The sequence below is a fragment of the Yoonia sp. genome, assembly GCF_017854565.1.
In the GTDB taxonomy this organism is placed as follows: Bacteria; Pseudomonadota; Alphaproteobacteria; order Rhodobacterales; family Rhodobacteraceae; genus Yoonia.
In genome coordinates this window covers 1-41,108 of record NZ_JAFMHJ010000031.1, presented here as the reverse complement: position 1 = coordinate 41,108, position 41,108 = coordinate 1, and the positions used below count along the sequence as shown (strand labels likewise).

Below are 41,108 nucleotides of genomic sequence, written 5' to 3'. Positions count from 1 at the left end.
GGTCACATGGCTCAGTTCTCAGTGGAAATTATCTGCTTACCTGGCTCACTTCTGCATGGAAATTAACACTGTCTCAGCTTCAATCGTCGTCTGAGCGATCTTCCCAGTCTTCCGGTCGGTCATCATGACCACGGTCCGACCAATAAGTGTCGTTGTTTGGGTTCATCTGGTCTGAACGGTTGTCATTTTCGTGTTGGCTGTGATCGTTATTGTTGTAGCGGCCCATCGGATTGTCCTTTCATGTTGGCCGAGAACTGTCTGTTCTCTCAATCAAGATAGGGATCGATGCGCCAGCAGTCGGGTGTGAAACTCGGGACATTTTTGGTACGTCCGTCAAACTGAGATGGACGACTGTATAGAGGGTTACATCGGCGGACCTACCCGCTTCTGTTCGCCTACTTCCTGCAGTTATCAGCCAGACCTTTTTTGAAATCCCCGATTGAGGAAGTTCTGGTCACCCTGAAGCACATGTGTTTGCAATAGTCTCAACGCGGCGTTCTAGAGCCGGATTGAAATTGGGTAATAATTGGGGAATGCGGGGCTGCCGCTGCGCTTAAGCATCTGTTCGAAATATATTTTTTACAGATATATGGTGCCCAGGAGAGGACTCGAACCTCCACATCGTTGCCAATACTAGCACCTGAAGCTAGCGCGTCTACCATTCCGCCACCTGGGCAGGTGTGGTGAGGGGCGATGTAAGGCTGCTGTGCGGGACTGTCAACGCGATTCGACATCGAAAAGTGACAATGAATGGGCCCGGAGTCCAAAACCATAGGATTGCGCCTTGTCTGACGTTGGGGGGCCGGGTAAACGGGGCCAAACGTGTAAAGAGGCCCAGTCATGTCAAAGCTTGTCACCATTTTCGGCGGATCCGGTTTTGTCGGGCGTTATGTCGCCCGCCGCATGGCCAAAGAGGGTTGGCGCGTCCGTGTTGCGGTGCGCAACACCAATGAAGCGATGTTCGTCCGCCCTTATGGTGCCGTGGGGCAGGTTGAACCCGTCTTCTGCAATATTCGCGATGACGCAAGTGTCGCGGCGGTGACGCAGGGCGCAGATGCCGTGGTGAACTGTGTTGGTGTGTTGGACGAGGTTGGCAAGAATACATTTGCCGCTGTGCAAGCCGAAGGTGCTGCGCGGATCGCGCGGGTGGCCGCAGCGATGGGTATTACCCGCATGGTTCACATCTCGGCGATTGGTGCCGATGCTGGGTCCAAAAGCACGTATGCCCGCACGAAAGCCGCTGGCGAGGCGGGCGTGCTGGCCCATATGCCGGATGCCATGATCCTGCGGCCGTCGATCATATTCGGCCCCGAAGACCAGTTCTTTAACCGCTTTGCGGGCATGACCCGCTTTGGCCCGGTTTTGCCTGTGGTGGGCGCGGACACGCTGTTTCAGCCGGTTTATGTGGATGATGTTGCGGCTGCCGCTGTGAAGGGCGTGTTGGGTCAGGCTAAGGGTGGTGTTTACGAACTGGGCGGTCCCGATGTGGATAGCTTCCGCGCGTTGATGCAGAAAATGCTGGGGATTGTTCGGCGCCGTCGTTTGATCATCAACATTCCATTCTGGATGGCGCGGGTGATGGCATCGGGGTTTGGCGTTTTGCGGACGGTGACGCTGGGCTTGGTCAAGGGACCTGTGACGCAGGATCAGGTGCTAAATCTGGCCGTGGACAATGTGGTCGCTGATGGCGCCCAAGGATTTGCTGCGTTGGGTATTCGCCCGACGGCGATGGATGCGGTATTGGCGGACTATCTGTGGCGGTTTCGGCCTTCGGGTCAGTATGACGCGATCAAGGAATCTGCGAAAAACCTTAAGGTTTAGGTGTAGGCGATCCAAAGCAGCACAGTGCCAAGGCCGAGGCGATACACCACGTATGGGGTATAGCTGACGGCGCGCAACAGGCGCATCATCAGTGTCAGCGCCAGTAAAGCCGCTGCGAATGACATGGCCATCACAATGCCGATATCACGCAGCGCGGATGCATCTGCCGTGCCGATGACGTCCAGACCCAACAGGGTTGCCGAGGCAATGATTGTCGGGATCGACATGAGCATCGACAGGCGTGCGGCGTCGGTCCGGTTGTAACCCAACGTCCGGGCTGCGGTGATGGTGATGCCAGAGCGGGATGTGCCGGGGATCAGGGCGACGGCCTGCCAGAGGCCCATTTTTGCAGCGTCTTTCAGGCTCCATTTTTCGGCAGTTTTCTGGTGGGCACCGGTCTGGTCGGCCCAATAAAGGACAATGCCGAAAATGATCATTGTCCAGCCGATCACAGCGATGCCGCGCATGGCGTCGCTGAGGCCGGTTATTTTCAGGATTAGCCCGAGGACGATCACCGGAATCGTTGCGATCAGCAGGCAGAAAGCGAGCCATGCGCCCTGTGTGTCGATCTTGCCGCGTAGCAAGCGCAGGGTGCCCCACAGCGCAAGCCGGACGTCCGGCCAAAAATACACGATCACCGCTGATAGTGTGCCGAGATGGGCGGCGACGTCGATGATCTGGCCCTGATCGGCAAGCCCCGTCAGCGCGGGCAACAGGATGAGGTGTCCGGACGAAGAAATTGGCAGAAATTCGGTGATACCCTGGATCAAGGCGACCAGAAGGAGGTTGAAGACGGTCATGGTGTCCGGTTCTGTGATTCGGTTGCCGTACCCTAACCCGTTAGGATGTAGGGGGAAGAGATGATATAGGTCGCAAATCGGACCTATTATGCGGCGAATTCCCACCAACAGCCCGCGTGAACCCGTATAATTCTACAATATATGTCAGCATAGCTGCCTTTTCTTTTTGCGCGAAGCGTTTTACAAGGCGTCTCGCTCTGGAATTCGGGAGAATGTGGCATGGCTGGTCAAAAGATGTTGAAGTTCACGACGGTGGACCGGGATATGCCGGAGAAGCGTCCGCCTAATCTACGCAAGCACGACTTTGATGAGATTTATGCAGAGTACGCCCGCGAGAAGGCGGCCGAGCAATCAAGCCGGTGTTCGCAGTGTGGCGTCCCCTACTGCCAGACACATTGCCCGTTGCATAACAACATTCCGGACTGGCTGCGCCTGACCGCAGAGGGGCGGCTGGAAGAAGCCTATGAGCTTTCGCAGGCGACCAATACGTTCCCCGAAATTTGTGGCCGCATCTGCCCGCAGGACCGCCTGTGTGAAGGGAACTGCGTCATTGAACAGTCCGGGCATGGCACTGTTACGATCGGCGCGGTCGAGAAATACATCACGGATACCGCGTTCGCGGAGGGTTGGGTCAAGCCGATCCGCCCCTATGCAGAGCGCCCCGAAAGCGTTGGAATTATCGGTGCCGGTCCCGGCGGGCTGGCTGCGGCTGATATGCTGCGCCGTCAGGGCGTGCAGGTCACGGTCTACGACCGCTATGATCGTGGCGGTGGATTGCTGACCTATGGCATCCCCGGTTTCAAGCTGGAAAAAGACATTGTCATGCAGCGGATGGCGCAGCTTGAGGATGGTGGCGTTGAATTTGTGATGAACTGCAATGTCGGCGAGGACCTGTCGTTTGATGCCATCCGTGGCAAGCATGACGCGGTTTTGATCGCCACGGGCGTCTATAAAACAAGGGACTTGCCTGATTCCGGGGCCGAGGGGATCGTGAATGCGATTGATTACCTGACGGCGAGCAATCGCAAGAGTTTTGGCGACGATGTGCCCGAGTTCGACAGTGGCGAACTGAACGCGGCGGCCAAACGTGTTGTGGTCATTGGTGGCGGTGATACAGCGATGGATTGCGTCCGTACCGCGATCCGGCAGGGCGCCGAAAGCGTGAAATGTCTGTACCGCCGCGACCGTGCCAACATGCCCGGATCGCAGCGCGAGGTGCAGAACGCCGAGGAAGAGGGCGTTGAATTTCTCTGGCTATCAGCGCCGGTTGGCTTTGATGGCGATGCGGTGACGGGCGTGAAGGTGCAGAAAATGCGTCTTGGCGCACCGGACGCCACAGGCCGCCAGACGCCCGAGGTGATTGCCGGGTCCGACTATGTTGAAGGCGCTGATCTGGTGATCAAGGCGCTTGGCTTTGAACCCGAGGACCTGCCGACGCTTTGGGGTGTCGAAGGTCTTGAGGTGACGCGCTGGGGTACGGTGAAGGCTGATTTTGGCAGTGGCGCGACCAGCCTTGAGGGGGTCTACGCCGCCGGTGATATTGTGCGCGGTGCGTCGCTTGTCGTTTGGGCCATCCGGGATGGGCGTGATGCGGCGACGGCAATTCTAGAGTATATTGGGCAGGCGGCGACTGTCGCTGCCGAGTAGCAAGATCGCGTACAGCACCTGTACATACGCCGCACGTACGGGTGCAAAGCATTACGTCAATGACGCTGACCTGAAGGGTTAAGATATGATGAAGCCTTTGATGATCCTTGCCGCGCTTGCCGTGGCCGCCCCGGTTGCCGCACAGCAGGGTTTTGCCGCGCCCGAGGGCTGCACCGGCACGCTGACAGTGCAGCAAAAGGGCTGTGTGATGGTCAATGTCTGGACCTGCGAGGCCGATAATCCCGGTGACCAGTGGATTGCCCTGATTGGCCAGTCGGGCCTGTTCAGCGTGCAGCGGGTCGACGACGAATTTCAGTGGATGGAATCCTATAAGGTGTCCGGCAACGAAGTATTGCAGACCCCCGCGCCTGATCCGTCTTCGCTGACCGAACTATTGGCCAATCAGATTGATACCTGGGATTTCACGCTGGAAGCCGAAGACGGGCTGCGCCGCAATGTCGGGTTTGACATGCTGACGGGTGAGACGACGGTTATTGACGGCGAGCCGCTGCTGAATACTGAATATCAGGGCCGCACGCTGGACGGTGAAGGCAACGAGATTGACGCGGGCAACGGTCGTCAATTTGTGAGCCCTGCGCACCGTCTGTTCTTTTTCGGCGAAAGCTGGGATGCGGCGACGCCTGACAACATCACCGATATGTCCCCGGTCGAGTTTATCTATCCCGGTGAGCCCGGCTTTTTCGTGGATCAGCCGAAGTTCGAATGTAATGTGATCGAATCGGGGTATTTTCAGTGAAATACGCCATTGCATTGATATGCCTTGCAGCACCTGCTGCGGCCCAGGACAGCCCCGCGACATTCAGTTTGCCGGCGGGGTGTGACGCATATTTGACGGTGCAAACCGCCAGTTGCATGGTGGAGCATCATTTCATCTGCGCCGCAGACCCCGCAGGCCATCAGCGCCGTGTCAGTCTTGATGAGCAGGGCATGACCTATGCCGGTGAGATTGACGCAGAAGCCCAGTGGATCGCGAGTTTCCATGCGCTGAGCGGTCATTCCGAGCGTTTATCCCCCAACCCCGCAGAGCCTGCGTCGCTGAGCGACCTGATCAGGGACGGTGTCGACCCATATGATTTCGAAACGCTTTCGGACGAGATAGGTACGACCCATTATGTCGGGCAGGACACGCTGACCGGGCGTCAAATTACGATTGATGACGTGACCCTGCACGAGACCGCCTATGAGATCACCGCCTTTGATCCGGCGGGAACGGTGCTGTGGCAGTCGCAGGGCAACGAATTCATCAGCCGCGATTGGCGGATGTTTCTGTCGGGTACGGGCACGGTGACCACGCCGAACGGCATTTTCGACAAAAACGACAGCCCTGTCGAGTTTATCTTTCCCGGTGAGCCGGGGTTCCTGAGCACGCGGCCAAAGCATGGCTGCGGTGTTGCGATTTCATCTGCCGATATCTTTGAGGAGAATTCCAATGACAACCTATGACGAAACTTGGGTCGCGGCAGAGCAGGCGAAACGCAAATGGATGGCCGAAAACGGCATGTACCGCGAAGATGATGAACATGCGTCGTGTGGTGTCGGCCTTGTGGTGGCGATTGATGGCACGCCGTCGCGCGATGTGGTGGCCAAGGCGATTAACGCCCTCAAGGCTGTCTGGCACCGCGGTGCCGTGGATGCGGACGGTAAGACCGGCGATGGCGCGGGCATACATGTGCAGATCCCGGTCCCGTTCTTTTATGACCAGATCCGCCGCACGGGCCACGAGCCGCATGAGGACAAGTTGATTGCCGTCGGGCAGGTGTTTTTGCCGCGCACCGATTTTGGCGCACAGGAACGCTGCCGGACGATTGTGGAATCCGAAGTGCTGCGGATGGGTCACTATATCTATGGGTGGCGGCATGTGCCGGTGAACACCGAAGTACTGGGTGACAAGGCCAACGCGACGCGGCCCGAGATCGAGCAGATCCTGATCCGCTGCGAAAAGGACATGGATGAGGAGCAGTTCGAGCGCGAGCTGTACATCATTCGCCGCCGGATCGAAAAAGCGGCCGCAGCGGCCCATATTGCCGGCGTTTACATCTGTTCGCTGTCCTGTCGGTCGGTCATTTACAAAGGCATGATGCTGGCCGAGCAGGTCGCGGTTTTCTATCCCGATCTGATGGATGCCCGGTTCGAGAGCGCCTTTGCGATCTATCACCAGCGGTATTCGACCAACACATTCCCGCAGTGGTCGCTGGCACAGCCGTTCCGCATGCTGGCCCATAACGGCGAGATCAACACGCTGAAGGGCAACATGAACTGGATGCGGTCCCATGAAATCCGCATGGCATCGTCGGCGTTTGGCGACAGGGCCGAGGATATCAAGCCGATCATCCCGTCGGGTGCATCGGATTCCAGCGCGCTGGATTCCGTGTTCGAAGTGCTTGTGCGTGCGGGCCGTAACGCCCCGATGGCCAAGACAATGCTGGTCCCCGAGGCGTGGTCACAGCAAGCCGTGGAGATGCCGCAAGCCTGGCAGGACATGTACGGTTACTGCAATGCGGTGATGGAACCTTGGGATGGGCCTGCCGCGCTTGCCATGACGGATGGCCGTTGGGTCTGCGGTGGTTTGGACCGGAATGGTTTGCGCCCGCTGCGGTATGTTGTGACGGGTGATGGCCTGCTGGTGGCCGGGTCCGAGGTGGGCATGGTGCCGGTGGATGAGGCGACCGTGGTTGAAAAGGGCGCGCTTGGCCCCGGCCAGATGATTGCCGTGGACATGCAAGAAGGGCGTTTGTACCGCGACACCGAGTTGAAAGATAAGCTGGCCGCGGCGCAGCCGTTTGGCGATTGGGTCGAAAAGGTTGTCGATCTGAACGATCTTATGCGCGACGTGCCTGAAAAGGCGATTTTCGAAGCCACCGAGCTGCGCAAGCGGCAGGTGGCCGCCGGATATACGATCGAAGAGCTGGAGCAGGTACTGGCGCCGATGGCCGAGGACGGCAAGGAAATGATCGCGTCTATGGGGGACGATACGCCGTCGGCGGTACTGTCCACCAAGTATCGCCCGCTGTCGCATTTCTTTCGGCAAAACTTTAGCCAGGTCACGAACCCGCCGATCGACAGCTTGCGCGAAAGCCGGGTGATGTCGCTGAAGACGCGGTTTGGCAACCTGAAGAACGTGCTGGACGAGGATTCGTCGCAGACCGAAATTCTGGTGCTGCAAAGCCCGTTTGTCGGCAATGCCGAGTTTGACGAGATGGTGCGCCAGTTCGGCGACAGCGTTGCGTTTATCGACTGCACCTTTGCGCCGGGGCGCGGGGCGCTGAACACCGGATTGCAGCGCATCCGCGATGAGGCCGAAGATGCCGTGCGCTCCGGTGCGGGCCATCTGGTGCTGACGGATCAACACCAGTCCGAAGACCGGGTGCCGATGCCGATGATCCTTGCCACGTCTGCGGTGCATTCGGGGCTGACCGCCAAGGGGCTGCGGACGTTCTGTTCGGTCAATGTCCGGTCGGCAGAGTGTATTGATCCGCATTACTTTGCGGTGCTGATCGGCTGCGGTGCGACCACGGTCAACGCCTATCTGGCGCAGGATTCGATTGCGGACCGTCTCCGGCGTGGCCTGATTGACGGCACGCTGACCGAAGCGATGCATCGGTATCGCGCGGCGATTGATGCCGGTCTTCTCAAGATCATGTCAAAGATGGGGATTTCGGTCTTGTCGTCGTATCGCGGCGGCCTGAATTTTGAAGCGGTCGGGCTAAGCCGTGCCATGGTGGCCGAGTATTTCCCCGGTATGCACAGCCGTATTTCCGGGATCGGCACCAACGGGATTCAAACCAAGCTGGAAGAGGTCCACGCACGCGGCTGGAAAGGCGCCACTGATGTGCTGCCGATTGGTGGTTTCTACAAGGCGCGCCAGTCGGGTGAAAAGCACGCATGGGAAGCGCAGACGATGCATATGTTGCAGGCGGCCTGCAACAAGGCGTCCTATCCCATGTGGCAGCAATACTCCAAATCAATGCAGGCGAACCCGCCGATCCATCTGCGCGATTTGCTGGCGATCAAGTCGCTGGGCAAGGCTGTTCCGATTGAAGAGGTGGAAAGCATCACCGCGATCCGCAAGCGTTTCGTGACGCCCGGCATGTCGCTGGGTGCGCTATCGCCCGAGGCGCATAAGACGCTGAACGTGGCGATGAACCGGATCGGCGCCAAATCCGACAGTGGCGAGGGCGGTGAAGACCCCGCGCATTTCCTGCCAGAGCCGAACGGTGATAATCCGTCCGCGAAGATCAAGCAGGTCGCGTCGGGCCGGTTCGGTGTGACGGCGGAATACCTGAACGCCTGTGAAGAGCTTGAGATCAAGGTCGCCCAAGGCGCCAAGCCCGGTGAGGGCGGACAGTTGCCCGGCATGAAGGTCACCGATCTGATTGCCCGTCTGCGCCATTCCACCAAAGGTGTGACGCTGATTTCACCGCCGCCGCACCACGACATCTATTCGATCGAGGATTTGGCGCAGCTGATCTATGATCTCAAGCAGATCAACCCGCGCTGTAAGGTGACGGTCAAGTTGGTTGCGTCAAGCGGTGTGGGCACGATTGCCGCCGGTGTGGCCAAGGCCAAGGCCGACGTGATCCTGATTTCGGGCCATAACGGCGGGACGGGTGCCAGCCCGGCAACCAGCATCAAATATGCGGGCCTGCCATGGGAGATGGGCCTGACCGAAGCGCATCAGGTGTTGGCGATGAACAACCTGCGCGAACGGATTACCCTGCGCACCGATGGCGGTTTGCGCACGGGGCGCGACATTGTCATGGCCGCGATGATGGGTGCCGAGGAGTATGGCATTGGCACGGCCGCGCTGATCGCGATGGGCTGTATCATGGTGCGTCAGTGCCAGTCGAACACATGCCCGGTCGGCGTGTGTACCCAAGACGAAGCGCTGCGCGAGAAGTTCACCGGCAACGCCGAAAAGGTCGTTAACCTGATCACGTTCTATGCCACTGAAGTGCGCGAAATCCTTGCGTCGATCGGCGCGCGGTCTTTGGATGATGTGATTGGCCGCGCGGATTTGCTGACGCAGGTGTCGCGTGGCTCTGCGCATTTGGATGATCTGGACCTGAACCCGCTGCTGATCACGGTCGATGGCGCGCATAAGATCCGGTATGATCGCAACCGTCCGCGCAATGTCGTGGACGATACGCTGGATGCGCAGATCGTGCAGGACGCGGCCCGTTTTCTTAATGATGGCGAGAAGATGCAGCTGGACTACGCGGTGCAGAACACGTTGCGCACTATCGGGACGCGGACATCAAGCCATATCGTGCAGAAATTCGGGATGCGCAACAATCTGCAGCCCGATCATTTGACGGTCAAGCTGCGCGGGTCCGCCGGGCAATCGCTGGGGGCTTTTGCAGCACCGGGGCTAAAGCTGGAAGTGTCGGGCGATGCCAATGACTATGTCGGGAAAGGTCTGTCGGGGGGCACGATCGTGGTGCGGCCACCGATGGTCAGCCCGCTGGTGGCGTCTGAAAATACGATCATCGGCAATACCGTGCTGTATGGCGCGACGGCGGGCTATCTGTTCGCGGCGGGCCGTGCGGGTGAACGGTTTGCTGTGCGCAATTCGGGTGCGCATGTCGTGATCGAGGGCTGCGGGACCAACGGGTGTGAATACATGACCGGCGGCGTCGCTGTCATTCTGGGGACCATTGGTGCCAACTTTGGTGCCGGTATGACCGGCGGCATGGCGTATTTGTACGATCCCAAAGGCAAGGCCGGCGAGCTGATCAACATGGAAAGTCTGGTGACGTGTCCTGTGACTGTCGCCCATTGGGAAGATCAGCTGAAAGCGCTGATCGAACGTCATGCGGCAGAAACCGGCAGCCGCAAGGCCGCTGATATCTTGCAGCATTGGGATGCGGAAAAGGGGTATTTCCTGCAGGTTTGTCCAAAAGAGATGCTGATCCACATCAAGCACCCGCTGACCGTTGAAGAAGCCGCAATTCCTGCGGAGTAATCGCAACGCCCCCGCGCAAATTGCGCGCGGGGGTTATTGTGGCGCTTGACCCGTCCGGCGTGTGCGTGGCTTATGTGGGCGATGGCAGAGCAGAGCACACCAAGAACGCAGTCGGCGAAAAAACAGTCCGCAAAGACGGCAGAACCGAAAAAGACCCACACGAAAAAGCCGCCGAACCTGATCGACAGGACGGCGCATTTCGTGCGTCGGGTCTTTTTTTGGGGGTTTGCGGCTGTATGTGGGTTTTTCCTGCTGGCTACGCTGCTATATGCGGTGATCAATCCACCAACGACGCCGTATATGTTTGCCGAAGGGCGCCGCCTGGGCGGGGTCAAGCAGGACTGGGTGCCGATGGCGCAGATCGCCCCTGTCATGGCCCGGTCGGCGGTCGCTGCCGAGGACGCGAATTTCTGCCTGCACTGGGGTCTGGACGTAAAGGCGATACGCGCCGCAGTTGATCGTGGGCGCGGTGGCGCGTCCACCATTAGCCAGCAAGTCGTGAAAAACGTCTATCTTTGGCATGGCCGCAGTTGGCTGCGCAAAGCGGTCGAGGCGCTATGGACCCCGCTGGCCGAGGCCATGTGGAGCAAGCGCCGGATCTTGGAGCTTTACCTGAATGTGGCTGAATTTGACGAGGGTGTGTTTGGCGTGCAGGCCGCCGCACGTCATTATTTCGGTGTGGATGCCGCTGACTTGACGGCAACGCAGGCGGCCCGGCTGGCCGCGATCCTGCCCGCGCCAAAAGACAGATCAGCCGCGAACCCCAGTCCGTTTGTGCGCGAACGCACCCGCGCCATCATCAGTGGGGCCGCGACGATTGCAGCGGATGGGCGCGCGGATTGTTTTGAAAACGGTTGACCCCATTGATCCGCCCCGTCCCTTGCTGCATTGAAGGGTAAACCCCAGTTGCGAGTCTGTGATGAATACGCTGTATCATTATCCGTTGTCCCCATTTTCGCGCAAAGTGCGCCTGTGCCTGGCTGAAAAGAAGATTGAGGTGGTGCTGGTCGAAGAGCGGTACTGGGAGCAGGATGCGGATTTTCTGCGGCGCAATCCGGCGGGCAAAATCCCGGTTCTGCGGATGGCAGGGCGCACGATGTCCGAAAGTACGGCAATCTGCGAATATCTTGATGAAAGTTTTCCAACGCCGCCGCTGTTCCCGCGTGATGCCGAAGGCCGTTACGAGGTGCGCAGATTGGTGGGGTGGTTTGACGACAAATTCTATCATGATGTCACCAAGAAATTGATAGGCGAACGGGTATATCGCAAGGTGATGGGCACCGGATATCCGGACAGTGCCAACGTCAAGTCGGGTGCCAAGGCGGTGAAATACCATCTGGATTATTTGGCATTTCTGCTGGAGCAGCGTCGATGGCTGGCCGGCAATGAGATGACGATCGCCGATTTTGCGGCTGCGGCGCATCTGTCCTGTCTGGATTATACCAGTGATGTGGATTGGAACCGACATGAGGTCGTCAAGGATTGGTATGCCAAGATCAAGTCGCGCCCGGCGTTCCGGTCGTTGCTGGCGGATGAGGTGCCGGGGTTTCAGCCTGCTGCGCACTATGCTGACTTGGACTTTTAGGGGGCGCTGCCCCCGTCCCTGCGGGACCCCCCCGGGATATTTATGCTTGGAAGAAGCATGAAGGGGCGTTTGGTGGCCTTTGCGCAAGAGGCGGGCTTTGCGAAGGTGGGGGTTTGTCGGCCGGATGCGGTGCCGCAGATGGCCGAACGATTGTCGGCGTTTGTGGATGCGGGGATGCATGGCCAGATGGCGTGGATGGCTGACAGGATGGCGTGGCGTGGTGATCCGGCGGCATTGTGGCCCGAGGCCCGGTCGGTGATCATGTTGGCCGAGCCATACACGCCAGAGCATGATCCACTGGCTGTTTTGGCGCGTCCGGACCGCGCGGCGATTAGCGTTTATGCGCAGGGCCGCGATTATCATGATGTCGTCAAGAAACGCCTCAAGGTCGTAGGGCGGTGGCTGATTGATCAGGTGCCGGGGGCGGAGATCAAGGTTTTCGTCGATACCGCGCCGGTGATGGAAAAGCCGTTGGCGCAGGCGGCGGGTCTGGGGTGGCAGGGCAAGCATACGAATTTGCTGGGCCGGGATTTGGGATCCTGGTTTTTTCTGGGGGCGATTTTCACGACTGTTGAGCTTGCCCCGGATACGGCTGAGGTCAGCCATTGCGGATCTTGTACCGCATGTTTGGATGTTTGTCCGACGGATGCGTTTCCAGCGCCGTACCGATTGGATGCGCGTCGCTGTATTTCCTACCTGACGATTGAACACAAAGGGCCCGTAGACGAGGATTTGCGGGCGCTGATGGGCAATCGCATCTATGGTTGTGATGATTGCCTGGCGGTTTGTCCGTGGAATAAATTTGCCGTCGCAGGCCGCGATGCCCGTTATGCCGCGCGCGCGGATTTGTTGGCGCCGCCTTTGGCTGCGCTGGCTGCATTGGATGACGCAGGGTTTCGGGCGCAGTTTTCAGGGTCGCCGATCAAGCGGATCGGGCGTGACCGCTTTGTGCGTAATGTGGCTTATGCGATTGGTAATTCTGGCGATCCGGCATTGTTGCCTGCCGTTGCGCGACTGGTGGACGATCCGGATCCTGCGGTGGCAGACGCTGGCCGCTGGGCGGTGCAGCGTCTGCGATCTGTGGTTTAGGCTGCGCGGCGGGCGGCGGCGAACGACACCAGGCGGCGGCTTTTTTCATCCCAGAGGTCCAGGCTCGCGCATTTGAGGCTTTGGAGGACCGTCATGCGGCTGCATTCCACCAGTTCCTGATGGTCGCGCAGCACCTCTGTCAGCCGATAGAACGGGATGCGGCTGTACAGGTGGTGGATGTGGTGGATACCGATATTGGCGGTGAACCAGCGCAGGATCGGCGGCAGGTCGTAGTGCGAGCTGCCATGCAATGCCGCCTCGTGGAGTTGCCAATCGGCGGCCTGGTCCCAGTGGGTCGTTTCAAATTGGTGCTGCACGTAGAACAGCCAGACGCCGACGGATGCGGCAATCAGAGTGGTCGGAAGGAAGACAAGAAACAGCGCCTGAAGGCCGCCGAAATACACGATGGTGCCAAGGATTGCAGCGATTGCGGCGTTCGTGCCCATCGCGCTGATCCAATATTTGCGGCCCTGTGTCATCAGGCCAAGCGGCAAGCGGTTTTGCAGGAAGAAAAGATAGGTCGGGCCGAGTCCGAACATCACCAGCGGATGTCGATAGGCGCGGTACAGGAAGCGGCCAAAGGCGGTGCGCTGGTGGTATTCTTCGACGGTGAGGGTCATCACATCGCCGATGCCGCGCTGATCAAGGTCGCCCGCATGGCTGTGGTGCAGCGAATGTGTGCGCCGCCATACGTCATATGGTGTGAGCGTCACAACGCCGAGCGCGCGACCGACCCAGTCGCTGACCGTGCGGTTGCCAAAGAACGAACCGTGCCCGCAATCATGCTGTATACAGAATAATCGCAGAAGGAATAAGCCGTTCAGGGCCGAGATGAGCAGGGCGCCCACGTAGCTGTGTGGCGCGACCCAGCAGGCCACGACCCACAACACAATAAATGGAATCAGGCTGACGCCCAATTCAAAGCTGCTGCGGAGACTGCTTGGCTCGCGGTATTTTGCCAGAACTTGCACCCAATCGCGAGGTGACATGTTTGACGGCGTCTGTGTATCTGTCTGCATGCACTGCTTCTTATTTTTACGTAGTATCGGATATCTTAACGCTGTCAGTTAGCAAGCGAAAAAGGCTTCATTGTGTTACTAGTGTGACCTACGTTGCGTTAAAAGGGGACTAATATGCAGCCGCTGCGTGGAATCTTGTTCAAAGTCCTGTCTGTTTGCATGTTCATGGCCATGGCGAGCCTGATCAAAGCGGCGTCGGCAGACGTGCCGCCGGGGCAGGCAGTTTTCTTTCGGGCGTTCTTTGCCCTGCCGATCATTCTGGGCTGGCTGGCGATCCGGGGCGAGCTGCGCCATGGCTGGAAAACCAAAAACCCGATTGGCCATTTCTGGCGCGGGCTGGTGGGAACATCGGCGATGGGGCTGGGGTTTACCGGGCTGGGCCTGTTGCCATTGCCCGAAGTCACCGCGATTGGCTACGCCGCGCCGCTGCTGGTCGTGATCTTTGCCGCGATGTTCTTGAACGAGGACGTGCGCGCGTTTCGTTTGTCGGCGGTGGGGCTGGGCATGGTTGGCGTGCTGATCGTGCTGTCGCCCCGGCTGTCGGTGGGCGCATCGTTAAACAGCGCCGAAACATTGGGCGCGATCGTGGTCCTGATGGGGGCCGTTCTGGCGGCGCTGGCGCAGGTGTTCGTGCGCAAACTGGTGGCGACGGAAGGCACTGCGGCGATTGTGTTCTGGTTCACGGTGACATCATCGGTGCTGTCGCTGTTCACGGTGCCGTGGGGCTGGGTTGCCCCGTCGTGGCCGATTGCCGGGCTGTTGGTGGTGGCGGGCCTGTTGGGCGGGATCGGGCAGATTTTCCTGACGTCGAGCTATCGGTTTGCCGACGCGTCGCTGGTGGCGCCGTTTGATTACACGTCAATGATCCTTGCGCTGACGATTGGGTATTTCGTATTTGATGAGGTGCCGACGCGCACCATGTTGATCGGCGCGGGCATTGTGATTTCTGCTGGCGTGCTGATCATCTGGCGGGAACGGCAACTGGGGCTGCAGCGCGCACAGCAGCGTAAGGCGACCGGCAATATTGGCGGCTAGGACCGTTGGCTGCCGAATCCGATTTTGTCGAACACACCTTTTGCGCGGGCCATTCGGCGGGACAATCCCGGTGGGACCGCAGGGACCCGCAGGCCCAGTGCGGCGTAAAGCGGCCAAAGATGTGCCGCGTTGTCAGGGGAAAGATGCGGTGGCAGGTCAACCGGCGTGCCGCCCTGCGGTTTGAGGAATTTGGCGGGGATTGTGAACGGGAGTGACCCGCGAGGCCGCGCCATCACTTTTTGATTCATGCACGCGATGCTGCGCGGTTCGGCATCCTGACTTTCGACAGACAGGGTGTGAGTGCGAAAATACCCCTTGTCCCAGTTCAAAAGGACGAGCGAAAAGATATCCGAGGCAGTCGGATGCATCGGCAGCGGGACAGGGTTATCAAGGTGGTGCGCCGGGTTCGTCTGGTAAAACGCATGGACGGCGACGGCGAAATCACATTCGGTCCGGTTCAGCATCCAGAAAATCAATTCATCATGGCGGCCCGGCGTGGTCCGGCGAATAGTGTCAAGCCACAGGTCTTGCGGCGCGGTCTTGAGGGCGCGCTGCAGGGCTGTTTGGGCATCTGCAAGACGATCGCCTGCCTGTGCTATGCTGAGTGGCGTGGTCTTGGGCATCTGTTTATTTACTGTTTATTTACTGGTTATCGGGTACGGCACAGCCACAGACGCGCGACCCCTTTGCCAATGACAAGGCTGGGATCATCGCGATCTGCGGCAGAACAAAGCGTTCCGGGGTAATTAGACCGCGTGTTTGTGGCATTGTGTGGGCGGGATCGCGGGGATGCTGCGGATCTCTTTGATTTATGCTATTATATCTATTCAGATCGGAGGAAATGATGAGAAGACATGTTTTGGACAGACCGACAGCGGTGTCGAATGAAATGTTGCGCCGCGTCATCGCTATCAGGCGTGCTGCGTTGCCACGTGCCGCGAGCGTGATGCTGCAACGGCGGCGTCGCCAGTTGTCGGACGCGCGGCGCACGGTGCAATTTCTGCGGATCGCGCGCGGGTCGATGGTATGAGACGGTAAAGTGTTACCGTGAGACTACGTAAAATCATGTGCCGCCCTGACTTAAAGAATGAGGGGGAGATTACCCCCCTCATTCGCATGCTACGGAAAATAGTATTTTGATCCTTTTCAGTAACCAGCGATAGAGATGGGCAGAAATCCCTTCCTCGTTGGTTTTTGTTGGGTCTGCGAGCCTTTGTGGTCTGGGTTTGTTGATCCATTGATCGCCGTAGACGATTGTGATGTGCGGGCTTTTGTCGGGGCCATCAGGCAGCGATGTTTTTGGCATGTTCTCCCTTTTCATGTGCCTGATACATACAAAGCACAGTTCGGGGTGTGGTGTAAAGTATTACGTTGTAATTACGTAAAATAGTAATATCGGAAGATATTAGTACACTTTGATTTGCGTCTGAGCCTGTCCTGTGCCACTGATGTGTAAGGCATCTGGGAATGCAGGAGGGCGCCGTGGACGTATTTGGTGAAGTGCTAAGGACTGTTCTTGATAAAAAGGGCATCCATCATCAAGATATCGCGACGGCGCTTGGCAAGACAGAAAGCGCTGTGTCGCACCTGATTTCGGGGCGGACCAAATCCGTAGATGACCTGACATCCGCGAGAATTTCCCAAGTGCTGGGAACGCCGGAGACGTTTTGGTCAGAGCTGAAGTCCGCGGAAAAGCAACGTGCGGCACGACCTGCGCCCTATTATTTGCGCGCGCTGGGCTATGCCGTAGAGCCGGTTGTTAAGGCGGGAATTCTTGTTGATTACCAAGTCGTTGGTATCATTGAGCGCTGGAAGGATGTCGAGGAAGACGCCTATACCGATGATACGCTGGTGATCGAGCCGTTCAACAGTAGCGATATGAAGGCGACAGGGTACGACACCCACATCGGCGGCGTTTGGAGCGGCCCACCCAAGACCAGCGTGCCACGCAGGCTGCAAGATGATGAGTTGCTGACAATTCAGCCCGGTGAAACGGCATATGTCCATTCGCGCGAACATTTCCGCATGCCGGTGGATATCGTGGGCCGTATTGGCCCAACGGTGGATTTGATCACCTGTGGGGTCAATGTATCGCACGGACCGCTCGTGGCGCCGCTGTATTGTGGCAAGCTGACGGTGGCATTACACAACTTCACATCCGAGCCTGTCAGTATTTCACAAAAGACACGGTTCATTAAAGTCGTGTTCGAAAAATTACAGGCGATCCCAGAGACGCGGGAAAAGCTGATGGGGCTTGATACGCAGCGCAAACTTGAGCAGGACAAAGCGTTCTTGCAGCAAGAGGAGCAGCGGACGCTGGCGGAGCTTGATGCAATCCGCCAGGCCATTGCGCAGGCGGACCGTTAGGCGCGGACCAGCCGTTCGTATGCGGCGGAAATGTCCTGTGTCATCGCACCGACGTCGAAATTATAGTCGCCAATCTGCCCGACGGGGGTCACTTCGGCGGCGGTCCCGGTGAGCCAGCATTGCTGGAAACCTTCAAGTTCCTCGGGCATGATTACCCGTTCATGCACCTTGATACCCTTGTCTTGCAGCATGCCAATGACCGTTTGCCGGGTCAGACCGTTCAGGAACGCATCGGCCTTGGGTGTGTGCACCTCTCCGTCTTTGACGAAGAAGATGTTGGCCCCCGTCGCCTCGGCGACGTAGCCGCGATAGTCGAACATCATCGCGTCAGAACACCCTTTCGCTTCGGCGGCGTGTTTGGACATGGTGGCGATCATGTAAAGCCCGGCAGCCTTGGCCTGGGAGGGTGCGGTTTCGGGCGACGGACGTTTCCATTTCGCGATATCAAGCTTGGCGCCCTTGGTTTTCGCGTCGCCGTAATAGTTTCCCCATTCCCAGACCGCGACGGCAAGGTGCACAGGATTGCGCGCGGCGGCGACACCCATGTCCTGCCCGGCCCCGCGCCATGCGAGGGCGCGCACATAGGCATCCTTGAGTCCGTTGGCCGCGAGCGCGGCGGTCTTGGCGGCTTCGATTTCATCCACGGTGTAGGGGATGTCAAAGTCGATCAGTTGGCCAGAGCGGATGAGGCGTTCGGAGTGGTCGCGCGATTTGAAAATCTTGCCGTTGTAGCAGCGTTCGCCTTCGAACACCGACGAGGCATAATGCATGGCGTGGGTCAGAATGTGCACATTCGCGCTGCGCCAATCGACCAATTGGCCGTCCACCCAGATTTTGCCGTCCCTGTCGTCATAAGCACCAACCATCGCCAGTCTCCGTCATATTTGCATTTATTACGTCATTATGTCCGCTTCGGACATAATGTTGCGTACTTTGTGGGCTTCGCTACCAGTTGAAACTTGGAATGTCAATAAAGCTGACGTATTGTCAGGCGAGAATAAGGGAGAACCGCATGGCCGAAGGGTTACAACCCCAGATGGGGCAGAGCCTGCTGTTTCTGACGGACGAACAGCTGCGCAAGGGAATCGAGGCGATGTTTTTCGCCTATCGTGGGTTTACGGCTGATCCAGATCGCATTCTTGCGGATAAATCGTATGGGCGCGCGCATCACCGTGCAATTCACTTTATACATCGCAGTCCCGGCACGACGGTGAACAACCTGCTTGCGATTCTTGGCGTCACCAAGCAATCGTTGAACCGCGTCTTGCGCACCTTGATCGAAGACGGTTTGGTCGCTAGCACGGTGGGCAAGAAAGACAAGCGCGAGCGTCATCTGCACTTGACCCCTGCAGGGGCAATATTGGAGCGTGAATTGTCGGATGCGCAGCGTGACCGGATGCGCAGCGCCTATCGCGCGGCCGGGCCAACCGCCGTCGCCGGTTTTCGGCAAGTGCTTGAAGCGATGATGGATGAAGAAACGCGCCACCATTATGAGGCGATGAAGGATAGACCGGAATGAAAGCTGATGACGCTCACCTGCTGATTGTCGACGATGATGAGCGTATTCGCGGTTTGCTGCAGAAATTCTTGATGCGGAGCGGGTTTTTGGTCAGCACGGCGCGGGATGCCGCCCATGCCCGCCGTATTCTGGCGGGTCTGGAGTTCGATTTGATCGTGTTGGACGTGATGATGCCGGGCGAAGATGGCATGAGCCTGTGCCGTGATCTGCGCAGGACGATCACGACGCCGATCATGTTGCTGACCGCCAAAGCCGAAACCGATGACCGGATTACCGGGCTTGAGGCGGGCGCCGATGATTATCTGGCCAAGCCGTTTGAACCCAAGGAATTGCTGTTGCGGATCAATGCGATCTTGCGCCGGGTGCCAGCGGCCGAACCTGCCGTTATCTTGCCCAAGGTGTTGAATATGGGGCCGGTCCGCTATGATATTGAGCGGGGCGAGATGTGGCAGGGCAATCAGATGGTGCGTTTGACAGCCACCGAGAGCCAGTTGATGCGGATTTTTTCCGGCTGTCCGGGCGAACCTGTGACCCGTGGCCGTCTGGTCGAGGAATTGAGCCGGTCGGGTGAGCAAACGCAGGAGCGTGCGGTCGATGTTCAGATCACGCGGCTGCGCCGCAAGATCGAAGTGGACCCCAAGCAGCCCCGGTATCTGCAGACGGTGCGTGGCGCGGGTTATATGCTGGCCCCCGAATAGGGTGACCGGATTGCGTGCCTGACGGCGCATTCCATTCTGGCGTCTGTGGCGGGGGTTGCGGGCCAGAATTGATGTCGGGCGCGTGCCGGGTGTTGTGTCTGCCTCCGGCGGGGATATTTATGCTTGGAAGAAGCGGTGACGCTTTTGGGGTAGATGGGAGGCCGTGGGGCTATGACGACTGCATTGATTTCACATCCGGCGTGTCTGGATCATGTGACGCCGCCGGGTCATCCTGAGCAGGTGGCCCGTTTGGATGCCGTTTTGGGCGCGCTGGCGGCGATTGATCTGCTGCGGGTCATGGCACCGTTGGCCGCTGAGGACGATCTGTTGCGCGCCCATCCCAAAGCCCATGTCGATGCGATACGTGCGGCCGCGCCACAGAGCGGCTGGCGGTCGTTGGATGCGGATACGCATATGTCGGTGGGGACATTGCAGGCGGCGTACCGTGCTGCGGGCGGTGTTGTCCGGGCTGTGGACATGGTGCTGGGCGGTGAGGTGGCAAATGCCTTCGCCGCCGTGCGCCCGCCGGGGCATCATGCCGAGCGCGAGACGGCCATGGGGTTCTGTTTCTTTGGCAATGTTGCGATCGCGGCGAAATATGCGCTGGATCATCATGGTTTGGAGCGCGTGGCGATCGTGGATTTTGACGTGCATCACGGCAATGGCACGCAGGATCTGGTCGAGGATGACGCCAGGATTTTGTTTTGTTCGACGCATCAGGTACCGCTGTATCCCGGCACGGGTGCCGCAGATGAGACCGGCGTGGGGAATGTGCTGAATGTGCCTTTGCCCGAAGGCACCGGTTCTGCGGTGTTTCATGATGTGATGGAGCGCGTGGTCTTGCCGCGCGTCGATGCGTTTGCGCCGCAGCTTTTGCTGATCTCGGCGGGGTTTGATGCGCATCGGGCGGATCCATTGGCGGGGATGATGTTGGAGACGGACGATTTTGCCTGGGTCACGCAGCGGTTGTGCGATCTGGCGGATCGTCATTGCCAAGGGCGCGTTGTATCGGCGTTGGAAGGTGGATATGACCTTGGGGCGCTGGGGGCGAGTGCCGCTGCCCATGTCAAGGTATTGGAGGAACGAGGCCGATGAGTGAGCCCGTGGACAAGATGAGCTTCGAAGAGGCGATCAAGGAACTGGAGGCCGTTGTCGGCCAGCTGGAGCGTGGCGATGTGGCGCTGGACCAGTCAATCGCGCTTTATGAGCGCGGTGCGGCATTGAAGGCGCGCTGCGAAGCGAAGCTGAAAGAGGCCGAAGAAAAGGTGGCGAAGATCACGCTGGGTGAAGGTGGACAGCCCACGGGGACAGAGCCACTGGATGGTTGAGCCGCTTTCCCAGTTTATTGTGACGGACAATACTGAGATGGCGCGCAAGCCTTTGGCGCAGGCGCTTGGCCAAGCGGTCGAGGTTGTCGAGGGCCATGTCATGATCGGTCTTGCTGGTCTGACTGGCCCGATCCCGGATGCGATGCGATACGCGGTTTCGGGGGGCAAGGCGCTGCGTGCTTTTCTGGTGCTTGAGACAGCGCGTCTGCATGGCGTAGGTGCCGACAAGGCAGGGGCGGCAGCGGCGGCGATTGAGTGTTTGCACGCCTATTCGCTGGTGCATGATGATCTGCCCTGCATGGATGATGATGCCCTGCGGCGCGGGCAACCCACCGTCCATGTCAAATGGGATGAAGCAACGGCCGTTTTGGCTGGTGACGCACTGCAATCGTTCGCATTTGCCCTGATTGGTCAAACGGGGTGCCCGGTTGCGGCGCGTTTACATCTGTCATTGTCCCTTGCGCATGCGGCGGGTGTGCGGGGCATGGTTGGCGGGCAGGCAGCGGATATCGCGGCTGAAACCGCAGCGTTTCCCCTGACGCTGGACCAGATTGTCGCGCTGCAAGCCGGCAAGACGGGTGCTTTGATTAGTTGGTCCGCCATGGCTGGCCCGCGCATGGCCGAGGCTGAAACCGGCCCGTTGCATGTCTATGGTGACTGTCTGGGCCTTGCATTTCAGATATGGGACGATGTTCTGGACGTCGAAGGGGATGCCATCGCCGTTGGCAAGGCCGTTGGCAAAGATGCCGCTGCCGGGAAGGCGACGTTTGTGTCCTTGCTGGGTCTTGATGGGGCGAAAAGTCGCGCGGCGGAACTGGTACAAGAGGCGTGCGATGCGTTATCCCCCTATGGTGACGACGCAGAAACGTTGAAGGACGCCGCCCGTTTTGTGATTTCGCGGACGTATTGAAAGAAGGGTCGTTATGACTGACCAGCCAAAGACACCCACCTTGGATCGGGTCCGCACGCCGGACGATATGAAGGCGATGAGCGACGCGGATTTGCGGCGGTTGGCAGATGATTTGCGGACCGAGACGATTGCGGCCGTATCCGAGACAGGCGGTCATTTGGGTGCCGGGCTGGGAGTGGTTGAGCTGACTGTCGCGCTGCACGCGGTGTTTGACGCGCCCAAGGACAAGATCATTTGGGATGTGTCGCATCAGTGTTACCCGCACAAGATTTTGACAGGGCGCCGTGACCGTATTCGGACCCTGCGCATGGAAGGCGGGCTGAGCGGTTTTACCAAGCGGTCGGAAAGCCCCTATGATCCGTTTGGTGCGGCCCACTCCAGCACGTCGATTTCGGCGGCGCTGGGGTTTGCCGTGGCACGTGATCTGGGCTGCGGTGGTGGTGATGCAATTGCGGTGATCGGTGATGGCGCGATGTCGGCGGGCATGGCGTATGAGGCGATGAACAATGCGGGGCATTTGGGCAAGCGGTTGATCGTGATTTTGAACGACAATGAGATGTCGATTGCGCCGCCGACGGGTGCGATGTCTTCGTATCTGTCGCGGCTTTACGCGGGCGAGCCGTTTCAAGAATTCAAGGCCGCCGCAAAGGGTGCGATGTCGCTGTTGCCAGAGCCGTTCCGGGAAGGGGCCAAGCGGGCCAAGGATATGCTGAAGCATATGACGGTCGGCGGGACGTTGTTTGAGGAGTTGGGGTTTTCGTATCTGGGGCCGATTGACGGTCACGACATGGAGCAGCTGCTGTCGGTTTTGCGGACCGTCAAGGCGCGCGCCGATGGGCCGATCTTGATCCACGCTATCACCAAGAAGGGCAAGGGCTATGCCCCGGCGGAGATGGCCAGCGACAAGGGGCATGCGACGGCCAAGTTTGACATGGTGACGGGCAAGCAAAAGAAGACGCCGAGCAATGCACCGTCCTATACATCTGTGTTTGCGGATACGTTGCTGAGGCTGGCCGCAGATGATCCACGGATTGTGGCGGTGACGGCGGCGATGCCGGATGGCACCGGGCTGAACAAGTTCATGGAACGTTATGCCAGCCGCTGTTTCGATGTGGGCATTGCGGAACAACATGCGGTGACGTTCAGCGCGGGCATGGCGGCGGGCGGATTGCGCCCGTTTTGTGCGCTTTATTCGACGTTCTTGCAGCGCGGTTACGATCAGGTGGTGCATGATGTCGCGATCCAGCGGTTGCCCGTGCGCTTTGCGATTGATCGGGCGGGGTTGGTTGGCGCCGATGGCGCAACCCATGCGGGGGCATTTGATGTGGCGTTTCTGGCGAACTTGCCCGGATTTGTCGTGATGGCTGCCGCCGATGAGGCCGAACTGGTGCGTATGGTCGCGACCGCTGCTGCGTATGATGACGGGCCGATTGCGTTTCGGTTTCCCCGTGGCGAAGGTGTCGGGGTGGAAATGCCCGAGACGCCAGAGCTGCTGGAGATCGGGAAGGGCCGGATGATCCGCGAGGGGTCGCGCGTTGCGATCCTGTCATTTGGGACGCGCCTGCAAGAGGTTATGGTTGCGTCCGAGGCGCTGGAGGCGCGCGGGATCAAGCCAACGATCGCCGATGCGCGGTTCGCCAAGCCGCTGGACCGGGATCTGATCCTGAAACTGGCAACCACGCATGAGGCGCTGATTTGCGTCGAAGAAGGCTGCGTGGGTGGTTTCGGATCACATGTGGCGCAACTGCTGGCCGACGAGGGCGTGTTTGACCACGGGCTGAAGTTCCGGTCGATGGTGTTGCCGGATATCTTTATTGATCAGGCAAGCCCGAAAGCGATGTATGATGTGGCCGGGCTGAATGCGGATCAGATTGAGGCAAAGGTGCTTGAGGCGCTGGGCGTGGCAAAGCTGGATGCGAAATCAGCCTGATTTGCGGTTCCGGGCTGGTGGGGCCGTGGCATCCAGCCGACGCTCTATCGCTTCCAACTTGGCCAGAACGTCGTCACGGTAGGCATCTGTGGCGGCGTTACCCTCTTGGGCATGGGCATCCTGCATGGAGTTCACGATCAGACCAACCAGAAGGTTTACCACCGCAAAGGTCGTGACCATGATGAATGGAATGAAGAACAGCCACGCGAAGGGGTAGACCTGCATTACCGGGCGGACGATACCCATTGACCAGCTTTCCAGCGTCATGATCTGAAACAGGGTATAGCCCGACAGGCCAAGCGTGCCGAACCATTGCGGAAAGGACGCCCCGAACAGTTTGGTGGCCATGACGGCACCGATATAGAAAATGATGCCCATCAGAATGAATACCGACCCCATGCCGGGCAGCGCCGTGACAAACCCCTCGACGACGCGGCGCAGCGAGGGAACGACGGAAATGACGCGCAACACACGCAGTATGCGCAGGGCGCGCAACACCGAGAGCCCGCCGTTTCCGGGCACCAGCGACAGGCCGACAATCACCAAATCAAAGATATTCCAGCCGCCCCGGAAGAACCGGGGGCCTTGGGCGAACAGCTTGGCTGCCAGTTCAAGGACAAAGATGCTGAGGCAAAGCGCATCCAGAAGATAGATCAGCGGGCCAAAGCGGGCCATGACCGACCCCGAGGTTTCAAGCCCGAGAATGACGGCATTGAAGATGATCACACCCAAAATAAAGTTGGTGACACTGGGCCGTTCAAGAAAAGACGCGGTCTGCCGGCGAAGTGTCATATGGGTTCCCTTTGCTTAAACTGACTGTGATATGTGGCGTTTGGTCGATAACAACAAGGCGGCAAAAGGCATGATACTGAACCCAACCGTGATTTACCGTTGGATCGTGTTCCTGTTGGCTGCGGGCTATTGCCTGCGCACGATGATTTTTGGCGGATTTGACGCGTTCGGCGGCCCGTTCCGGTTTCTGACGATCTGGGCGCTGTTCGCGTCGTTTTTCGCAGCCAGTCGGATGATGGCCCTGATGGAAGGACGCAGTGACCACCGCTGGGACGGGTTTGTGTGCATGACGGCGGTGATCAATACGATGGTCGTGTTCCTGTATTGGCGGCTGTATTTCGCGGACCCGACGTCGGTGACCCAGGACGGGCAGTTGGCGGCGTGGCATCTGGAGTTGTATCTGCATCTGTTCGGTCCGCTGTTGCAGTGGGTCGATACGGTTTTCATCCATCGCAGCTATCAGCGGTTGGGGCCCGCGCTGGCGTGGCTTGTGGGTGTGATTACGGCCTATGTCGTCTGGGCGGAACTGGTCGTCGGACCGATGAACGCCACCCCGGTGGGGGTGGTGACCAGTGGGCTACCCTATCCGTTCCTGAATAATCTGGAGCTGCCGCAGCGGGCGATTTTTTATGCGACCAATATCGCGACGGCAGTGGTTTTGCTGTTTTTGTTTGCGGGACTGACGTGGGCCGTCAGGCGCCGATCTCTTGGGCGAGCAGCGCTTTGAGGCCGCTGTGATAATCGGGATAGAGCAGGTCCACGCCCAATTCATCTTTGATCCGATCATTTCTGACCTTTTTGCTTTCGGCATAAAAGCTGCGTGCCATGGCTGACATTTGGACGGTTCCGAAGTCTTCGGCTGGGGGAACCGGCAGCCCCAGCAGTTCAGCGGCATAGGCGATGACGTCTTGGGGTGGCGCGGGGTCATCGTCGCAGACGTTATATGCGGCGCCGGGATTTGGGTGTTGGATGGATGCGGCCAAGACGCGGGCGATGTCGGCAACATGTGTGCGGCTAAAGACCTGACCGGGTTTGATGATGCGGCGGGCGGTGCCTTCGCGGACTTTGGCAAAGGGGCCGCGCCCCGGTCCATAGATGCCCGCCAGCCGGAAAATCTGGAGCGGCAGGTCCGGGATTGCGGCCCATGCGGCCTCGGCCTTGACGCGCGCCTGGCCGCGTTTGGTGGTGGGGGACAGGGGGGTGCTTTCATCAACCCATGCGCCATTATGGTCGCCATAGACACCCGTGGTGGACAGATAGCCGACCCATTCAAACTGCCCGGCCCGCTGCGCGATTTCATCGTGCAACGCGGCAAGCACCGGGTCGCCGTCATCATCTGGCGCCGCAGAGACCAACACATGTGTCGCGGCATTCAGCGCCGGGATCATATCGGCACCGGGCCAAATCCGCGGCTCAATCCCCTGATTCATCAGCTGGGCGGCCTTGTCATCGGACCTTGTGGTGCCGATGATCCGCCAGTCCTGCGGCAGCAGGATGCGGGACAGGGCGCGGGCGCTGTAGCCGTGGCCGAATGAGAGAAGTGTTTTTGTCATATGCCTGTCCTGCCGTAGCTGCCCCGAAACTGCAAGAGACCTGTCTTAGCCAGCGTAATTTGACCCTTCGCCATCAAGAATCAATTTTAGCTCTTTCAGGTGACGCGCGTCTTGCTCGGGGTAGCTTTCGAGTTCTTGCGCGGTTTTTTCGGCGATGGCATCGGGCAGCACGCGCAGCGGCAGGCCGGTTTGCAAGGCGCGGATGTAGGTTTCGCAGGCGCGTTCGAAATAATAAAGCCGGTTGAACGTCTCGGCCACGGTTTGCCCGATGATCAGGACGCCGTGATTGCCCATGATCATCACGCGCTTTTTGGGGTCTGCAAACAAGGCGGCGCAGCGTGCGCCCTCTTGCTCGAACGCCAGACCGCCGTAGCCATCGTCGATGACATAGCGATTAAAGAAGGTGCAGCAGTTTTGGTCGATGGGCGGCAGGTGGCTGTCCTTGAGGGATGCAAGCACGGTCGCAAAGATCGAATGGACGTGCATTGCGCAGCGTGCGTGCGGGACATGGCGGTGGATGCCGCCGTGCAGCCCCCATGCGGTGGGATCGGGCGCATTGGGTCCGGTCAGCGTTTCTGGATCATTGGCGTCCACGGTGATCAGGTCACTGGCCTTGATCCGGCTAAAGTGCATTTGGTTGGGATTCATCAAGAACCGTGTGCCATCATCGTTGATCGCAAGGCTAAAGTGGTTTGCGACTGCTTCGTGCAGGTTCAACCGGGCGGTCCAGCGGAATGCGGCGGCGAGGTCGGCCCGCTCGGCCCAATGATCAAGGTTTGCGGTGGTCATGTTGTCTCTCACTATTGATTTGCCTGTCTGCGTCAGACCTGAGATGCTAGCGCAAACACTCCCAAAAGGTAAGAGACACCCATGGCCTTCAATCCCGCCAAGTGGCCCCGCAAATTACGTTCCCAAGAATGGTTTGGCGGCACGTCAAAGGACGCGATTTATCACCGCTCGTGGATGAAGAACCAAGGTCTGCCAGCCGATTTGCTTGATGGCCGCCCGGTGATCGGCATCTGCAACACATGGTCCGAACTGACCCCCTGCAACGCGCATCTGCGCGATCTGGCCGAGCGGGTGAAGTTTGGCGTTTATGAGGCTGGCGGTTTTCCTGTTGAATTCCCGGTGTTTAGCCCATCAGAAAGCACCCTGCGCCCGACCGCGATGATGTACCGCAACCTGTGTGCGATGGATGTAGAGGAAGCGATCCGCGGCAAATGTATTGATGGCGTTGTGTTGCTGGCTGGTTGTGACAAGACCACGCCAGCCCTGCTGATGGGTGCCGCATCCGTCGATCTGCCAGCGATCATGGTGTCGGGCGGGCCGATGTTGAATGGCTATTTCAAGGGCGAACGCGTCGGGTCGGGCACGCATCTGTGGAAGTTTTCCGAGGCCGTGCGCGCAGGCGAGATGTCGGCCGATGAATTTGTCGAGGCCGAGGCGTCGATGTCCCGCTCTGCCGGGTCGTGCAACACGATGGGCACCGCCAGTACCATGGCCTCCATGGCCGAGGCATTGGGCATGGCCCTGTCCGGCAACGCCGCAATCCCCGCTGTCGATAGCCGCCGTCGGGTGATGGCCCATGTCACCGGACGCCGGATTGTCGATATGGTCAAGGACGACTTGAAGCCGTCGGATATCATGACAAAGCAGGCATTTGAAAACGCGATCCGCACCAATGGCGCGATTGGTGGATCGACCAATGCCGTGATCCATCTGCTGGCCATGGCGGGCCGCTGCGACGTGGATCTGACCCTTGATGACTGGGACCGGCTGGGGCGCGATGTGCCGACTATCGTCAATCTCATGCCGTCGGGAAAATACCTGATGGAAGAGTTCTTTTATGCGGGTGGCCTGCCTGTGGTGATCAAGCGTCTGGGCGAGGCGGGAATGCTGCACAAGGACGCGCTGACGGTGTCGGGCAAGGGCATCTGGGACGAGGTGAAGGACGTCAAGAACTGGAATGAAGACGTTATCCTTCCGGTGGAACTGGCGCTGACCCAATCCGGAGGCGTCGCTGTGCTGCGCGGCAATCTGGCGCCGGGGGGGGCGGTTCTGAAACCCTCGGCGGCGACGCCTGCATTGATGCAACACCGTGGCCGGGCCGTCGTGTTCGAGGATATTGATGACTACAAGGCGCGCATTAACGATGACAATCTGGATATTGATGAAACCTGCGTGATGGTTCTGAAAAACTGCGGACCGCGCGGGTATCCGGGGATGGCCGAAGTCGGCAATATGGGCCTGCCGCCGAAGATCCTCAAGAAAGGCATCACGGATATGGTGCGGATATCGGATGCGCGGATGTCCGGCACGGCCTTTGGAACGGTGGTTCTGCACACCGCGCCCGAGGCGGCAGTGGGTGGGCCGCTCGCCGTGGTGCAAAATGGCGATATGATCGAAGTTGACGTGGCCGGGCGGCGTATCCATCTGGACATTTCCGATGATGAGCTGACGGCACGTCTGGCGGCTTGGTCGGCTGCGACATCGGGGGCAAACCCACGCCCGGCCAGCGGCTATGCCCAGCTTTATCATGACCGGGTCTTGGGTGCCGACACGGGTGCGGATTTTGATTTTCTCGTCGGCTGTCGCGGTAATGCCGTCGGCAAAGAGGCGCATTGATGGCGACGCCGATCTGCCTTGTCGGGATCGGCAAAATTGCCGTGGATCAGCATGTGCCGGCGATCAATGGCAGTGACGATTGGGCGCTTGCCGCCACGGTCAGTCGCGCGGGAACGGTCGACGGTGTCCCGTCGTTCACCGACTTTGATCAGATGTTGACCGAACGGCCCGACATCACGGTCGTCTCGCTTTGCCTGCCGCCCGTGCCGCGCTTTGACTATGCACAAAAGGCGATCGCGGCCGGACGTCATGTGATGCTCGAAAAACCACCCGGTGCGACATTGGCCGAGGTTCATACGTTGTCAGCGATGGCGCGGGCGGCGGGCGCGACGCTTTTTGCGACCTGGCACAGCCGGATGGCGCCGGGGGTCGCACATGCAAAGGCATGGCTGGCCGACAAGACCATCACACGCGCGCACATTAATTGGAAAGAGGACGTGCGGCGGTGGCATCCGGGGCAGGATTGGGTCTTTGAACCCGGTGGAATGGGTGTGTTTGATCCGGCCAGCAATGGCCTGTCGATCATCACCGAAATCCTGCCGATGCCGATCCATCTGACCGCTGCCGCGCTGGAATTCCCCTCAAACCGCGACACGCCAATTGCGGCACAGCTGGTGTTTCATGGCAATGTAACTGCTGATCTGGACTGGCGCCAAGACGGGCCGCAAAGCTGGGACATCACGGTGCAGACGACCGCCGGAACGCTGCAACTGCATGACGGCGGCGCCCGGCTTGTGATTGACGGCGCGCAGGTGGCCGTCGGACCAGATCGCGAATACCCCGCCCTTTACGACCGGATGACCCAATTGGTCAAAACGGGTGCGTCCGACGTGGATCTATCGCCAATGGTGCATGTCGCCGATGCGCTGACCCTTGGAAAACGGATCACGGTCGCCCCGTTCCATTTCTAAGCGGACCACAGCTTCTTCCGAGCGTAAATATCCCCGCCGGAGGCTGGCCGACGGGTGTCGGACAAAAATAACAGATTTCCAAAAATTTACCGTTTGATAAAAAATAAAGTTGTGGCAGGCTGTCGATGATACGTCACGACAGGAAACAACCATGTCCAGCCCAATGACCCCCGGCATCGCGCCTGCGCGTTTGCCTGCCGAAGATATCGCAACCAACTTTGCCGATCTGCACGCCCCTTATACCCCACACGAGGCCGCAGTGGCGTCGGATCGCTGTTATTTCTGCCATGATGCACCTTGCGTGACGGCCTGCCCGACGGCAATCGACATTCCGCTGTTCATCCGCCAGATCAGCACGGGCATGCCCGAGGCCGCAGCGAAGACGATTTTTGACCAAAATATTCTTGGCGGCATGTGCGCGCGCGTCTGCCCGACAGAAGACCTGTGCGAACAGGCCTGCGTGCGCGAAGCGGCCGAAGGCCAGCCGGTCGAGATTGGCAGGTTGCAGCGGTACGCCACGGATACGTTGATGGCCAGGCAAAGCCACCCCTATGCCCGCGCCGCCGCGACCGGCAAGAAGGTTGCGGTTGTCGGGGCGGGTCCTGCGGGTCTGGCCTGTGCGCACCGTTTGGCGATGCTTGGGCATGACGTGACGCTCTATGATGGGGCTGCAAAAGCCGGCGGGCTGAACGAATTCGGCATTGCGGCTTACAAGGCGACCAATGATTTTGCCGCGCGCGAGGTCGATTGGCTGCTGGGGATCGGCGGTATCGCGGTCGAGACAGGCAAGCGGTTAGGTGCCGATCTGTCGCTTGATGCGCTGAGCGAGGTGTTCGATGCCGTGTTCGTCGGCGTTGGGCTGGGTGGCGTCAATGCTTTGCGCGCGCCGGGCGAAGACATGGACGGCGTGACGGATGCAGTCGATTTTATCGCGGATTTGCGGCAGACGAATGATCTGGCCAGCCTTGCGGTGGGCCGCGATGTTGTGGTGATCGGTGGCGGAATGACAGCCATCGACGCGGCGGTGCAGTGTAAACTTTTGGGCGCACAAAATGTGACCATTGCTTATCGCCGCAGCCGTGACCGGATGACCGCGAGCCGCTATGAACAGGATCTTGCCGCGTCCAAAGGCGTGCGATTGATGTTCAACGTGCTGCCCGTGGCGATCCGCGGCAACGGGACCGTCCGCGAGATAGAGCTGGAATATACCGCAGACACGGGCGCGGGCCTGCAAGGGACGGGTGAAACGATCTGCCTGCCCGCAGATCAGGTGTTCAAGGCGATTGGCCAGACATTGGACAGCGACGCGGGGCTGGCGCTTGACGGGCGCAAGATCGCCGTGACCGGGCCGGGGCGCACCGGTCGTGCGGGTGTTTGGGCGGGCGGTGATTGCGCCACCGGCGGTAATGACTTGACGGTAACCGCCGTTGCCGAAGGGCGCGATGCGGCGATGGATATACATACATTTTTGATGACGTAAGGTGGGTTTTAACCCACCCTACAGGCAGGAGCACACGATATGGCTGATCTGACAACAACCTTCCTTGGGATCAAATCGCCCAACCCTTTTTGGCTGGCCTCGGCGCCACCCACCGACAAGGAATACAACGTGCGGCGCGCCTTCGAGGCGGGTTGGGGCGGTGTCGTGTGGAAAACGCTTGGGTCCGAAGGCCCGCCTGTCGTCAACGTCAATGGTCCGCGATATGGCGCGATCTATGGCGCGGACAGGCGCCTGCTGGGGCTGAACAACATCGAACTGATCACCGATCGGCCGCTGGATGTGAACCTTGCTGAAATCACCCGCGTAAAGGCCGATTATCCCGACCGCGCCATGATCGTCAGCCTGATGGTGCCCTGCGAAGAACAGGCGTGGAAGGATATCTTGCCACGGGTGACGGCGACGGGGGCGGACGGGATCGAGCTGAACTTTGGTTGCCCGCATGGCATGTCGGAGCGCGGCATGGGGGCGGCTGTCGGCCAAGTGCCCGAATATATCGAAATGGTGACCCGGTGGTGCAAGCAATACTACGACAAGCCGGTGATCGTAAAATTGACGCCGAACATCACGGACGTGCGCAAACCGGCTGCCGCTGCCATGCGCGGCGGGGCCGATGCGGTTAGCCTGATCAATACGATCAATTCGATCACCTCGGTCAACCTTGACACGATGTCGCCGGAACCGTCGATTGACGGCAAGGGCAGTCACGGCGGCTATTGCGGTCCGGCGGTGAAACCCATTGCAATGTCGATGGTGTCCGAAATCGCGCGCCACCCCGAAACCCAGGGCCTGCCGATCAGCGGGATCGGCGGGATCACGACATGGCGTGATGCGGCAGAGTTTATCAGCCTCGGCTGTGGCAACGTACAGGTTTGCACTGCGGCGATGACCTATGGCTTCAAGATCGTCCAGGAGATGATCAGCGGCCTGTCGGAGTGGATGGATGAAAAAGGCTATACGTCCGTCGAAGAGGTCGTTGGCCGGGCCGTTCCGAACGTGACGGATTGGCAGTATCTGAACCTGAATTATGTGGCCAAGGCGAAGATCAGTCAGGATGATTGCATCAAATGCGGTCGCTGCTATGCCGCTTGCGAGGATACGTCACATCAGGCCATCGCCATGTCGGACGACCGCACATTCACCGTGATTGATGCCGAATGCGTCGCCTGTAATCTGTGTGTCGATGTGTGTCCCGTCGAAAACTGCATTACAATGGAACCGATGGAACCCGGCCAGGTCGACCCCCGCACCGGCAAGGTCGTGCAAAAGGAATATGCCAACTGGACAACGCATCCCAATAATCCGGGGGCCGTTGCCGCAGAATAAGTTTCAGGGCGTCAACAGCTTTTTATACAGCATATCAAGAAAGACCGCCGCGCCGTCATAGGGGGCTTTGTCGCCCAAGACAGCGCGCACCTGAACATCGAAATCGGCGTAGTGTTGTGTAAAGGCCCAGATCGAAAATATCAGGTGATGGGGGTCCACCCGCGCGATCCGCCCGGCATCGGACCAGCCTTGGATAATCGCGCCTTTGGCATCGACCAACGCTTTCAGATCGGTCTGAAGAATGGCCTCGATCCGGGGCGCGCCTTGCAGGATTTCATTGGCGAACAGCCTGCTTTCGCGCGGATAATCGCGGCTAAGCGCCAGTTTGCGCTGGGCATAGGCCATGATTTCTTTGACGGGGTCACCCTTTCCGTCCAGCGCCTTGAGCGGGTCCAGCCATGTTTCAAGAAGCCGCTCTAGCAAGACAGTATGGATCGCCTCTTTGGAGGGGAAATAATACAGCAGATTGGGTTTGGACAATCCCGCAGCATCGGCAATCTGATCAAGCGTCGATCCGCGAAACCCGAATTGCGAAAACACGTCCAGCCCGGCGGACAGGATTGCGGCGCGATTGCGTTTTTGGATACGGGTCGGCGGTTTTGTCATCGTCTTCCTTTGTTCAAATCTTTTGCGGCTTGCCCTGATTATTGGCCGCTGCGCTTCTATCGCAGGCAATGGCGGATAAATCACGCGGAAAACTTGACTGATCTCGCGCCTCTGTTAGCGTTGGTTTGACCAGTTGGTCAAATCACGATGCATCTGCGAGGAGACGACCCATGGCGGCCCCCGGTGAAAATCTGAAAATCAATGGTGCCCGGCTGTGGGATAGCCTGATGGAGATGGCCAAGATTGGCCCCGGTGTGGCGGGTGGCAACAATCGTCAGACGCTGACGGATTTCGACAGCGAAGGCCGGCACCTGTTTCTGGACTGGTGTCAGGCGGCGGGCTGCACGATGGGCCTTGACCAGATGGGCAATATGTTTGCCCGGCGCGAAGGAACTGACCCCGATGCGTTACCGGTTTATGTAGGGTCGCATCTGGATACGCAGCCGACAGGAGGGAAATATGATGGCGTCCTGGGTGTTCTTGGCGGTCTGGAAATTTTGCGCACCATGAATGATCTGGATATCAAGACAAAGCATCCGATTGTCGTCACGAACTGGACGAACGAGGAAGGGACGCGGTTTGCGCCTGCCATGCTTGCCTCTGGCGTTTTTGCGGGCATGTATGATCAGGGGTGGGCCTATGATCGCAAGGATGCGGACGGCAAGACATTCGGGGACGAACTGGCGCGGATTGGCTGGAAGGGTGATGAAACGGTCGGTGACCGCAAGATGCACGCCTTCTTTGAGCTCCACATCGAACAAGGTCCGATCCTGGAGGCCGAGGGCAAGCAGATCGGTGTTGTCACCCATGGGCAGGGCCTGTGGTGGCTAGAGGTGACGCTGATTGGCAAAGATGCGCACACCGGGTCAACCCCGATGAATATGCGGGTCAATGCCGGGCTTGGCATGGCGCGGATAATCGAGCTTGTTCATACGATAGCGATGGAAAATCAGCCGGGTGCCGTGGGCGCGATAGGGCAGTGCAACGTCTATCCAAATTCGCGCAATGTGATCCCCGGCAAGGCGGTGTTCACCATCGACTTCCGATCACCCGATCAGGCAAAACTCGATAGAATGAAAGCGCGGCTCGAGGTTGAAGCGGTGCCGATTATCGAAGCGCTGGGCCTGACGATGGCGATCGAACCGGTCGGCCACTTTGATCCTGTGACGTTTGACGAAGGCTGTGTGACGGCGGTGCGCAACGCGGCAGAGAGGTTGGGCTATTCCCACATGGACCTGATTTCGGGCGCCGGGCATGACGCCTGTTGGATCAACCGCGTGGCCCCGACCGCCATGGTGATGTGCCCCTGCGTGGACGGGCTAAGCCATAACGAGGCGGAAGAGATCAGCCCTGAATGGGCGGCGGCGGGGACGGATGTGCTGTTCCATGCGGTGGTCGAGACGGCGGAGATTGTAGGGTGATATTGGGTGTTTTCGATAACTGGCCGCAGTTAATTGAGGTTGTCGGAATATGGTTTGCTGGAATTGCCACGTTTACAGCGGCGGTAGTAGCTCTTCGCGTTGCGAACAGGGCAAATGCTCAAGATGTTAGACTTGTTGCCAGACCAATGCTGGAAGTCACCGTGGGTGGTGGAGAGCCTAAGAAGGTTTTTCATGTTGCAGCAACTAACGTTGGCCATCGGAAAGTCACCATCACTCACTTGGGCGCGAGATCCTTGTTCAAATTCAATAGCTTCGTTTTAACCACCGGCCTACCGGGTAATTCACCCGTACCTACCCACCTAGAGGACGGAGAGGTTGCACACTGGCGATTTCCAGAACTGCGGGATGATGGGAAAAACTGGTATGGAGATTTCGCGAAGCGATTTGAGGAATACAACTGGCTAAGCCGCTGGGTTTTGCTGCGAAGCTTCCGCTATCTAATTGTTACAAGCTTGGGAAATACTTTTCTTTCAAAGCCGTCAAAGGAGTTTCGAAAGAAAGTATATGAGCAAATGGAGAAGGACCCGGACAAATGACCACAGTCATCAAAAACGGCACCATCGTCACGGCGGATCTGACCTATAAGGCGGACGTGTTGATCGACGGGGGCAAGATCGTGGAAATTGGCCCGGACCTGAAGGGCGATGAAACCCTCGATGCGACTGGTTGCTATGTCATGCCCGGCGGGATCGACCCGCATACCCACCTCGAAATGCCCTTTATGGGCACCTATTCTACCGATGATTTCGAAAGCGGGACGCGCGCGGCATTGTCGGGTGGAACCACGATGGTTGTTGATTTCGCCCTGCCCAGCCCCGGTCAGGGCCTGCATGATGCGCTGCAAATGTGGGACAACAAATCGGGTCGCGCGAATTGCGATTATTCGTTCCACATGGCGGTCACATGGTGGGGCGAGCAGGTGTTCAACGAGATGGAAAGCGTGATCAAGGACCGCGGGATCAACACGTTCAAGCATTTCATGGCCTACAAAGGCGCGCTGATGGTCAACGATGACGAGATGTACGCGTCGTTCAAGCGATTGGGTGAGCTGGGCGGCATTGCCATGGTCCATGCCGAAAATGGTGATGTGGTGGCGGAGCTGTCGGCGAAACTATTGGCTGAGGGCAATACCGGGCCAGAGGCCCACGCCTATTCCCGCCCCCCGCAGGTTGAAGGTGAGGCAACGAACCGCGCCATCATGATTGCCGATATGGCCGGTGTGCCGCTGTACGTCGTGCATACATCCTGCGAGGACAGCCACGAGGCGATCCGCCGTGCCAAGATGCAGGGCAAGCGGGTTTGGGGCGAGCCGCTGATCCAGCATCTGACCTTGGATGAAAGCGAGTATTTCAACAAAGACTGGGACCATGCCGCGCGCCGCGTCATGTCACCGCCATTTCGCAATAAGATGCATCAGGATAGCCTCTGGGCCGGGTTGCAGTCGGGGTCGTTATCGGTTGTTGCCACGGACCATTGCGCGTTTACCACAGAGCAAAAACGCTATGGCGTGGGGGATTTCACCAAGATCCCAAATGGCACCGGGGGCCTTGAAGACCGGATGCCGATGCTTTGGACCCATGGTGTGCGCACTGGGCGGCTGACGATGAATGAATTTGTCGCTGTGACGTCGACCAATATCGCGAAGATACTCAACTGCTATCCGCGCAAGGGTGCCGTGCTGGTCGGGGCCGATGCCGATCTGGTGGTTTGGGATCCGGAAAAGTCAAAGACGATCACGGCCTCGGCGCAGCAATCGGCGATTGATTACAATGTGTTCGAGGGCAAAGACGTGACGGGTCTGCCGCGCTTTACCCTGACGCGCGGATACGTTGCGATCCATGACGGCGAAGTCCGGACGCAGGAAGGGCACGGTAAGTTCGTAAAGCGCGAGGGCAACACCCCGGTGAACCGCGCGCTGTCATCGTGGAAAGAACTGACATCGCCTCGGCCTGTCGAGCGGACCGGTATTCCGGCGACGGGGGTCTGATGGATCATGCGACAGACCCTGTCTTTGGGATCGGTTCTGCAAGACGACTGGTACGGCCGGGTGTGCCGTGTTCTTTGTGATATCGGTTGATGGGCGGATTTTTCAGATGACCAAGTTTAGGATTTTGTGCGACTTTTCAACGACGGATTTGATCTGACAGTGCCGACTTGCATCGACGAATCCACCCGTCTGCGGACATGTGATGAGTAAGGGACGCCAATAGTGATCGACGCCAATGACATTTCGCTCATATTCCACACCAACGATGGCCCAGTGCATGCGCTCAAGGATGTGAATCTTGAAATCAGCAAGGGCGATTTCGTGAGTTTCATCGGCCCTTCGGGCTGTGGCAAGACCACGTTCCTAAGGTGTATCGCAGGTCTGGAGCAGCCCACGGCGGGCGAACTGAGGGTGAACGGGATGACGCCGGATGAGGCGCGCATGGCGCGGGCCTATGGCTATGTGTTTCAGGCGGCGGGGCTGTATCCATGGCGCACGATTGGCGGGAACGTGAAGTTGCCGCTTGAGATTATGGGGTTTTCCAAGGCGGAACAGGCCGCGCGGGTGGCGCGGGTGCTGGAACTGGTTGATCTGACGGGGTTTGAGAAGAAGTTTCCCTGGCAATTGTCAGGCGGTATGCAGCAGCGCGCGTCGATTGCGCGGGCTCTGGCGTTCGATGCGGATATTTTGCTGATGGACGAACCCTTTGGCGCGCTGGACGAGATCGTCCGCGATCACCTGAACGAGCAGTTGTTGCAGCTATGGGCGCGGACCGAAAAGACGATTGCCTTTGTCACCCATTCCATCCCCGAGGCGGTGTATTTGTCCACGAAGATTGTTGTCATGTCGCCGCGGCCCGGTCGGATTACGGATGTGATTGATAGCCCGTTGCCCAAAGAACGGCCTTTGGATATTCGTGACAGCCCCGAATTTATCGCGATCGCGCACCGCGTGCGTGATGGGCTGCGGGCGGGGCATGATGATGTTTAGGGGCCTCCGGCGGGGATATTTATGCTCGGAAGAAGCGGGGGGTTGCGTTTGAAATCCATCCTGCCTGTGCTGACGGTGATTGGCGCCATCTTGATGATCTGGGTCGTCGCTGTCGTGCCGATGAATATGCATCTGACCGCCGATCAGGCGCAGCGGGACGGGTTCGCTGTGACACCTGACACGCCGATGGCGCGGCAGGATTACAGCGGGCTGGGGTTGAGTTTGCGCAACCCGTCACTGGTGGGTTTGACGTATGTGCAGGAGCGCCCGCGGCTGCCATCGCCACATCAGGTTGCGGTCGAGATGTGGAAGACGATTGTGATGCAACGGGTGACGTCTAAACGGTCGCTGGTTTATCATGGGTGGGTGACGCTGTCGGCGACGCTGTTGGGTTTTGCGATGGGTACGACGCTTGGGATTACGTTGGCGGTGGGCATTGTCTACAGCCGCGCGATGGATATGAGCGTGATGCCCTGGGCGATTGCCAGCCAGACGATTCCCATTCTGGCGCTGGCGCCGATGATCATTGTGATGCTGGGCGCGATTGGCATTCATGGCTTGTTGCCGAAGTCGATTATCAGTGCCTATCTGAGCTTTTTTCCTGTGGTGGTCGGTATGGTAAAGGGGTTGCGCAGCCCTGATGGGATGCAATTGGATCTGCTGCGCACCTATTATGCAAGCGCGGCGCAAGGGTTTTGGAAGCTGCGCCTGCCTGCGTCGGTGCCGTATCTTTTTGCCTCGCTTAAGATTGGGATATCGGCGTCGCTGGTTGGCGCGATTGTGGCCGAGTTGCCGACTGGCGCGCGGGCCGGATTTGGCGCGCGCATGTTGGTCGGGGATCAGTATGGTCAGCCGCTTGTCACCTGGGCCGCGCTTTTTGCAGCCGCGATCACGGCGGCGGGGTTGGTCGGTCTGTTCAGCTTGCTTGAACGGCTGACACTGCGACGGATGGGGATGGCGGGCACATGACGGGCACAGCGATCTTTGCCGCTTTGGCGATCTGGATGACCGGTTGGTTCATCAATCTGCGCTTGGCCAATAGCGCGCTGGCGCAACGCCGCTGGGTGCAATTGTTGGTGCCTGCGATCTTTGGGTTGACGCTGTTGGTGATATGGGAACTGCTGGTGCGCCTGCTGGAGGTGAACGCGGTCATTCTGCCGCCGCCGTCCGCAATTGCCGTCCGCTTTGTGCACGAGGGTCCGCGGCTTTGGGCGGACTTTGAGCAGACGATCATCAAGGGTGCCCTGAGCGGGTATATCATCGGTGCAATCGCCGCCTTTGGCCTGGCTGTTCTGGCGGATCGGTCTGATTTTCTGACCCGTGGTATCTTGCCGGTTGGCGGTTTTATGGCAGCACTGCCGATTGTAGGCACTGCGCCGATTTTTGTGAAGTGGCTGGGCAGTGATTGGCAATCGAAGGCTGCTGTCGTTGGTGTCATGGTATTTTTCCCGATATTGGTGAACACGGTTGCGGGGCTGCGGGCCACGACGGCGATGCAGCGTGACCTGATGCGGACCTATGGCGCGGGCTATTGGCCGACTTTGCTGAAGCTACGCCTGCCCGCTGCGATGCCGTTTATCTTTAATGGGCTGAAAATCGCCACAACCCTGGCGTTGATCGGTGCGATTGTTGCTGAATTTTTCGGCTCGCCCACGGTTGGGATGGGGTTTCGCATCTCGACATCGGTCGGGCAGCTTGCACTTGATATGGTCTGGGCCGAGATTGTCGTGGCAGCCATCGCGGGCAGTGCATTTTACGGAGCGATGGCATGGATCGAGGGGCGGGTGACGTTTTGGCACCCGTCGCAACGCAAATAACCAAAGCCCCGCAAGAGGGCGCACAACTGACTTGGAGGTCAAAATGAAGAAATTGATGATGGCGGCCACACTTGCCGCCGGGCTGGGCGGAATGGCGCATGCCGATGCCCACGCCAATGACGTGGCGCTGCAATTGCAGTGGGTCACGCAGGCGCAATTTGCCGGGTATTATGTGGCTTTGGATCAGGGGTTTTATGACGCGGAAGGTTTGAACGTTACTATCCTGCCCGGTGGTCCCGACATTGCCCCACCGCAGGTTTTGGCCGGTGGCGGGGCGGATGTGATGCTGAACTGGATGCCATCGGCGCTGGCGGCACGGGAAAAGGGCCTGCCGGTTGTCAATATCGCGCAGCCGTTCAAAACGTCGGGCCTGATGCTGACTTGTTGGAAGGACGCCGGGATTGAAAGCGTCGAAGATTTCAAGGGCAAGACGATTGGCGTCTGGTTCTTTGGCAATGAATACCCGTTTCTGAGCTGGATGAGCCAGGCAGGCATTTCGACCGATGGCGGCCCCGACGGCGTGACCGTTCTGAAACAGGGTTTCAACGTCGATCCGCTGTTGCAGCGGCAGGCGGATTGCATTTCGACCATGACCTATAACGAATATGGTCAGGTGCTGGACGCGGGTGTGTCCCCGGACGAACTGGTGACGTTTAAGTACGAAGAACAGGGCGTTGCGACGTTGGAAGACGGAATTTATGCGCTGGAAGACAATCTGCAGGACCCGGTGTTTGTCGATAAAATGGTCCGTTTCGTGCGGGCGTCGATGAAAGGCTGGAAGTGGGCCGAAGAAAACCCCGAGGCCGCCGCGATGATCGTTCTGGACAACGATGAAACCGGTGCCCAGACAGAGGCCGCGCAGGTTCGCATGATGGGCGAGATCGCCAAGCTGACCGCAGGGTCCAATGGTGCGCTTGATCCCGCAGATTATCAGCGCACGGTTGATACGCTGCTGGCAGGCGGCTCCGACCCGGTGATTTCGGCCGCGCCAGTGGGCGCATGGACCAGCGCGATCACGGATGCCGCGCTGAACTAGGTACACCGCAGTCCCGGACTTGATCCGGGACCTCAACCGCGACGATATCAGAGGCCCCGGGTCACGCCCGGGGCTTTGTTTCTGTTAAGGGGCCGTGATAAACGAAACTCCGGTTTAAGGTGCGGTTTCAACTGGTCGCTGCAACACAGGCTTCAAACTTCTCTGCTGGGGTTTGGTATTGCAAGGTCTTTCTTGGCCGCTCGTTAAGCTGGCGTGCGACAGCGCTGAGTTTGGCCTGACTAAAGCCCGATATATTAGTTCCTTTCGGGAAGTATTGGCGCAGAAGCTGGTCGGTATTTTCGTTGCTGCCACGTTGCCAAGGTGACTGAGGGTCACAAAAGTAGACGTCGATCTTGGTTGCCATGGTGAACTTGCGGTGCCCAGTCATCTCCGATCCGCGATCCCATGTCAGGGAGCGATACAGCTCCTTCGGGAGCTTGCGCGCTTGTTTTATGAGGGCTGTGATGACGCTTTGAGTGTCCTTGTTTTCCACCTTCGCCAACATCACAAACCGCGAATGCCGCTCGACCAACGTCGCGATGTAGCTGTTGTTGGAGCCGACGATCAAGTCACCCTCCCCCCTCCGTGCCAATAAGCGTGAGACATTTGACTGGCTAAAGTTTACACTTGAGGGTGCAGGAGAACGCACCCATGGTTATGCCTTCACAGACTGCGCTTTCACCGGATGCTGGATCTGATGCGGTTTCGCCCACGACATCGCCCGTCCGTGTTGTCTCAACGCCAGTGGTCCCCACGGCCGAGCTGACAAGCACACCGAAGCGGCGCAGCTTCAC

General features: G+C 58.8%; 39 protein-coding genes, 1 tRNA gene and 1 pseudogene. 29 read left to right on the top strand and 12 right to left on the bottom strand.

The genetic code is table 11. The annotated features are described in order from the left end of the window. Window positions 1–79: 79 nt before the first annotated feature. Window positions 80–226, bottom strand: coding sequence for a hypothetical protein (locus QZ196_RS12600; protein WP_296426914.1), 147 nt, complete (start codon window positions 224–226; stop codon window positions 80–82). A 364-nt stretch (window positions 227–590) separates the two neighbouring features. Further along, window positions 591–676: transfer RNA gene (locus QZ196_RS12595), tRNA-Leu, on the bottom strand. A gap of 164 nt (window positions 677–840) precedes the next feature. Between QZ196_RS12595 and QZ196_RS12590 the strand changes: the two genes are divergently transcribed. Further along, window positions 841–1,821 (top strand): complex I NDUFA9 subunit family protein, encoded by a 981-nt coding sequence (locus QZ196_RS12590; RefSeq protein ID WP_296426912.1) that lies wholly within the window; start codon window positions 841–843, stop codon window positions 1,819–1,821. Here the strand turns inward: QZ196_RS12590 and QZ196_RS12585 are convergent. After that, entirely contained in the window at window positions 1,818–2,621 is an 804-nt protein-coding gene (locus tag QZ196_RS12585) for an undecaprenyl-diphosphate phosphatase (protein WP_296426910.1), read from the bottom strand. The genes QZ196_RS12590 and QZ196_RS12585 overlap by 4 nt on opposite strands. 219 nt (window positions 2,622–2,840) lie before the next feature. Between QZ196_RS12585 and QZ196_RS12580 the strand changes: the two genes are divergently transcribed. The 7 genes from QZ196_RS12580 (at window position 2,841) to queG (ending at window position 12,925) form a co-directional block, all read left to right on the top strand. Next, window positions 2,841–4,268, top strand: a complete 1,428-nt coding sequence (locus tag QZ196_RS12580) for an NAD(P)-dependent oxidoreductase (protein ID WP_296426908.1) — start codon at window positions 2,841–2,843, stop codon at window positions 4,266–4,268. Window positions 4,269–4,353: 85 nt separating this feature from the next. Next, window positions 4,354–5,025 carry a hypothetical protein gene (locus tag QZ196_RS12575; RefSeq protein WP_296426906.1) on the top strand — a complete coding sequence of 224 codons (672 nt, stop codon included), beginning with the start codon at window positions 4,354–4,356 and terminating at the stop codon, window positions 5,023–5,025. Then, a complete protein-coding gene (locus QZ196_RS12570; RefSeq protein ID WP_296426904.1) occupies window positions 5,022–5,732 on the top strand; it encodes a hypothetical protein in 711 nt (236 codons plus the stop codon). Before QZ196_RS12575 ends, QZ196_RS12570 begins: the two co-directional genes overlap by 4 nt. After that, on the top strand, window positions 5,719–10,251 hold the full coding sequence (gene gltB / locus QZ196_RS12565) for a glutamate synthase large subunit (protein WP_296426902.1): 4,533 nt from the start codon (window positions 5,719–5,721) through the stop codon (window positions 10,249–10,251). Before QZ196_RS12570 ends, gltB begins: the two co-directional genes overlap by 14 nt. Window positions 10,252–10,332: 81 nt before the next feature. Next, the gene (gene mtgA, locus QZ196_RS12560) at window positions 10,333–11,109 is read left to right on the top strand and encodes a monofunctional biosynthetic peptidoglycan transglycosylase (protein WP_296426900.1); all 777 of its coding nucleotides are present in this window, start codon (window positions 10,333–10,335) and stop codon (window positions 11,107–11,109) included. Window positions 11,110–11,170: 61 nt separating this feature from the next. Next, window positions 11,171–11,836, top strand: a complete 666-nt coding sequence (locus QZ196_RS12555) for a glutathione S-transferase family protein (protein WP_296426919.1) — start codon at window positions 11,171–11,173, stop codon at window positions 11,834–11,836. Between the two features lie 57 nt (window positions 11,837–11,893). Next, the gene (gene queG, locus QZ196_RS12550) at window positions 11,894–12,925 is read left to right on the top strand and encodes a tRNA epoxyqueuosine(34) reductase QueG (RefSeq protein WP_296426917.1); all 1,032 of its coding nucleotides are present in this window, start codon (window positions 11,894–11,896) and stop codon (window positions 12,923–12,925) included. Here the strand turns inward: queG and QZ196_RS12545 are convergent. Continuing rightward, window positions 12,922–13,914, bottom strand: coding sequence for a fatty acid desaturase (locus tag QZ196_RS12545; protein WP_296426898.1), 993 nt, complete (start codon window positions 13,912–13,914; stop codon window positions 12,922–12,924). The two genes, queG and QZ196_RS12545, sit on opposite strands and share 4 nt — an antisense overlap. A gap of 144 nt (window positions 13,915–14,058) precedes the next feature. Between QZ196_RS12545 and QZ196_RS12540 the strand changes: the two genes are divergently transcribed. After that, window positions 14,059–14,979, top strand: a complete 921-nt coding sequence (locus QZ196_RS12540; RefSeq protein WP_296426896.1) for a DMT family transporter — start codon at window positions 14,059–14,061, stop codon at window positions 14,977–14,979. Here the strand turns inward: QZ196_RS12540 and QZ196_RS12535 are convergent. Further along, window positions 14,976–15,602: a hypothetical protein gene (locus QZ196_RS12535; protein WP_296426894.1), complete on the bottom strand. Its 627-nt coding sequence runs from the start codon at window positions 15,600–15,602 to the stop codon at window positions 14,976–14,978. The two genes, QZ196_RS12540 and QZ196_RS12535, sit on opposite strands and share 4 nt — an antisense overlap. A gap of 221 nt (window positions 15,603–15,823) precedes the next feature. Here QZ196_RS12535 and QZ196_RS12530 point away from each other — a divergent pair, with 221 nt between their 5' ends. Further along, window positions 15,824–16,009: a hypothetical protein gene (locus tag QZ196_RS12530; RefSeq protein ID WP_296426891.1), complete on the top strand. Its 186-nt coding sequence runs from the start codon at window positions 15,824–15,826 to the stop codon at window positions 16,007–16,009. A 452-nt stretch (window positions 16,010–16,461) separates the two neighbouring features. After that, window positions 16,462–17,346, top strand: coding sequence for a helix-turn-helix domain-containing protein (locus QZ196_RS12525; RefSeq protein WP_296426888.1), 885 nt, complete (start codon window positions 16,462–16,464; stop codon window positions 17,344–17,346). On the opposite strand, the gene QZ196_RS12520 is transcribed toward QZ196_RS12525, so the two are convergent. Continuing rightward, on the bottom strand, window positions 17,343–18,212 hold the full coding sequence (locus QZ196_RS12520; RefSeq protein WP_296426886.1) for a branched-chain amino acid aminotransferase: 870 nt from the start codon (window positions 18,210–18,212) through the stop codon (window positions 17,343–17,345). The two genes, QZ196_RS12525 and QZ196_RS12520, sit on opposite strands and share 4 nt — an antisense overlap. 146 nt (window positions 18,213–18,358) lie before the next feature. On the opposite strand from QZ196_RS12520, the gene QZ196_RS12515 reads away from it, so the two are divergent. From QZ196_RS12515 to dxs, 6 genes are all read left to right on the top strand, one after another. After that, complete coding sequence (locus QZ196_RS12515) at window positions 18,359–18,865, top strand: MarR family transcriptional regulator (protein ID WP_296426883.1); 507 nt, start codon at window positions 18,359–18,361, stop codon at window positions 18,863–18,865. Then, window positions 18,862–19,563, top strand: coding sequence for a response regulator (locus QZ196_RS12510; protein WP_296426881.1), 702 nt, complete (start codon window positions 18,862–18,864; stop codon window positions 19,561–19,563). The genes QZ196_RS12515 and QZ196_RS12510 overlap by 4 nt, the downstream gene beginning before the upstream one ends. A 171-nt stretch (window positions 19,564–19,734) precedes the next feature. After that, window positions 19,735–20,658, top strand: a complete 924-nt coding sequence (locus QZ196_RS12505; protein WP_296426879.1) for a histone deacetylase family protein — start codon at window positions 19,735–19,737, stop codon at window positions 20,656–20,658. Then, window positions 20,655–20,891 (top strand): exodeoxyribonuclease VII small subunit, encoded by a 237-nt coding sequence (locus QZ196_RS12500; protein ID WP_296426878.1) that lies wholly within the window; start codon window positions 20,655–20,657, stop codon window positions 20,889–20,891. The genes QZ196_RS12505 and QZ196_RS12500 overlap by 4 nt, the downstream gene beginning before the upstream one ends. Then, the gene (locus tag QZ196_RS12495; RefSeq protein WP_296426876.1) at window positions 20,884–21,801 is read left to right on the top strand and encodes a polyprenyl synthetase family protein; all 918 of its coding nucleotides are present in this window, start codon (window positions 20,884–20,886) and stop codon (window positions 21,799–21,801) included. The genes QZ196_RS12500 and QZ196_RS12495 overlap by 8 nt, the downstream gene beginning before the upstream one ends. A gap of 13 nt (window positions 21,802–21,814) precedes the next feature. Next, the gene (dxs, locus tag QZ196_RS12490; protein ID WP_296426874.1) at window positions 21,815–23,731 is read left to right on the top strand and encodes a 1-deoxy-D-xylulose-5-phosphate synthase; all 1,917 of its coding nucleotides are present in this window, start codon (window positions 21,815–21,817) and stop codon (window positions 23,729–23,731) included. Here the strand turns inward: dxs and QZ196_RS12485 are convergent. Further along, window positions 23,723–24,523 carry an ion transporter gene (locus QZ196_RS12485; RefSeq protein ID WP_296426872.1) on the bottom strand — a complete coding sequence of 267 codons (801 nt, stop codon included), beginning with the start codon at window positions 24,521–24,523 and terminating at the stop codon, window positions 23,723–23,725. The two genes, dxs and QZ196_RS12485, sit on opposite strands and share 9 nt — an antisense overlap. A gap of 70 nt (window positions 24,524–24,593) precedes the next feature. On the opposite strand from QZ196_RS12485, the gene QZ196_RS12480 reads away from it, so the two are divergent. Beyond that, complete coding sequence (locus QZ196_RS12480) at window positions 24,594–25,250, top strand: hypothetical protein (protein ID WP_296426871.1); 657 nt, start codon at window positions 24,594–24,596, stop codon at window positions 25,248–25,250. Here the strand turns inward: QZ196_RS12480 and QZ196_RS12475 are convergent. Both QZ196_RS12475 and QZ196_RS12470 read right to left on the bottom strand, forming a co-directional pair. Further along, window positions 25,216–26,076, bottom strand: a complete 861-nt coding sequence (locus QZ196_RS12475) for an SDR family oxidoreductase (RefSeq protein WP_296426870.1) — start codon at window positions 26,074–26,076, stop codon at window positions 25,216–25,218. The genes QZ196_RS12480 and QZ196_RS12475 overlap by 35 nt on opposite strands. Window positions 26,077–26,121: 45 nt before the next feature. After that, complete coding sequence (locus QZ196_RS12470) at window positions 26,122–26,865, bottom strand: class II aldolase and adducin N-terminal domain-containing protein (protein WP_296426868.1); 744 nt, start codon at window positions 26,863–26,865, stop codon at window positions 26,122–26,124. Window positions 26,866–26,946: 81 nt separating this feature from the next. On the opposite strand from QZ196_RS12470, the gene araD reads away from it, so the two are divergent. The 4 genes from araD to preA all read left to right on the top strand — a co-directional run bounded on the left by araD (window position 26,947) and on the right by preA (window position 32,436). Then, a complete protein-coding gene (araD, locus tag QZ196_RS12465; protein ID WP_296426867.1) occupies window positions 26,947–28,701 on the top strand; it encodes an L-arabinonate dehydratase in 1,755 nt (584 codons plus the stop codon). Then, entirely contained in the window at window positions 28,701–29,612 is a 912-nt protein-coding gene (locus QZ196_RS12460) for a Gfo/Idh/MocA family oxidoreductase (protein ID WP_296426865.1), read from the top strand. Before araD ends, QZ196_RS12460 begins: the two co-directional genes overlap by 1 nt. Before the next feature lie 151 nt (window positions 29,613–29,763). Further along, window positions 29,764–31,092, top strand: coding sequence for an NAD(P)-dependent oxidoreductase (locus QZ196_RS12455; protein ID WP_296426863.1), 1,329 nt, complete (start codon window positions 29,764–29,766; stop codon window positions 31,090–31,092). A gap of 39 nt (window positions 31,093–31,131) precedes the next feature. Beyond that, window positions 31,132–32,436, top strand: a complete 1,305-nt coding sequence (preA, locus tag QZ196_RS12450) for an NAD-dependent dihydropyrimidine dehydrogenase subunit PreA (protein ID WP_296426861.1) — start codon at window positions 31,132–31,134, stop codon at window positions 32,434–32,436. 3 nt (window positions 32,437–32,439) lie between these two features. Here preA and QZ196_RS12445 read toward each other — a convergent pair whose 3' ends face one another. Next, a complete protein-coding gene (locus QZ196_RS12445) occupies window positions 32,440–33,042 on the bottom strand; it encodes a TetR family transcriptional regulator C-terminal domain-containing protein (RefSeq protein WP_296426859.1) in 603 nt (200 codons plus the stop codon). A 170-nt stretch (window positions 33,043–33,212) separates the two neighbouring features. Here QZ196_RS12445 and QZ196_RS12440 point away from each other — a divergent pair, with 170 nt between their 5' ends. From QZ196_RS12440 to QZ196_RS12410, 7 genes are all read left to right on the top strand, one after another. Continuing rightward, entirely contained in the window at window positions 33,213–34,463 is a 1,251-nt protein-coding gene (locus QZ196_RS12440; RefSeq protein WP_296426857.1) for a Zn-dependent hydrolase, read from the top strand. Continuing rightward, window positions 34,460–35,020, top strand: coding sequence for a hypothetical protein (locus tag QZ196_RS12435; protein WP_296426855.1), 561 nt, complete (start codon window positions 34,460–34,462; stop codon window positions 35,018–35,020). The genes QZ196_RS12440 and QZ196_RS12435 overlap by 4 nt, the downstream gene beginning before the upstream one ends. Next, complete coding sequence (hydA, locus tag QZ196_RS12430) at window positions 35,017–36,471, top strand: dihydropyrimidinase (protein ID WP_296426853.1); 1,455 nt, start codon at window positions 35,017–35,019, stop codon at window positions 36,469–36,471. Before QZ196_RS12435 ends, hydA begins: the two co-directional genes overlap by 4 nt. 222 nt (window positions 36,472–36,693) lie before the next feature. Continuing rightward, complete coding sequence (locus QZ196_RS12425; RefSeq protein WP_296426852.1) at window positions 36,694–37,461, top strand: ABC transporter ATP-binding protein; 768 nt, start codon at window positions 36,694–36,696, stop codon at window positions 37,459–37,461. Between the two features lie 48 nt (window positions 37,462–37,509). Beyond that, the gene (locus QZ196_RS12420) at window positions 37,510–38,430 is read left to right on the top strand and encodes an ABC transporter permease subunit (RefSeq protein ID WP_296426915.1); all 921 of its coding nucleotides are present in this window, start codon (window positions 37,510–37,512) and stop codon (window positions 38,428–38,430) included. After that, on the top strand, window positions 38,427–39,278 hold the full coding sequence (locus QZ196_RS12415; protein ID WP_296426850.1) for an ABC transporter permease: 852 nt from the start codon (window positions 38,427–38,429) through the stop codon (window positions 39,276–39,278). Before QZ196_RS12420 ends, QZ196_RS12415 begins: the two co-directional genes overlap by 4 nt. 43 nt (window positions 39,279–39,321) lie before the next feature. Next, window positions 39,322–40,314, top strand: a complete 993-nt coding sequence (locus QZ196_RS12410; protein WP_296426848.1) for an ABC transporter substrate-binding protein — start codon at window positions 39,322–39,324, stop codon at window positions 40,312–40,314. 127 nt (window positions 40,315–40,441) lie between these two features. Here the strand turns inward: QZ196_RS12410 and QZ196_RS12405 are convergent. Together QZ196_RS12405 and QZ196_RS12400 are read right to left on the bottom strand one after the other, a co-directional pair. Continuing rightward, window positions 40,442–40,891 (bottom strand): annotated as a pseudogene (locus QZ196_RS12405) (IS30 family transposase); the annotation flags it as partial. Window positions 40,892–40,928: 37 nt separating this feature from the next. Beyond that, the coding region (locus tag QZ196_RS12400) for a hypothetical protein (RefSeq protein WP_296426847.1) at window positions 40,929–41,108 on the bottom strand (180 nt) is incomplete at its 5' end.

Excerpts from the sequence above, each read along its gene's own strand:
- QZ196_RS12600 (WP_296426914.1), bottom strand. The coding sequence starts at position 226 with ATGGGCCGCTACAACAATAACGATCACAGCCAACACGAAAATGACAAC.
- QZ196_RS12590 (WP_296426912.1), top strand. The coding sequence starts at position 841 with ATGTCAAAGCTTGTCACCATTTTCGGCGGATCCGGTTTTGTCGGGCGT.
- QZ196_RS12585 (WP_296426910.1), bottom strand. The coding sequence starts at position 2,621 with ATGACCGTCTTCAACCTCCTTCTGGTCGCCTTGATCCAGGGTATCACC.
- QZ196_RS12580 (WP_296426908.1), top strand. The coding sequence starts at position 2,841 with ATGGCTGGTCAAAAGATGTTGAAGTTCACGACGGTGGACCGGGATATG.
- QZ196_RS12575 (WP_296426906.1), top strand. The coding sequence starts at position 4,354 with ATGATGAAGCCTTTGATGATCCTTGCCGCGCTTGCCGTGGCCGCCCCG.
- gltB (WP_296426902.1), top strand. The coding sequence starts at position 5,719 with ATGACAACCTATGACGAAACTTGGGTCGCGGCAGAGCAGGCGAAACGC.
- mtgA (WP_296426900.1), top strand. The coding sequence starts at position 10,333 with ATGGCAGAGCAGAGCACACCAAGAACGCAGTCGGCGAAAAAACAGTCC.
- QZ196_RS12555 (WP_296426919.1), top strand. The coding sequence starts at position 11,171 with ATGAATACGCTGTATCATTATCCGTTGTCCCCATTTTCGCGCAAAGTG.
- queG (WP_296426917.1), top strand. The coding sequence starts at position 11,894 with ATGAAGGGGCGTTTGGTGGCCTTTGCGCAAGAGGCGGGCTTTGCGAAG.
- QZ196_RS12545 (WP_296426898.1), bottom strand. The coding sequence starts at position 13,914 with ATGTCACCTCGCGATTGGGTGCAAGTTCTGGCAAAATACCGCGAGCCA.
- QZ196_RS12540 (WP_296426896.1), top strand. The coding sequence starts at position 14,059 with ATGCAGCCGCTGCGTGGAATCTTGTTCAAAGTCCTGTCTGTTTGCATG.
- QZ196_RS12535 (WP_296426894.1), bottom strand. The coding sequence starts at position 15,602 with ATGCCCAAGACCACGCCACTCAGCATAGCACAGGCAGGCGATCGTCTT.
- QZ196_RS12530 (WP_296426891.1), top strand. The coding sequence starts at position 15,824 with ATGAGAAGACATGTTTTGGACAGACCGACAGCGGTGTCGAATGAAATG.
- QZ196_RS12520 (WP_296426886.1), bottom strand. The coding sequence starts at position 18,212 with ATGGTTGGTGCTTATGACGACAGGGACGGCAAAATCTGGGTGGACGGC.
- QZ196_RS12515 (WP_296426883.1), top strand. The coding sequence starts at position 18,359 with ATGGCCGAAGGGTTACAACCCCAGATGGGGCAGAGCCTGCTGTTTCTG.
- QZ196_RS12510 (WP_296426881.1), top strand. The coding sequence starts at position 18,862 with ATGAAAGCTGATGACGCTCACCTGCTGATTGTCGACGATGATGAGCGT.
- QZ196_RS12505 (WP_296426879.1), top strand. The coding sequence starts at position 19,735 with ATGACGACTGCATTGATTTCACATCCGGCGTGTCTGGATCATGTGACG.
- QZ196_RS12500 (WP_296426878.1), top strand. The coding sequence starts at position 20,655 with ATGAGTGAGCCCGTGGACAAGATGAGCTTCGAAGAGGCGATCAAGGAA.
- QZ196_RS12495 (WP_296426876.1), top strand. The coding sequence starts at position 20,884 with ATGGTTGAGCCGCTTTCCCAGTTTATTGTGACGGACAATACTGAGATG.
- dxs (WP_296426874.1), top strand. The coding sequence starts at position 21,815 with ATGACTGACCAGCCAAAGACACCCACCTTGGATCGGGTCCGCACGCCG.
- QZ196_RS12485 (WP_296426872.1), bottom strand. The coding sequence starts at position 24,523 with ATGACACTTCGCCGGCAGACCGCGTCTTTTCTTGAACGGCCCAGTGTC.
- QZ196_RS12480 (WP_296426871.1), top strand. The coding sequence starts at position 24,594 with ATGATACTGAACCCAACCGTGATTTACCGTTGGATCGTGTTCCTGTTG.
- QZ196_RS12475 (WP_296426870.1), bottom strand. The coding sequence starts at position 26,076 with ATGACAAAAACACTTCTCTCATTCGGCCACGGCTACAGCGCCCGCGCC.
- QZ196_RS12470 (WP_296426868.1), bottom strand. The coding sequence starts at position 26,865 with ATGACCACCGCAAACCTTGATCATTGGGCCGAGCGGGCCGACCTCGCC.
- araD (WP_296426867.1), top strand. The coding sequence starts at position 26,947 with ATGGCCTTCAATCCCGCCAAGTGGCCCCGCAAATTACGTTCCCAAGAA.
- QZ196_RS12460 (WP_296426865.1), top strand. The coding sequence starts at position 28,701 with ATGGCGACGCCGATCTGCCTTGTCGGGATCGGCAAAATTGCCGTGGAT.
- QZ196_RS12455 (WP_296426863.1), top strand. The coding sequence starts at position 29,764 with ATGTCCAGCCCAATGACCCCCGGCATCGCGCCTGCGCGTTTGCCTGCC.
- preA (WP_296426861.1), top strand. The coding sequence starts at position 31,132 with ATGGCTGATCTGACAACAACCTTCCTTGGGATCAAATCGCCCAACCCT.
- QZ196_RS12445 (WP_296426859.1), bottom strand. The coding sequence starts at position 33,042 with ATGACAAAACCGCCGACCCGTATCCAAAAACGCAATCGCGCCGCAATC.
- QZ196_RS12440 (WP_296426857.1), top strand. The coding sequence starts at position 33,213 with ATGGCGGCCCCCGGTGAAAATCTGAAAATCAATGGTGCCCGGCTGTGG.
- hydA (WP_296426853.1), top strand. The coding sequence starts at position 35,017 with ATGACCACAGTCATCAAAAACGGCACCATCGTCACGGCGGATCTGACC.
- QZ196_RS12415 (WP_296426850.1), top strand. The coding sequence starts at position 38,427 with ATGACGGGCACAGCGATCTTTGCCGCTTTGGCGATCTGGATGACCGGT.
- QZ196_RS12410 (WP_296426848.1), top strand. The coding sequence starts at position 39,322 with ATGAAGAAATTGATGATGGCGGCCACACTTGCCGCCGGGCTGGGCGGA.